Origin of the sequence: Streptomyces alanosinicus (assembly GCF_014650595.1) — a bacterium.
Lineage (GTDB): Bacteria > Actinomycetota > Actinomycetes > Streptomycetales > Streptomycetaceae > Streptomyces > Streptomyces alanosinicus.
This window is the reverse complement of record NZ_BMVG01000047.1, coordinates 1-52,857: the sequence shown is the minus strand read 5'-3', so window position 1 is coordinate 52,857 and position 52,857 is coordinate 1. Positions and strand designations below refer to the sequence as shown.

Annotated in this window: 45 protein-coding genes; 21 read left to right on the top strand and 24 right to left on the bottom strand. The window is 71.7% G+C overall.

Annotated features, from left to right (window positions below; all coding sequences use genetic code 11):
• Positions 1-1,141 (top strand): beta-ketoacyl reductase (locus IE277_RS41010; RefSeq protein WP_189958816.1); only part of this gene is annotated, 1,141 nt, incomplete at its 5' end.
• Positions 1,142-1,227: 86 nt separating this feature from the next.
• Here the strand turns inward: IE277_RS41010 and tgmC are convergent.
• From tgmC to IE277_RS40990, 4 genes are read right to left on the bottom strand one after another with little or no spacing between them, the layout of a single operon-like run.
• On the bottom strand, positions 1,228-2,352 hold the full coding sequence (tgmC, locus tag IE277_RS41005; protein WP_189958815.1) for an ATP-grasp peptide maturase system methyltransferase: 1,125 nt from the start codon (positions 2,350-2,352) through the stop codon (positions 1,228-1,230).
• Positions 2,243-2,692, bottom strand: coding sequence for an MvdC/MvdD family ATP grasp protein (locus IE277_RS41000; RefSeq protein WP_229882375.1), 450 nt, complete (start codon positions 2,690-2,692; stop codon positions 2,243-2,245). The genes tgmC and IE277_RS41000 overlap by 110 nt, the downstream gene beginning before the upstream one ends.
• 51 nt (positions 2,693-2,743) lie before the next feature.
• Positions 2,744-2,950, bottom strand: a complete 207-nt coding sequence (locus IE277_RS40995) for a hypothetical protein (protein WP_189958814.1) — start codon at positions 2,948-2,950, stop codon at positions 2,744-2,746.
• Positions 2,947-3,126, bottom strand: a complete 180-nt coding sequence (locus IE277_RS40990) for a hypothetical protein (RefSeq protein ID WP_189958813.1) — start codon at positions 3,124-3,126, stop codon at positions 2,947-2,949. Before IE277_RS40990 ends, IE277_RS40995 begins: the two co-directional genes overlap by 4 nt.
• Before the next feature lie 469 nt (positions 3,127-3,595).
• Here IE277_RS40990 and IE277_RS40985 point away from each other — a divergent pair, with 469 nt between their 5' ends.
• Positions 3,596-4,858: a tetratricopeptide repeat protein gene (locus IE277_RS40985; protein WP_229882374.1), complete on the top strand. Its 1,263-nt coding sequence runs from the start codon at positions 3,596-3,598 to the stop codon at positions 4,856-4,858.
• Complete coding sequence (locus IE277_RS40980; protein WP_189958812.1) at positions 4,843-5,394, top strand: GNAT family N-acetyltransferase; 552 nt, start codon at positions 4,843-4,845, stop codon at positions 5,392-5,394. Before IE277_RS40985 ends, IE277_RS40980 begins: the two co-directional genes overlap by 16 nt.
• Positions 5,395-5,638: 244 nt before the next feature.
• On the opposite strand, the gene IE277_RS40975 is transcribed toward IE277_RS40980, so the two are convergent.
• Positions 5,639-5,989 carry an ASCH domain-containing protein gene (locus IE277_RS40975; protein WP_189958811.1) on the bottom strand — a complete coding sequence of 117 codons (351 nt, stop codon included), beginning with the start codon at positions 5,987-5,989 and terminating at the stop codon, positions 5,639-5,641.
• Between the two features lie 279 nt (positions 5,990-6,268).
• Here IE277_RS40975 and IE277_RS40970 point away from each other — a divergent pair, with 279 nt between their 5' ends.
• Positions 6,269-6,655, top strand: a complete 387-nt coding sequence (locus IE277_RS40970; protein ID WP_189958810.1) for a hypothetical protein — start codon at positions 6,269-6,271, stop codon at positions 6,653-6,655.
• Between the two features lie 148 nt (positions 6,656-6,803).
• On the opposite strand, the gene IE277_RS40965 is transcribed toward IE277_RS40970, so the two are convergent.
• Both IE277_RS40965 and IE277_RS40960 read right to left on the bottom strand, forming a co-directional pair.
• Positions 6,804-8,312, bottom strand: a complete 1,509-nt coding sequence (locus tag IE277_RS40965; RefSeq protein ID WP_189958809.1) for an AMP-binding protein — start codon at positions 8,310-8,312, stop codon at positions 6,804-6,806.
• A 37-nt stretch (positions 8,313-8,349) separates the two neighbouring features.
• On the bottom strand, positions 8,350-9,252 hold the full coding sequence (locus tag IE277_RS40960) for an ACP S-malonyltransferase (protein ID WP_229882373.1): 903 nt from the start codon (positions 9,250-9,252) through the stop codon (positions 8,350-8,352).
• Positions 9,253-9,748: 496 nt separating this feature from the next.
• On the opposite strand from IE277_RS40960, the gene IE277_RS40955 reads away from it, so the two are divergent.
• The 5 genes from IE277_RS40955 to IE277_RS40935 all read left to right on the top strand — a co-directional run bounded on the left by IE277_RS40955 (position 9,749) and on the right by IE277_RS40935 (position 15,168).
• Positions 9,749-11,233 (top strand): AMP-binding protein, encoded by a 1,485-nt coding sequence (locus tag IE277_RS40955; RefSeq protein ID WP_189958819.1) that lies wholly within the window; start codon positions 9,749-9,751, stop codon positions 11,231-11,233.
• Positions 11,230-12,480 carry a type III PLP-dependent enzyme domain-containing protein gene (locus IE277_RS40950; RefSeq protein WP_189958807.1) on the top strand — a complete coding sequence of 417 codons (1,251 nt, stop codon included), beginning with the start codon at positions 11,230-11,232 and terminating at the stop codon, positions 12,478-12,480. Before IE277_RS40955 ends, IE277_RS40950 begins: the two co-directional genes overlap by 4 nt.
• Complete coding sequence (locus IE277_RS40945; RefSeq protein WP_189958806.1) at positions 12,477-12,974, top strand: cobalamin B12-binding domain-containing protein; 498 nt, start codon at positions 12,477-12,479, stop codon at positions 12,972-12,974. Before IE277_RS40950 ends, IE277_RS40945 begins: the two co-directional genes overlap by 4 nt.
• Positions 12,971-14,320, top strand: coding sequence for a methylaspartate mutase (locus tag IE277_RS40940; protein ID WP_189958805.1), 1,350 nt, complete (start codon positions 12,971-12,973; stop codon positions 14,318-14,320). Before IE277_RS40945 ends, IE277_RS40940 begins: the two co-directional genes overlap by 4 nt.
• A gap of 173 nt (positions 14,321-14,493) precedes the next feature.
• Positions 14,494-15,168 carry a thioesterase II family protein gene (locus tag IE277_RS40935; RefSeq protein ID WP_229882377.1) on the top strand — a complete coding sequence of 225 codons (675 nt, stop codon included), beginning with the start codon at positions 14,494-14,496 and terminating at the stop codon, positions 15,166-15,168.
• Positions 15,169-15,256: 88 nt separating this feature from the next.
• Here the strand turns inward: IE277_RS40935 and IE277_RS40930 are convergent, their stop codons facing one another.
• Complete coding sequence (locus tag IE277_RS40930; RefSeq protein WP_189958803.1) at positions 15,257-16,306, bottom strand: fatty acid desaturase family protein; 1,050 nt, start codon at positions 16,304-16,306, stop codon at positions 15,257-15,259.
• A gap of 150 nt (positions 16,307-16,456) precedes the next feature.
• Complete coding sequence (locus tag IE277_RS40925; RefSeq protein WP_229882376.1) at positions 16,457-17,719, bottom strand: aminotransferase class V-fold PLP-dependent enzyme; 1,263 nt, start codon at positions 17,717-17,719, stop codon at positions 16,457-16,459.
• Between the two features lie 412 nt (positions 17,720-18,131).
• Here IE277_RS40925 and IE277_RS40920 point away from each other — a divergent pair, with 412 nt between their 5' ends.
• Together IE277_RS40920 and IE277_RS40915 are read left to right on the top strand one after the other, a co-directional pair.
• Positions 18,132-18,602, top strand: coding sequence for a hypothetical protein (locus IE277_RS40920; RefSeq protein ID WP_189958801.1), 471 nt, complete (start codon positions 18,132-18,134; stop codon positions 18,600-18,602).
• A gap of 199 nt (positions 18,603-18,801) precedes the next feature.
• Positions 18,802-21,402, top strand: a complete 2,601-nt coding sequence (locus IE277_RS40915) for a helix-turn-helix transcriptional regulator (protein ID WP_189958800.1) — start codon at positions 18,802-18,804, stop codon at positions 21,400-21,402.
• 738 nt (positions 21,403-22,140) lie between these two features.
• Here the strand turns inward: IE277_RS40915 and IE277_RS40910 are convergent.
• The 4 genes from IE277_RS40910 to IE277_RS40895 form a co-directional block, all read right to left on the bottom strand.
• The gene (locus tag IE277_RS40910; protein ID WP_189958799.1) at positions 22,141-22,623 is read right to left on the bottom strand and encodes a hypothetical protein; all 483 of its coding nucleotides are present in this window, start codon (positions 22,621-22,623) and stop codon (positions 22,141-22,143) included.
• 18 nt (positions 22,624-22,641) lie between these two features.
• A complete protein-coding gene (locus tag IE277_RS40905; RefSeq protein WP_189958798.1) occupies positions 22,642-23,298 on the bottom strand; it encodes an RNA polymerase sigma factor in 657 nt (218 codons plus the stop codon).
• 220 nt (positions 23,299-23,518) lie between these two features.
• Complete coding sequence (locus IE277_RS40900) at positions 23,519-23,953, bottom strand: ATP-binding protein (RefSeq protein WP_189958797.1); 435 nt, start codon at positions 23,951-23,953, stop codon at positions 23,519-23,521.
• Positions 23,950-24,342: a hypothetical protein gene (locus IE277_RS40895; protein ID WP_189958796.1), complete on the bottom strand. Its 393-nt coding sequence runs from the start codon at positions 24,340-24,342 to the stop codon at positions 23,950-23,952. The genes IE277_RS40900 and IE277_RS40895 overlap by 4 nt, the downstream gene beginning before the upstream one ends.
• 127 nt (positions 24,343-24,469) lie before the next feature.
• Between IE277_RS40895 and IE277_RS40890 the strand changes: the two genes are divergently transcribed.
• A complete protein-coding gene (locus IE277_RS40890; protein ID WP_189958818.1) occupies positions 24,470-25,825 on the top strand; it encodes an NsdA family TPR-like regulatory protein in 1,356 nt (451 codons plus the stop codon).
• Positions 25,826-25,940: 115 nt separating this feature from the next.
• Here IE277_RS40890 and IE277_RS40885 read toward each other — a convergent pair whose 3' ends face one another.
• Both IE277_RS40885 and IE277_RS40880 read right to left on the bottom strand, forming a co-directional pair.
• A complete protein-coding gene (locus IE277_RS40885; protein WP_189958795.1) occupies positions 25,941-26,717 on the bottom strand; it encodes a MerR family transcriptional regulator in 777 nt (258 codons plus the stop codon).
• Positions 26,714-27,811 (bottom strand): serine hydrolase domain-containing protein, encoded by a 1,098-nt coding sequence (locus IE277_RS40880; RefSeq protein ID WP_189958794.1) that lies wholly within the window; start codon positions 27,809-27,811, stop codon positions 26,714-26,716. The genes IE277_RS40885 and IE277_RS40880 overlap by 4 nt, the downstream gene beginning before the upstream one ends.
• Positions 27,812-28,224: 413 nt before the next feature.
• Here IE277_RS40880 and IE277_RS40875 point away from each other — a divergent pair, with 413 nt between their 5' ends.
• The 5 genes from IE277_RS40875 to IE277_RS40855 all read left to right on the top strand — a co-directional run bounded on the left by IE277_RS40875 (position 28,225) and on the right by IE277_RS40855 (position 38,996).
• Positions 28,225-33,519, top strand: a complete 5,295-nt coding sequence (locus IE277_RS40875) for a non-ribosomal peptide synthetase (RefSeq protein WP_189958793.1) — start codon at positions 28,225-28,227, stop codon at positions 33,517-33,519.
• Between the two features lie 81 nt (positions 33,520-33,600).
• Positions 33,601-34,578: a guanitoxin biosynthesis L-enduracididine beta-hydroxylase GntD gene (gene gntD / locus IE277_RS40870; RefSeq protein WP_189958792.1), complete on the top strand. Its 978-nt coding sequence runs from the start codon at positions 33,601-33,603 to the stop codon at positions 34,576-34,578.
• Between the two features lie 34 nt (positions 34,579-34,612).
• Positions 34,613-35,854 (top strand): ATP-grasp domain-containing protein, encoded by a 1,242-nt coding sequence (locus IE277_RS40865; RefSeq protein ID WP_189958791.1) that lies wholly within the window; start codon positions 34,613-34,615, stop codon positions 35,852-35,854.
• Entirely contained in the window at positions 35,851-37,665 is a 1,815-nt protein-coding gene (locus IE277_RS40860; RefSeq protein ID WP_189958790.1) for a hypothetical protein, read from the top strand. Before IE277_RS40865 ends, IE277_RS40860 begins: the two co-directional genes overlap by 4 nt.
• 35 nt (positions 37,666-37,700) lie before the next feature.
• A complete protein-coding gene (locus tag IE277_RS40855; protein WP_189958789.1) occupies positions 37,701-38,996 on the top strand; it encodes an MFS transporter in 1,296 nt (431 codons plus the stop codon).
• A 37-nt stretch (positions 38,997-39,033) separates the two neighbouring features.
• Here IE277_RS40855 and IE277_RS40850 read toward each other — a convergent pair whose 3' ends face one another.
• The 4 genes from IE277_RS40850 to IE277_RS40840 form a co-directional block, all read right to left on the bottom strand.
• Positions 39,034-40,284 (bottom strand): helix-turn-helix domain-containing protein, encoded by a 1,251-nt coding sequence (locus IE277_RS40850; RefSeq protein WP_189958788.1) that lies wholly within the window; start codon positions 40,282-40,284, stop codon positions 39,034-39,036.
• A 506-nt stretch (positions 40,285-40,790) separates the two neighbouring features.
• Positions 40,791-42,881: a condensation domain-containing protein gene (locus tag IE277_RS40845; RefSeq protein WP_189958787.1), complete on the bottom strand. Its 2,091-nt coding sequence runs from the start codon at positions 42,879-42,881 to the stop codon at positions 40,791-40,793.
• 49 nt (positions 42,882-42,930) lie between these two features.
• On the bottom strand, positions 42,931-43,065 hold the full coding sequence (locus IE277_RS49045; protein ID WP_268252719.1) for a hypothetical protein: 135 nt from the start codon (positions 43,063-43,065) through the stop codon (positions 42,931-42,933).
• A gap of 176 nt (positions 43,066-43,241) precedes the next feature.
• Entirely contained in the window at positions 43,242-43,826 is a 585-nt protein-coding gene (locus tag IE277_RS40840; protein WP_189958786.1) for a hypothetical protein, read from the bottom strand.
• A gap of 542 nt (positions 43,827-44,368) precedes the next feature.
• On the opposite strand from IE277_RS40840, the gene IE277_RS40835 reads away from it, so the two are divergent.
• From IE277_RS40835 to IE277_RS40825, 3 genes are all read left to right on the top strand, one after another.
• Positions 44,369-44,629: a PqqD family peptide modification chaperone gene (locus IE277_RS40835; protein WP_189958785.1), complete on the top strand. Its 261-nt coding sequence runs from the start codon at positions 44,369-44,371 to the stop codon at positions 44,627-44,629.
• 99 nt (positions 44,630-44,728) lie between these two features.
• A complete protein-coding gene (locus IE277_RS40830; RefSeq protein WP_189958784.1) occupies positions 44,729-47,452 on the top strand; it encodes a helix-turn-helix transcriptional regulator in 2,724 nt (907 codons plus the stop codon).
• An 86-nt stretch (positions 47,453-47,538) separates the two neighbouring features.
• Positions 47,539-47,787 (top strand): phosphopantetheine-binding protein, encoded by a 249-nt coding sequence (locus tag IE277_RS40825; protein ID WP_189958783.1) that lies wholly within the window; start codon positions 47,539-47,541, stop codon positions 47,785-47,787.
• Positions 47,788-47,861: 74 nt separating this feature from the next.
• Here the strand turns inward: IE277_RS40825 and IE277_RS40820 are convergent, their stop codons facing one another.
• Positions 47,862-48,683: an AfsR/SARP family transcriptional regulator gene (locus IE277_RS40820; RefSeq protein ID WP_189958782.1), complete on the bottom strand. Its 822-nt coding sequence runs from the start codon at positions 48,681-48,683 to the stop codon at positions 47,862-47,864.
• Between the two features lie 283 nt (positions 48,684-48,966).
• On the opposite strand from IE277_RS40820, the gene IE277_RS40815 reads away from it, so the two are divergent.
• Positions 48,967-49,764, top strand: coding sequence for a thioesterase II family protein (locus IE277_RS40815; RefSeq protein WP_229882372.1), 798 nt, complete (start codon positions 48,967-48,969; stop codon positions 49,762-49,764).
• Between the two features lie 46 nt (positions 49,765-49,810).
• Here IE277_RS40815 and IE277_RS40810 read toward each other — a convergent pair whose 3' ends face one another.
• The 4 genes from IE277_RS40810 to IE277_RS40795 form a co-directional block, all read right to left on the bottom strand.
• Positions 49,811-50,653 carry a 4'-phosphopantetheinyl transferase family protein gene (locus tag IE277_RS40810; protein ID WP_189958781.1) on the bottom strand — a complete coding sequence of 281 codons (843 nt, stop codon included), beginning with the start codon at positions 50,651-50,653 and terminating at the stop codon, positions 49,811-49,813.
• A gap of 94 nt (positions 50,654-50,747) precedes the next feature.
• Positions 50,748-51,485 carry an acyl carrier protein gene (locus IE277_RS40805; RefSeq protein WP_189958780.1) on the bottom strand — a complete coding sequence of 246 codons (738 nt, stop codon included), beginning with the start codon at positions 51,483-51,485 and terminating at the stop codon, positions 50,748-50,750.
• Positions 51,486-51,523: 38 nt separating this feature from the next.
• Complete coding sequence (locus tag IE277_RS40800; protein ID WP_189958779.1) at positions 51,524-52,399, bottom strand: AfsR/SARP family transcriptional regulator; 876 nt, start codon at positions 52,397-52,399, stop codon at positions 51,524-51,526.
• Between the two features lie 305 nt (positions 52,400-52,704).
• The coding region (locus IE277_RS40795; protein WP_189958778.1) for a carboxyl transferase domain-containing protein at positions 52,705-52,857 on the bottom strand (153 nt) is incomplete at its 5' end.

Sequence of the window (52,857 nt, the reverse complement as noted above, 5' to 3'; positions counted from 1 at the left end):
CGGTGGCACCGGGGGTATCGGTGCCCGGCTGGCCCGGCACCTGGTCACCGAGTACGGTGCCCGCCGTCTGCTGCTGACCAGCCGCCGCGGCCCCGACGCCGAAGGCGCCACCGAACTCACAGCCGAATTGCACGAGTTGGGCGCCACGGACGTGACGATCGCAGCGTGTGACGTCGCCGACCGCCAGGCGCTGGCGGAACTGCTCTCGGGTGTCCGCCTGACCGGCATCGTGCACGCGGCCGGCACCGGCGACAACGGCCTCATCCCCACCATGACCGACCAGCGCCTGGACGCCGTCCTGGCCCCGAAGGCGGACGCCGCCTGGTACCTGCACGAACTCACCGCGAACCAGCCCCAGCCCCTGGCCCTGTTCGCACTCATCTCCTCCGCCGGCGGGCTGACCCTGGCCGCAGGCCAGGCCAACTACGCCGCCGCGAACACCTTCCTCGACGCCCTCGCCGCACACCGCCACGCCCAGGGCCTGACCGCACACGCCCTCGCCTACGGTCTGTGGGGTGTGCGGACCGGTCTGACGGAGTCGGTGGAGGAGGACGTACGCCTGATGGCGGCGCGTGGCCTGCCCGCGCTGGAGGTGCCGGAGGCGCTCGCGCTGTTCGACGCGGCGCATGTGTCGGGGCGGCCGGCCACCGTGCCGCTGCGCGTCGACGCGGCCACGCTGCGGTCCCGGGCGGACGAGCTGCCCGCGCTGCTGAAGGGGCTGCTGCCGCGGGCGAACAGGTCGGTGGAGCGGGCCGGCGGACGTGGGTCGGACCCGGCCGCGCTGGTGGCCCGGCTGTCGGCGCTGTCGCCGAAGGAGCGGGAGCTGGAGCTGCTGGACCTGGTGCGCGCCCAGGCCGCCGCCGTCCTCGGGCACGCCGGTCAGGAGGCGGTGCGGGCGGACCGCGGCTTCCTCGACCTCGGCTTCGACTCCCTGACCGCGCTGGAACTGCGCAACCGGCTGAACGCCCTGACCGGGTGCCGGCTGAACCCGACCCTCATCTTCGACTATCCCTCCCCCGACAAGCTGTCCGCACATCTGCGGGAGCAGCTGTTCGGCGCCGAGGAAGAGGCCGACGACCTGAGCGGGGCGAGCGCGGAGGAACTGTTCAGCATCCTGGACGGCGAGGGGATGCTGAACTGACCGGCCGAGCTGACCGGCTCTACTGACCGCTGACCCGCCGAGAGCCCCGCCCGTGGATGCCGGTCCAGGGTGGGGCTCTTGGGGCCTCAGGCAGGGAGGCCCCAGGATGTGCCCTCGGGACTGCCGAGCCAGACCCGTTGGATGCCGTCCTCCTCCACGGTCATGCCGAAGTCGGACAGTGCGGGTGAGCCCGCGATCTGCCAGGTGGTGAGGGCGTCTTCCACCTGGTCCCACAGATGGAGGGGGCCGTGCTGGTGCACGGTCCATCCCTTCCCTGCGGGTTCGGTCCATGCCTGGGAGCCGGTGGCGACGTCGACGAGGATCACGCCGTTGCCGGTGGTCATGAGTTCGGCGGAGGGTGCGGCGAGCTGGGCGAGGAACTGACCTGTCCAGTCCTCCAGGAGGGCTGGCTTCACGCGGGTGGCGCGGGTGTGGCCGGGGTGCTGGTGGAAGGTGGGGCGGGGCGGTCGTTCGTGGGGGCGGGCCAGCATGTAGCTGATCTGGTCGGTGTGGAAGCGGCCGGTGGCGGTGCCGTCGTCGTGGACGGTGAGGCGGACGAGGCCGGAGGCCGGCATCCATCCGTTGATGGTGGTGGTGATGGTGCCGCCGTCGCGTACCTGGTGGAGCCAGGCCGGGGGGATGTGGCGGACGGCGCAGGTGGCCACGATGTGGTCGTAGTCGGCGCCGTCCTTGTGTCCGGCGAGGCCGTCACCGGTGATGAGGGTGGGGTGGTAGCCGGCGGAGTGGATGTGGTCGGCCGCCGCGGCGGCGAGATGGGGGTCGTACTCGATGGAGTACACGTTCTTGTCGCCGAGTCGGCTGCACAGGATTCCGGTGGAGTAGCCGGTACCGGTGCCGATCTCCAATACTTTGTCGCCCTCGCTGATACGGGCGAGGTCGAGCATGCGCACGATCAGAGAGGGCAGCGTGCTGGACGAGGTGGGGCGGCCGGTGACGGGCTCGGTGGTGTCGGCGGCGGCGATGCCTTCGACCTGGGTGACCCAGGTCGTGTCTTGATAGACGAGGCTCAGCCACTCGCCGGGGTCGGTCCGGTCGCGGTGCAGGGGAGTCCAGTGGCGGCCGTCGAAGCGGAACAGTCCGTCACCGACGAAGAGTTCGCGGGGCACCGTTTCCAGGGCAGAGCGCCATGCCGGGTCGTCCATGGGGACGGTGGCGGCGAGTTGGCGGCGCAGGTCGTCGGGGTTGGTCATACGGGGCTCCGTGCTGTAGGTGGTCGGCGATGGCGCGTGTGATGGGGGCGGTGATGTGGTCGGGGAACCACGCCCATTGACCGTTCGGATTGCACTCGTACCAGTGCCACAGGCCCTCACGGTCCAGGCCGAAGTCGAACGCGCCGAAGACGAGGCCGAAGGCGTCGAGGTAGGCGCGGACACCTTTGGTGATCTCGGGTGGGACCGGCACGGGAGTGTAGGTGAGCCGGTCGTAGTGGCGGCGCCAGTCGATCCCGGGTGAACCGTTGATACGGACAGCGGTGAGGTGGTCGCCGACGGCGGTCAGGCGGATGTCGGCGGTCTTGCTGACGCGCTGCAAGCGCGGCGCCTGCCGTGCGGCCTTCGGGGGCCCGCGCCCTGTGCGTGCCGGTCACGGGCCCTCCCAGGTACCGCGCTTGGAGATCAGCTCGACGGCCGCCCATGTCGTTGGCCACGGCTCGGCGAAGGTGCCGCCGTAGCGGGGACGCAGGTAGGGGACGTCTTTGCGTACGTCGGTGAGTACGGCCTGACAGCCCCGGGAGGTGTCGCGGACGAGGTCGCCCACCCCTGCTGTGCGGGGCACCGTTGCGCCGGTCACTGCGCACTCTCCTGTGGCGTCTCGCTCTGCGCCCGGCGACGACGTCGACGCTGGACAGCCTCGATCGCCCTCCCGCTGCCCTCGCCGACCTCGATCCGGGCCCGGTAGTCCTCCCAGTCGCAGTCGGTCCAGTGGTCCAGCCCGGCCGGGAAGTCGTCGGTGCCGGCGCGGGTCACTGGTTCGCCTCCATGGCCGGGACGCCGTACATGCCGGCGCACGGGGTGCAGGCGTACAGGGCGTCATCGCGCAGTATCGGCACCGGAAACCTGGGGTCCGGAGTCCCGCTGCACCAGCAGCACGAGCGGCCTGTGATCTGCTGCGTACTCAGCCGCTCACGGTGAATCGCCGGGGCGTCCACGTAGGCACCGGCAAATGGCTTGGGCGGCTTACTGCGCGTCGTCATGTGGGTGCCTCGCGCTCGCGGTCGGGAAGCTGAGCTTTGCGGCGGCCATCCCCCGCTGGGGAACGAGAGACGGCCACCGGCGCCCCCGGCGTTCCCCGGGGCGCACGTCCAGTCCAACGCCGGGATGCGGTCAACGGGTAGGAAAAGTGGGTCCGTTGCTACTCACGGTGACCGGAAATTTCTGAGGGACGAGATCCTCGCAACCCCTCCACGCTGCATGATCACGCGGCTACGGTGAGTGCGTGGAAGGAAATTTCCGGTTGCAGGCCCACATGACCGAACGCGCCTTCAAACAGGGCATGTTGGCCGACAGGGTCAACGATGAACTGAAGGCGGCCGGGCACAACGGGACCGTCGGTGACCGCACGGTCCGCAACTGGGTAACCGGAAAAACCCACTGGCCACACCAGCGCCAGCGAGACGCCCTCACGGCAGTATTCGGATGCACACCCGTCTGCCTCGGCTTCTATCCCCCCGGCACGCCCGCACCGCCCGACGAGGACCCATCAGCCATGCTCCGCCGCCGCTTTTGCACCGCCGCCACGTCCGCCATCGCAGCCACCGCCCTGCCAGCCGTCGGCACCCGACCCACCACCGTGGGCACCTCCGACGTGCTCCGCCTGCGGGACGGCCTGGACAAGCTCACCGCGCTCGATCAGAAACGCGGCGGACACGCCGCCCTCGAACGCGCCGCGCTCGCCGGCGCAGCCGAGGCTGTCGGCCTCCAGGACCACTCCGCCTCGCAGACGATCCGGCAGCGGCTGTTCGGTGTCGCCGCCGACTACACCACGGCCGCCGCCTGGTCGTGCATCGACGCCCGCCAGCTCGACCGCGCCCGCCTGCACGTGAACGAGGCGCTGAGACTGGCCGGTCTGTCGCAGGACCCTGTGTCGCTGATGCGGGTGTGGAACTCCACCTCGATCCTCGCGCACCAGCTCGGTCACTACGCCGAGGGCGTGGCAGCGGCACAGGCGGCTCAGTCCTGCGCGATCACGCGCCGCGATCCGCTGTTCGGATCCCTCGCGCACGCCCGCGCCGCGGTAGGGCACGCCTACCAGGGCGACCGGCAGTCCGCCATCCGTTCGATCGGATACGCTGAAGAGGCCCTGGTGCGAGCCGAGGCACGCCCCCGTCCGTCCTGGGTCGCCTTCTACGGGCCCGCGGAATTGCACGCCCTGACCGGGGTCGTCCGCAGCCGTCTCGGCCAGCCCGCAGAGGCGGAGGCAGCCTCACACCGCGCCCTGTCTGCGTTGCCGGCCCCCTACCGGCGCAACCGCGCCATGACCACCGTGGACCTCGCTATTGCCCAGCTCCGCCAAGGCGACGCCGAACAAGCCTGCGCCACGACCGAGGACGTCTTCACCCTGATGTCCGGAAGCCCATTGCCCGGCCGCCTGCGCGTCCTCCTCGGCGACTTCTACCGTGATCTCCTCACGCTCGCGCCCTCCACCATCGTGGCGCGCGAGTGGGCCGACCGTTACCGATCCGAATGGAGCCCCGCGTGACCACGGCACCCGCCATCGACCTGCGCCGCTACGGACACAACGACCTGGCCGACATCCGGCAGACCCTGCTCGACGTCCATGCCGACGCCTACTTCGAGCGGCGGCACGAGGAGTTCGTACAGCGCTTCCCCTGGTTCGTGGACCACTGGGGCCAACGTGAAGGTTTCGCGTGCGTGGTCGCCTACGAGGGCGGCGAACCCATCGGGTTCACCTACGGGGCGCCAGGCGAGCCGGGCCGCGAATGGTGGCGCGAGTACCTGGCCGAAGAGCCGGCGGACCCCTCGACGTTCTCCGTCTCGGAACTGATGCTGAAGCCGAAACGGCGCAAGCAGGGACTTGGGGAACGGCTCCACACCGCACTGCTCGCCGACCGGCCAGAAGCCCTGGCCGTGCTCACGGTGGACACCAAACGGCCCCGGCTCCAAGCACTGTACGAGGGCTGGGGATACAGGAAGGTCGGCGAGCGTCAGCCGTTCCCGGACTCCCCTCTGTATGCCGTGATGCTGCTCGACCTGCGCGCCCCATCCGCGTCCTGACCTTCCGCATACAGCGAAAGCCCCCGGGCGGCTGCTCCTGCACCGAGCGCCGCCGAAGGCTTCGCCATACCTGCTCACGCCCTGTGGGAACCGCTGGGCTAACAGGTCAAGGGGCCTGATTCCCCGACCACATCACCGCCCCCATCACACACGGCAGCGGCCCGGCTCCCTGGGGCGGCCGGGCCGCGTGTGGCCGAGCTGTCGAGAGCCCCGCCCGTGCTGAGGACAGAGGCTTCGTGGTGTATCAGACTCGTTCGATCTCGATCGCGAGGACCCCGAGCGCTTCCTTCTCCGGACCGTAGATCTCCCGGATATTGCGCAGCTGTTCCTCGCGAGACGCCGTGGAGTTGACGCGGGCCGGGTCCTCCCCGTCGAGGAGGGCTTCGAAGCTGTCGTAGGCGGTGACGCGCTTCACCAGGACGTCACAGCTCTCGTCGGTGCCCTTGATCCGGAAGCGGATCAGCTGGCCTGCGGCCAGGTCTTCGAGGTGGGGGTATTTCACCCGCACTTCGATCGTCTTCGTCCCCGCCGCGACGAGGTCGAAGTACCGCCGGTAGAGGTTGAGTTCGCGGACGGGGGTGGGTGCCTGGCTCATGGTGCGACGGGGCTCCTGGTCATGAGTCGGCCGATCTCACCGGCCGAATACGCACGGAAAAAGTGCCCGGGGGTCAGACAGTAGTGTGTCCGTCAGCCCCATCAGTCCTGCCGCGTACTCCTCTGTCGCGGCAGGCGTGACACCGCCCTGGGGCGCCTGCACACGGGACCGGAAAATCACGAAGCCCCCGGCTGCCACCAGGACATAATCCATCCGTGACCTACCCTTCCGGCTTCCAGTAGCTCCCCAGGACCCTCCTGGGGAGCTACTGGAGGTTTCGTGTCCCGTACCGCCCACCACATCCCCTACAAGCAGACCCGTTACGAGAAGAAGATCCGTGCCCAGGCCGAGTGGCCCTGGTCCTGGCGCAGCTTCAACGGCCTCCTGCGCAGCGTCGAACTGTACGACCTGCGATACACCACCCGCGAGCTGCGCGACGCCGAAGAGGAGGGGCGTCGGCCCCAGCCGCGGAAAGTCCGCCGCGCCTTCGAGGTGTACGCGTACTGCTGCGCCTGGCGTGACGGTTCCCTTCCCGTGTACGTCCGCAAGTACCGGCGCGCCGACCGCAACACGACCCGCATGGCGTGCAGGGCGGCCCGCTTCGATCCGGACACGGTGATCGAACCGTCTCCCAACCGGCACCGGGCCCACAGGGATTCCTGGTGACACGGCGAAGCCCCCGTCGGCCACAGGAGCCGGTCCAGGGCGGGCCCTTGCATGGCCTCCTGAGGCGGCATGGGAGGCGGGCAGGCAAGGCAATGGCAACGGCCCGGCCCCCTTGATCAGGCGGCCGGGCCGTGCGTGTAGGGGTCGGTCAGACCGCCGCGCCCTCCCGGCGGCGGGTCAGGAGTTCCTCTGCCCGGCGGGTCAGTTCCTTGCGGTCGACCTTGCGGTTGGAGTTCAGGGGGAATTCCGGGAGGTGTTCGAAGCGGCGGGGCAGCATGCCCTTGGGGAGCAGTTCGCGCAGGGCCTGGGCGAGGTGGGCGGCGGGGCGGGGCTCGCCGGTGTAGTAGACGACGAGTTCCGTGCCGGAGGCGGTGGCCGCGCCTACGGCGACGGCGTCCTGGACGCCGTCGCAGGTGCGCAACTCGTGTTCCACCTCGGCCAGTTCGACCCGCCAGCCCTGGACCTGCACCTGGGAGTCGAGGCGGCCCAGATAGACCAGTTCGCCGTCGGGCAGCCGGCGTACCCGGTCGCCCGTGCGGTACCAGCGGCGTCCGTCGCGCTCGACGAACCGGCCTTCGTCGTCGGACGGGTCGAGGTAGCCGACGGACATCTGCGGGCCGGTGATGAGGAGTTCGCCCTCGACGGGAGTCTCCCGGTCCTGTTCGTCGACCAGGACGTGATCGTGGTCGGCGTGCACCCGGCCGATGGGGACCAGGCCGTTCACCGCGCGTTCGGGGGAGCCGGCGGGGTCCCAGCGGTGACCGGTGATGGTGACCGTGAGTTCCGTCGGTCCGTAGATGTTCTCCAGGGTGGAGGCGGGGGCGGCGGTCTGCCAGTCGGTCGCGTCGTGGCAGCGCAGCGCCTCGCCGGCGAAGAAGCTCCAGCGCAGTCCGGGCAGCGCGCCCGGGGTGAGGCCGCCCATGCGGCGGACCAGGGAGATCGCGCTGGGGGTGGCGAACCAGACCGTGATGCCGTGCTGGGAGAGGTACGACGGCAGGTCCAGGTAGGCGGTCTGCGGGGTGACGTCCACGGTGGCGCCGGAGCCCCAGGCGCAGAACAGGTCGAACATCGCGCAGTCGAAGTTCAGGTCGAAGGTCTGGGTGAAGACATCGGTGGGCGCGAAGCCGTAGCGGGCGTCGAGGAGCCGGAAGTAGTGGTGGGTGCTGCCGTGGCTGATGGGCACGCCCTTGGGGCGGCCGGTGGAGCCGGAGGTGAACAGCATGTAGGCGGTGTCGTCGGGGCCGACCGGGCGGGGCCGGGTGAGCGCGCGGTCGGGGCGGGGCTCGATCACCGGCGGGGCGCCGTCGCCGAGGGACGCAAGGACGGCGCGGCCGCGTTCGTCGGCGATGACGGCGGTGGCGCCGGAGAGTTCCAGCATGTGCCGGGTGCGGGCGGCCGGGAAGTCGGGGTGCAGCGGGACGACGGTGGCGCCCGCGCACAGGGCGCCGAGGATGCCGGCGTACGCCGTGGGGGTCTTGCCCGCCAGGACGCCGACGACCTTGGCGTCACCGAGCGAGCCCGCCCAGGTCAGGGCCTGTTCGTGCAGTTCACGGTAGGTGAGGGTGTCACCGCCGAGCCGCAGCGCGGGCCGGTCCGCGCTCTGGTCGAGTCCGCGCAGGAAGCGTTCGAACAGGCCGCAGGAGTCGTGCTGGGTCATGGTTCCTCCGAAGGGGCGCGCCCGATGCTTTGGCGGTTCAGGCCGCTGCCGTACGGCGGGGGCGCAGGGCCAGGCGCGGGTTGGCGGGTACGACCTTGAAGTTCTTCGTCGCGGCGCCCACCCGGCCGAACAGCGCGTCCTGGCCGGCGACCAGGAGCGTGCCGACCTCCCTGGAGCGCAGTGCGTCCAGCGCGGTCGGCCATTCGACGGCGCGGACGCAGCAGTCGAGCAGCAGGTCGCGTATCTGCTCCCCGCCGGTCAGCACGGAGCCGTCCTGGTCGGAGACGACGGGCAGGACGGGGTCGTGGAACTCCAGGCCGGCCATGACCTCCTGTGCGGCCCGTGCGCGCAGTCCGGCGAAGGCGATGGAGTGCATCGGCGGCCGCATGACGTAGAGCGGCATCCCGCCGGCGGCCCGCAGTCGCTGCTGGAGCCATTCGATGCGGGAGGCGCGCAGCGTGAGCATGCGGAAGTCCTCGTCGAGCGTGCAGGTGATGTCGTACCACTCGTCGTCGCCGTCGAGTTCGGCGAGGATCTCGTCGAGCAGGGCGCGCGGGGTGCGGGCGAAGGACTGGGTGGCGACCTGCTCCGGGTAGTCCTCGGCGAAGTAGGCGTCGAGGCAGCGGGCGAACCGCTCGGTCAGCCGCACCCCGTCGGCGAAGGACAGGGATCCGGAGTGTACGGCGGTCGCCTTGCCGCCGAAGCTGGGGCCGATGACGTAGGAGGGGTCGAGGCCGAATTCCGCCTCCGCCCACCGGGCGAGGGCCAGGCAGTTCACGAAGAACGCGACCTGGGCGGGCACGGAGTAGTCGCCCTCGGCCGCCCGGAAGGCGCGGAACAGGGAATGACCGAGGGTTTCATCGGCTTCCGCCACCAGTTCCCGGGCGAAGGGGTTGACAAGCATGAACTTGCCGACCTCGGCGAAGGGTGCTGGTCCCATTCCGGGGAATACCAACGCGGTTTTCGTCCGGTGCTCGGTCTTCATGTGGTTCAGTGTGGGCTGCGACGCAGGCGGCGAATAGCCCCTAACCACCCCTTGTTCTCGCCGTCCGGGGATCGTCCGGGTGGCGTTGATTCAGGGGTTGTTCAGGGGGGCCAGCTGGTGGAGGCGGTGGAGGTGGGCTGAGGCACCCGGCTTGAATGGCGTGGAGGAGAGCTTTTGGGGGTCCTTTTCGAGTGGAACTCCAGAAGGACGCGAGGACGGCGCCGTAATGGTCTGGAAAACACCTGGGAATGCCTTCCTGCAGGGGAAGTTAGGGGTTTGACCGGTGCGGCACCACCCATACCGTGGCCAACGAGGTTCACGACTCCCAACGCATTCGGCGAACCGAGCCACAACTCATAGGCGGGGTGCGACGTTGGTCAGCCACTCGTATTCGACAAGGGAAGACTCCGACACCAGTGCCGGGCCGGCTGCCCGGTATGAACTCGGCGGTCTGGTTCACGGACTCCTCGACGAGGCGGTCGCCGAGGCGCCGGACGCCCCCGCGATCCGGGACTCCGCCGGCGGCTGGACGTACCGGGAGCTGGACGAGCACAGCCGGGCCGTCGCCGCCTGGCTGCGGGCCCGCGGCGTGCGCCGCGGCGACCGGGTACTGCTGCAGCTGCCCACCACACGGGAACTGGCAGCCCTGTTCTACGGCGCCAGCCGCGCCGGAGCGGTGTTCGTGCCGCTCAATCCGGCCATGAAGACCTTCCATCTCCGGCAGGTCGTCGCCAACGCCGAGCCGGTGCTGGTCATCGGCGACGAGACGACCGCGGACCGGCTCACCGAGGCGGGTACGAACCCGCTGCTGATCGCCAATCTGTGGCCCGAGGTCGAGGAACTGCGCGGCCGTCCCGCCGAGTCCGGGACGCAGGAGGTACGCCCCGACGACGTGGCCACCTTGGTCTACACCTCCGGTTCGACGGCCGCGCCCAAGGCCGTCATCTGCCCGCACGCCCAGGTGACGTTCGCCTCCCGGGCGCTGGTGCAGGTGCTCGGCTACCGCGCCGACGACGTCGTCTTCTGCCGCTTCCCGATGTCCTGGGACTACGGCCTGTACAAGGTCCTGATGACCTGCATCGCGCGCTGCGAGATCATCCTCGCCGACCGCGACTCCGATCTGCTGCTGCTGCGCCGGATGCGGGAGACGGGCGCGACGGTCGTGCCCCTGGTCCCCTCCCTCGCCACGATGATCATCACCCTGGCCGAGCGCGAGGCCCAGCCCCAGGCGCCGGTGCGGCTGTTCACCAACACGGGTGCCGCCCTGCCCCAGGCCACCATCGACGCGCTGCGCACGCACTTCCCCGGTGTACGCGTGGTCCGTCAGTACGGGCAGACCGAGGCCAAGCGGATCACCGTGATGCCGCCGCAGGAGGACGCCGAGCGCCCGGGCGCGGTCGGACTGCCGCTGCCCGGCACCCGGGTGCTGATCCTGGACCCGGAGGGCCGGCCGGTGCCCACCGGGGACAGCGGGGAGATCGTCGCCGTGGGACCGCACGTCATGCCGGGCTACTGGAAGAACCCCGAGCAGACCGCCAAGTCGTTCCGCCAGGACCCCGACACCGGCGAACTGCGGCTGCACACCGGTGACTACGGCAGCCTGGACGCCGACGGCTATCTGCACTTCGAGGGCCGCCGCGACGACATGTTCAAGCGGAAGGGCTTCCGTATGAGCACCGTCGAGATCGAGAGCGCCGCCATGGACATCCCCGGCGTGCGCGCGGCCGCGGCGCTGCCGCCGAGCGACAAGCACGACCTGGCGCTGTTCGTGGAGTGCGACCTGCCGCCGCGCACCGTCTTGAAGGAACTGAGCCGGCGTCTGGAGCCCGCAAAGGTGCCCGGGATCTGCCGGGTGCTCAGCGACTTCCCGCTGACCCAGCACGGCAAGAACGCACGCAAGGAACTGGCCCGGATGCTCGACGGGAGCGGCGAATGAACCCCCAGTCCATCACGGCGACGGAGCTGGCGCGCCGCTACGGCACCCCGTTGTACGTGTACGACCTCGACCGGGCCCGGGCGGCCCGCGAGGATCTGTTCCGCTGGCTGCCGGAGGGCTTCGAGGTCTTCTACGCCTTCAAGGCCAACCCGCACGTCGATCTCGTGCGCGCCCTGCGCACCGGCGACGGCCCGGTCTGCAAGGCCGAGATCAGCTCCACCGGCGAGCTGGCGTCCGCGCTCGAAGCGGGCTACTCCGGCGCCGACATCCTGTACACGGGGCCGGGCAAGACCCCGGACGAGCTGACCGAGGCCGTGGGCCGCGGTGTGCGCACGTTCTCCGCGGAGTCCCTCAGCGACCTGGAGCACATCGGCGAGGCCTCCCTCGCCCACCGTACGGTCGTGGACTGTCTGCTGCGCATCAACAGCGCGACGGCCAGCGCCACCACCAGCATCCGGATGACCGGCGCCCCCACCCAGTTCGGCATCGACAGCGAGACGGTCGCGGAGCTCGCGCCGAAGCTGCGCTCGGTGCCCGGCACCCGGGTCGTCGGTCTGCATCTGTTCTCGCAGAGCAACGCCAAGGACGAGGACGCGCTGATCGGCGAGCTGACCCACACGCTCGCGGTGGCCGCCGCCATCCAGGAGGACCTGGGGGTGGAGCTTCAGCTGCTGGACATCGGCGGCGGCTTCTCCGTGCCGTACGCGCAGGAAGGCGGCCGGCACGTCTATCCGAAGCTGCGCGGCGAGCTGGAGGCGGCGCTGGACGTGCACTTCCCGCGCTGGCGGGAGGGCACACCCAGGCTGGCCGTGGAGTCCGGGCGGTATCTGTCCGGCGACAGCGGCACCCTGGTCACCCGGGTGACCAATGTGAAGGTCAGCCGCGGCAAGAAGTTCGTGATCGCCGACGCCGGGATCAACACCTTCGGCGGCATGTCCGGCCTGGGCCGGCTGATGCCGGTGACGGTGCATGTGCCGGCCGACGACGAGACGGAGAAGGCGAGCCTGGTCGGGCCGCTGTGCACGCCGGGTGATGTGCTGGGGCGGCAGATCGAGCTGCCCGCCGGGCTGCGTACCGGCGATCTGGTGTCCATCCCCAACACGGGGGCGTACGGTCCGACGTCCAGCCTGCTGATGTTCCTGGGGCGGCCCGCGCCGGTCGAGGTCGTCGTGGGCGGCGGCGAGGTGGTCTCCGTCAGCCGTATCGAGCATGTGCGCAAGGCCGTACGGGACGGGGTCGAGCGGTGAGCGGGGATCAGTCGCCCGCGTCGGCCGGCGGCGCGGAGGCCGACTGGTCGAAGGGCACGGTGATCGTGACCTCACTGGCCTCCGACTCGCACACCTGGAACCTGGTCTTCCTGCAGCTGCTGATCGAGGAGTGCGGCTACCGGGTGGTCAATCTGGGGCCGTGTGTCCCGGACGACCTGCTGGTGGCCCAGTGCCATGCGCTGGACCCGGACATGGTCGTCATCAGCAGTGTCAACGGCCATGGCTATCAGGACGGCATGCGTGTCATCCATCAGCTCAGGGCGCTGGCCCCGCTGGCGGCCACCCCGATCGTGATCGGCGGGAAGCTGGGCACCGACGAGGACGGGGCCCGCCGGGTGGCGGAACTGACGGCCGCCGGGTTCGACGCCGTCTTCGAGGACGCCCATGACCCGGTGACCGCCTTCCGCGGTTTCCTGTCCGCCATGCAGCCGAACGAGCGGCTGCTGGAGACCGCGGACGGGGTGCGCCGGTGACCGGGCAGCAGCTGACGGTGGATCAGCTCGGACGGTCCGCGGACTTCGGCGCGTTCGTGCGCCGGCAGGCCGCGGCCGGCCGGCTGGTCGTCCAGCCGCGCATGGGCTTCGGTGACCCCGGGCCGATGCGCGAGGGTCTGATCGCGACCAAGGACGCCGATGCCACCACGGTCGGCACGCTGACGTTGGACAGCTACACCCGGGTCGGCGAACTGCACGCCGTCGAGGCGGCGTTGCGCGAGGGCATCAGCCTCAACGGCTACCCGGTCGTCAGCCACCCGCAGGAGACCACCGAGGCCGTCCTCGACGGGGTGTCCGACGCCCGGTTCCCGGTGCAGGTCAGGCATGGCTCGGCGACCCCGATCGACATCTTCTGGTCGCTGGTCAGGCTCCGGCTGAACGCCACCGAGGGCGGCCCCGTCTCCTACTGCCTGCCCTACGGCCGCACTCCGCTGGCCGACGGTGTGCGCAACTGGCAGGCCTGCTGCGAGCTGTACACCAGGCTGCGGGACGTAGGCGTGGAGCCGCATCTGGAGACGTTCGGCGGCTGCATGATGGGCCAGCTGTGCCCGCCCAGCCAGCTGGTGGCCATCAGCTTCCTGGAGGCCATGTTCTTCGCCCAGCACGGCATCCGGTCGATCTCCCTGAGCTATGCGCAGCAGACCGACATGGGCCAGGACCAGGAGGCCGTAGGTGCGCTGCGCCGGCTCTGCGCGGAGCTGCTGCCGACCGAGAACTGGCACATCGTCATCTACGCCTACATGGGGGTGTATCCGGAGACCTACCGGGGCGCCCACCGCCTGCTGGGGCGGGCGGCCGAGCTGGCCGTGCGCACGGGCGCGCACCGGCTGATCGTGAAGACGGTCGCCGAGTCCCGCCGTATCCCCACGATCGCCGAGAACGTTCTGGCCCTGGAGTACGCCGACCGGATCGCCCGCCGGACCACCGAGCTGCGGCCGGACACCTCGCAGGTGCTGGGCGACTCCCCCACCTACGCCGAGGCCAGGACCCTGGTCGACGCGGTGCTCGAACTCGACGACGACATCGGGACCGCGCTGCTCGCCGCGTTCCGCCGCGGATATCTCGACGTACCGTACTGCGTGCACCCTGACAACGCGGGCAGGGCCCGCAGTTACATCGGCCCGGACGGCCGGCTCAGGTGGGCGGACATCGGCCGGCTGCCGCTGCGCGGAGTGGCCGAGCAGCGCAGCACGCGACGGATCACCTCCGCCGATCTGCTCAAGGACCTCTTCCATGTGCGCCAGCAGTACGACGAGGAGGCCCTGCGGATCGGGCACGATTCCGATCCCGAGCTGATCCGCGTGACGCCGGCCCGGCCCGCATGACCCGAAGGGGGACCATCGACATGACAGCTTCCACGACTTCCGCTTCCACGACTTCCGCTTCCACGAAATCCGCTTCCACGACTTCCACGCCTACGACTTCCACGCCTGCGACGAACGCGGGGACGGGCGCCTGGGTACGGCGCTTCCATCCCGCTCCCGACGCCCCGCACCGCCTGGTGTGCTTCCCGCACGCGGGCGGCTCGGCGTCCTTCTACTTCCCGGTCGCCCGCGCTCTCCAGCCGGGCATCGACGTCCTGGCGATCCAGTACCCGGGGCGCCAGGACCGGCGCCACGAACCGTGCATCGACAGCATCCACGGGCTCGCCGACGCGCTGGTGGAGGAGTTGCGGGACTGGTTCGACAGGCCGGTGTCGTTCTTCGGGCACAGCATGGGTGCCTCGCTGGCCTACGAGGTGGCGCGGCGCTTCGAGGAGCGCGGCCAGGTGCTGCACGAGCTGTTCGTCTCCGGTCGGCGGGCTCCGTCGACCGTGCGGGACGAGCGGGTACATCTGCTGGACGACGACGGCCTGATCGAGGACATCACCCGGCTCAGCGGCACCGACACCCAGGTGCTGGGCGATCCGGAGATCCTGCGCATGATCCTGCCGTCGATCCGTGCCGACTACCGGGCCGCGGAGACCTACCGCCACACGCCGGGACCGCTGCTGTCCTGCCCGCTGACCGCCCTGACCGGTGACGACGATGCCCAGGTCACGCTGGACGAGGCGCGGGCCTGGGCGGACCACAGCACAGGGGCGTTCGACCTGAAGGTGCTCCCCGGCGGGCACTTCTACCTCAACTCGCAGGCGCCGGCCGTCCTGTCCACCCTGAAGGCGCGGCTGCGCTGACCGGACCGCGAAAACCCGGGTCACGGGCATTCCCCCGTCCTCGTGACCCGGGTTTTCGCCTTTTCGCGTGCGGGTGGGGGGAGCGGGGTCAGCGTCGTGCGGCGCGCAGGGGCTGGCCGACGCTGTGCAGATGCCGCAGGGCCTCGCGGTAGGAGGCGATGAGGCCCGTACGGTGGTAGGGGATGCCCAGTTCGGCGCAGTACTGCTCGGTGATCCGCTGGGCGCGGGGCAGTGCCGGGGTGGGCATGCTCGGGAACAGATGGTGCTCTATCTGGTAGTTGAGGCCGCCCATCAGCGCGTCGATGACCACACCGCCGCTGACGTTGCGCGAGGTGAGGACCTGGCGGCGCAGGAAGTCCAGTTCCTGCCCCTCGGCGATCATGTGCATGCCCTTGTGGTTGGGGGCGAACACCGAGCCCAGATAGAGGCCGAACAGCCCCATGTGCACGGCGATGAAGGCGACGGCCTTGCCCGGGGAGAGCACGGTGAAGATCGCCCCGAAATAGACGGCGAAATGCGCGACGAGCAGACTTCCTTCGAGGACGGGCCGCTTCATCGACGGGGCGGTGAGGGCCCGGAAGCTGCCGACGCTGAGATTGAATCCCTCCAGGGTGAGCATCGGGTAGAACAGCGCGGCCTGGTGCCGCCCGATGAACGCGGGAAGCCCCCGGGCCGAGCGTGCCTGCCGGCGGGACCACACCAGCAGGTTGGGCGCGACGTCGGGGTCCTTCTCCTCGTGGTTGGGGTTGGCGTGATGGCGGGTGTGCTTGTTCATCCACCAGCCGTAGCTCATGCCGAGCAGTACGTTCGCCGCGATCAGCCCGCCGATCTCGGTGGGGCGGCGGCGCGTGAACACCTGCTTGTGGGCGAGGTCATGGGCGGCGAGGCCGAGTTGTCCGAAGACCACGGCGAGGCCGACCGCGACGAGGAGCTGCAGCCAGCTGTCCCCCAGCACGGCGAACGCGGTGCAGGCCGTCACGAGGGCGAGGGCGACGGCTCCGAATCGCAAGGTGTAGTAGACAGGGCGCCGTGCCATGAGCCCGGCCTCGTGAATTCTGCGCGAAAGGCGGGAGAAATCGCTCCCGGTCCCTTTGGCGAGCGGCGTCAATTGCTCTGTCAGCGCTGTGGGATTCGCCATGCGACTCAGTATGTTGATTGATATTCCCCAGCATAATGGCAATCAACCCCTATTCACCGGTCTGTCGCCCCCAGACCGAGCGCGGCAACACCCCTGACTCCGGGCGTTCCACTGGTGTTCGAGCGGCCCTTCGAGCCGGCCGCGAGCCGCTCAGGCCCCGGACTGGAGCCGGCCGGTGTGCGGGGGTGTGCCGGACACCAGGGTCAGATGCCGCCGCCCGGCCGACCTCTGCCGGGGGATGGGGACACGGCGGCCCGCCGCCGGCACGGACACCATGGTCGGCAGGGCGCGCACCGCGGTCGCGGCGGCCGGCGGGCGCGGGACGTGTACCGAGCCCGGGTGCCCCTCGGCCACGGCCCCCTGGAGGGCCTCGGCGAACAGCTCGATGTCCTCGACGCGGTTGTCGGGGTGGACGGATGCGCGTACGGCCGTGCCGACACCGCGTCCGGGCAGGTACAGCGGGTTCTCCTGGGCGACGGTCTTCCAGACGACGACCCCGCGCTCGGCGAGCCGGCGGCGGATGAGCGTGGCGGGCACCTCGGCGTGCCGGAAGGTGACGATGCCGGACTGGATGCGCCCGGGGGCGATCAGCTCGGTGCCGGGCAGCGCCTCCACGGCCGCGCGCAGGCCCCGGGCCAGGTCCTGGTCCGGGCCGGTCCCGGCGGGCTGTCCGAGGGCCTCGTTGAACGCGGCGACGGCCGCTCCGTCCGGCGCAGCGAGAGCGGCGAGGTCGTACGGGGCCAGGGCCTGCCGCAACTCCCGTGCCACATAGACGAATCCGGCCGACTGCGGGCCGCGCAGGAAGCGCCAGGCGTCCCCGGTGAGCAGCTGGCAGCCGATGCGGGTGACGTCGACGGGGAGCTGTCCGACGGCGTACGAGGCGTCGACGGCGTAGAGGGTTCGGTGGGGAGCGAGGATGCGCCCCACGTCCTCGACGGGGTTGACGATGCCGCAGCCCGAGGGCACGTACGGGACGCAGACCAGGGCGACGTCGTCGCCGATGTGCTGCGCCAGCCACTCCAGGTCGAGGTCGCCGTCGAGACGCAGCGGTACGACCTCCAGCCGGCAGTGGGTGCGGGCGCGCAGCGCGTTGAGGGCGGTGAGGCCCGCGGCCGACTCGTAGGGAGTCGTCCAGACGCGGTCGTGCGGACCGAGCGGGAGCCGGGACAGCACGGCGGCGAACGCGTCGGCGGCCCCGGTGCACAGCACGGTGTCCTCGGGCGGCGCGCCGAGCAGGACGGCCAGTCGCTCGTACACCTCCCGTCGCAGCACGTCGTCGAGGCGTTCCTGCAGTTCGTACGGTCCGTAGCGGTCCTCGAAGCGGGTCCATTCGGTGAGGACCGCGCGTACGGCGGCGGGCATGCGGCCAAGGCCGGCCGAGTTCAGGTGGACCCTCCGGTCACCGTGGGACATCGCGTTCACTTCCGGGGCCTCCCCCGTCACTGAGATGACTGAGGCAATTTCTTGCCTGATGCTTGGCAACACATTGCCGCGAGGGATGGGGAGTTGGCAACATGGGCTCAGGCGGCGCTCAAGTGCGCGAGGGCCCGCTGGCCCCGCGCTTGGCCGTTTCCGGCTTCCTTTCCTAGGAATTGCCTAGCGTTGCCAGAGGGGTCGAGCTTCTGCCAGGACTCGGCGTCCTCGCAGCTCAAGGCCTATTTGGTCAGGCAAGTAACTCGTGTTCGCGCGGCTCCTGGAGCGTATCTCGCGGATACCTTGAGCGTACCTCGACCAATTCCCCAGCGATTCCCGAGATCTCCTTGCCAATCTTCTTGGCAAGAGGTTGCCAAGCAACGAACACGGAATTGACACCGAGGAGCCCGCCATGAACCGCATCGCCCGGATCGCCACCGTCGCCGCCACCGTCGCCGTCGCCGCCTTCTCCACCGCCGGTGTCGCCACCGCCGCGGACGCGATCGGCTGGCCGACGGCGGCGAAGACGGTGTCCGCGACGGACTCCATCGGCTGGCCGAAGACCACGACCGCCGTCACGGCCTCCGCCAACACCGGCATCGGCTGGCCCACGGCCCCCACGGCCGTCGCCCACGCCAAGCCCGCGGGTGACATCGGCTGGCCCACCGCCCCCACCGCCGTCAAGCCCGCCGGCGACATCGGCTGGCCCAAGGCCGGCACCGCCGTCGCGGCCTCCGCCAACACGGGCATCGGCTGGCCCAAGGCCGCCACCGTCAAGCCGGCCGGTGACATCGGCTGGCCCAAGGCCGGTACCGCCACCGCCGTCAGCGCCTCCGTCAAGCCCGCCGGTGACATCGGCTGGCCGAAGGTCGCCTCCGTCTGATCGGCGCCCGGGCAGCGCCGCCCGGACCGTGACGCCCCCGCCGGCCACCGTGCCGCCGCGGGGGCTTCGGCGTTTTCCGGGGCGGTCCCACCTCCGTCCCCACTCCACCTTGCTTAGAGGTGCTGCTTCGATGCTGACCCCGACCAGCGCGGCTTTCGGGCGAAAGGGCGGGCTCATGACGCAGGCGGACAGAGCATCGGTGACCGAAGCTCTGGAGTCGGTCCTCACCACCTGCGCGGTGGGGCGTTCCCGAGCGGTACTGATCGAGGGCGCGGCCGGGTGCGGCAAGAGCCATCTCCTGGACGCCGTGGCCGAACGGGCCACCGCCGCCGGAGCGCTGGTCCTCACCGCCGCCGCCGGCGAGCAGGAACGCCGGGTACCGCTCGGAGTGCTGCGCCAACTGGTCGGCAGCGCACCGGTGTTCGCGCTCCCCCGCACCGGCGCCGACGACGCCGTACCCTCCGAGGAGGCGCTGCTGACATTCTGCGCGGAGTTGTGCGGGCTGGCCCTGGACGGGCCGGTGGTGCTGTGTCTGGACGACGTCCAGCACGCCGACCCGCAGTCCCTGCACCATCTGCGCCATCTCGTACGACACGCCCGCCCGGCCCCCATACTGCTGGTCGCCACCTCCACCACAGGCACCGAACACACCCAGGACCCCTTGTTCACCCCGGAGTTGACCCGGCAGCCGCACTTCCGGCGGATCCGGCTCGGCCTGCTCACCGCGCAGGAGACGGCGCGGGCCGCCGCTCATCCGCCCGAGGAGGGGACGGCACCGGTCGGCCCCGGCCGTCCGACGCCCGAACTGCACCGCATCACCGGCGGGAATCCGCTGCTGCTGCGCGCCCTGCTGCAGGAGGACGGCGCCGCCGTACCGCCCTCGCCGCCCGCACCCGACGGCCCGTTCGCCGAGGCCGTCCTCACGTGTCTGCACCGCAGCGGGCCCCTGGCCCAGGCGGCCGCCCGCGCGGTGGCGACGCTGGCCGGCCTGGCCACCGAGCCCCTCGTCGCGCGCATGCTGCACCTCCCCGGCACCGATGCACCGCCCGCCGACCGGAGCGTCCAGGGCGCGCTGGCCGCCCTGCGGGCCTGCGGGCTCCTCGACGGCTTGCGCTTTCGCCACCCGTCCGTCCCGGCCGCCGTACTCGCCGACGCTTCCCCGCGCACACGCGGTGACCTGCATCGCAGCGCAGCGCACGCGCTGCACGGGGCGGGGGCGCCGGCCGAGGCGGTCGCCGACCATCTGCTCGCCCCGCTGGCGGACGGCGTCCGCTCCCCCGCCCGCCCCGAGGACTTCACGCTGCTCGTCGAGACGGCGCGGTCCCTGCTGGCGCCCGGCCCCGGCCCGACGACGCGCGCAGACGCCACCGTCGACGCCGAGCGTCTCCTCGAACTCGCCCATGGCGTCTGCCCCGACGAGGCCGAGCGCGCCGCCGTGGCCCTGCGGCTCGCGCTGATCGGCGCCCGCCGGCATCCGGCGGCCGCCGAGTCCCGGCTGACCGCATGGGTCACCGGTCCGCGTTCGGCCCGGCCCGCGGGGTGGGATCCGCGTGAGCCCGCCGCGCTGCTGCTCGCCCAGGGCCGGTTCACGGAGGCCGTCGCACTCTTCGGTCCACCGCAGGACCCGAGTGCCGAGGGCCACTCCCCCGTCTCCACGCTGCTCGACACCCCGGCCGCGGACTGCGAGGCGCTGCTGGGGACCGTACCGCTGACGGACACCACCTTCGCCCCGCTCGTCAACGCCGTGCGCACACTGCTGTACTCGGACCGGCCCGAGCGCGCCGTGTTCGTGAGCGGAGAGCTGCTCACCGAGGCGGAGAAGAGCGGCGCGCCCGGCTGGCGAGCGGTCTGCGCGGGGCTGCACGCCGAGGCGCTGCTGCGGATCGGCGACGCGCAGGGCGCCCGCCGGCACGCGACGGCGGCGCTCGACGCGCTGCCCGCCTCCGGCGGCGGAACGTTCCCGTACGGCCCGGCCGCCGTGCTCGTGCAGGCCTGCGGCGCGCTCGGCCGCTACGACGAGGCGGCCCGGCACGTCCAGTACCCGGTGACCCGTCAGATCCTGACGAGTCTGTACGGCGTGCAGTACCTGCGCGCCCGTGGGCTGCACCAGTTGTCCCTGGGGCAGCCGCACACCGCGCTCGCCGACTTCCGCAAGGCGGGCCGGGTGCTGCAGTCGTGGCGGGCGGACCGGGCGGCGCTGCTGCCGTGGCGCACGGACGCCGCGCAGGCGCTGCTGCGGATGGGCCGGCTCGGGCGGGCCCGTACCCTGGTGGAGGAGCAGCTCACCCTGCCGGACGCGACACACCCTCGGGTACGGGGCGCCTGTCTGCGCCTGCTGGCCGTGACGGGTTCGCCCGGCCGGCGTACCGCCCTGCTGCGCGAGTCCGTCGACGAACTTCGGCGCTCCGGCGACCGGTTGGAGACCGCCCGGGCACTGGCCGACCTCGGCCACGCCCTGCACGACGACGACCGCCCCTCACAGGGGGCCGCCACCTTGCGGGCCGCCTGGAACCTGGCCCAGCAGATGGGCGCGGTGGGCCTGCGCGAGGAACTGCTCCCCGGCTCCGACCGCCCGGCCATCGCACTCACCGCCGCCGCGGCCGGCCCCCTGAGCGACGCCGAGCAACGGGTGGCGGCCCTGGCGGCCGAAGGACTGACCAACCGCGGCATCGCGGCCCGCCTCGGAGTGACGGTCAGCACGGTCGAGCAACATCTGACCCGCGTCTACCGCAAACTGGGCGTCACAAGCCGAGCCGACCTGCCCGCCCGCCCGACCGACGGGGCGTTCGTGCGCGGCTGACGGCCGGGGCGTTTCGCTCCCTGCCCCACGTGCATGAGACGGCGCACGGTCACGGTGCAGGGGGTGAAGCGCTCGTGGGAGTCGCAGAGGTAGACGGCGATGCCCCAGAGGCCGGCGTCTCGGTCTGGTTGCCCGGGAAGACCTGCGCCGGAGCTGTGGAAGGCGTCGGAGGCACGCCCACCTGGAACACGGACGGGTCTTTCTCCAAGACCATGTACAGCGCGGTGAGGATGCCGAGGCCGACCAGGATGGCGGCGCCCAGGCGTGGATTTCGGTAGGAGATATAGACGCTGACGCCAGCAAGAGCCAGAGCGACGATAAGAGGCAGTGTCATCGATACGTACCGCCTCTGCTCTTGCCGGTGGCAACGGACAGGAAACTCATATGGTCCTCCTCGTTCTCGATATGAGGACGGAGCCACGGGCTCAAAATTTGCAGACGGGCCGAACAGAACGAAGGGCCCGGACACCAGCCCCCGCGGGTGTCCGGGCCCTCTGTACTATGCCGATCTCCATCAAGGACGGCTGGCTGGTTCACGCCTTCCCCCCGGAAGGCTGCCCCCATAGCCGTGGATGGAAATCAACGTCCTCCTCGAAACTCTCGGCTGCTACCTATAGCGAAGGCAACACTCCGAGCATCGCCGCCTTTATGGGCAGCATATACTGATCACTGATCCGCTTTCTACTATGAGACCTGCAGCATTACGGGCACTGCAAGTCGAACCGATGCTGAAACTGTTCAGCGAGTCGTGTTCTGAAGCCGGTGGATGCTCTGTGGAACGCTGGGCCGTTCGGCAGACAGATCGAGGGCAAGTTCATCGACGATTGCGACGGCCACTTCGTCGCCAGCATGTGCCGCGTGGAGCCACCACACGAAAGCTGCTGTTTCGTCGTCTACCTGCTCAACGATCTCCGCAATCCTCCTGTAAACACCTCCCTTCTCCTTCTCACGTTCCTTCTCCGCTGCAGCTGCGGGGAGAAGGCCCCGCAGCTCGTCCAGGAGGTCCTCCGCCGTCGGAGGAGCGAGCCATGCCTCCTGGTCATCTTCCTCGGCTCCGGCCGACTGGGTGCAGCGCCCTTTCCGTGCTGCACCGCAGTCCGCCGCGCCCCGAGCAATCCCTATCTTTGAGAAGAACTCATCAAGGAATTGCTCGGGGTCGGGCCGGTCGCCTGAGGAAGATCGGGAGTTGAGTGCCAAGGTGAGCTGTTCCGCAAAGTGCACCGTGGCTTCCTCCCTTTCCTAGTTCCCCTTGTAGGCTTCCTTAAGAGCCATGAGGGCCCTCTTCTCGTAGCGGCGTGCAGTCGCCTCCGAGACTCGAAGGAGAGCTGCCACCTCTGCGATTTTTAATTCCTGCGCGTAGCGCAGGTGGATGACCAGACGCCAATCCGGATTCAGTTCGTGCAGGATCTCAAGTATCCTGCCGAAGCTGTCATCGTCATCGACGCGCAAGTAATCGTCGTCTTTGGCGACTACTTTCCTGGCATCTTTTTCTTCTCGTTCCGCCCGAGACTTTTCACTACGGATGAGATCAATCGCTGCGCGAAAGACGGCCTTGTAGGAATAGCCACGGTTGTTCCAAACGGAATCCCTGAAACCTGCATCATGCCAGCTTCCCCAGAACTTGAGCCAAACGTTCTGGACCGCGTCCTGTGCATCCCAATGGCTGCCAGTGACTCGGTAAGCGGCCCCGATGAGACGCTCCGTGTTCAGCTCGCAGTACTTCGCGAAGTCATCACGGATTTCCAGGGACATTTTCTCTGCGGTACGAGTGGCTTCCTCATCCGCAGAGTTCAGACCCGGCTGGGTGGCTGCCGAATCTGCCGACTCGCCGGCTGGCCGGGGCGTCTCGGGCGTCCCGTCCTCCCGCGAGTCCTTGAAGTGGTCGCCGATCTGCACCGACGGCCCCCTTCCCGGGTGTGACCAGCTCGGGCCCCGTGGTCCCAGTCAGGGCACGAGTCCGATGGGCCAAGGGTGGGAAACCCTGGGCTTGAAAGACAGGACGGAGCAGCCCGTCAGTTCCCGTCACTCAGGACCAAGATTTTTTCGACTGCCGACGAACGCAGAGGCGGCGGATCAGAACCTGACAGAGGTATCAGGGGATGACGTGCGACGGCGCTCAAGGGCGCGTCTCCAGCAGGGCCCAGACGCGTTTGCCCCAGGGTCTGGTGCCGCCGAGGATGTCGTAGCCCCAGCGCAGCGCGTGCGCGTCGATCAGGAAAAGTCCACGGCCTGAGGTCTCGTCCAGGCCCGGAGCGCGCAGCGCGGGCAGGCGGCGCGGCGCGCGGTCAACGACAGCGACGTACACGCGGTCGGTGTCCGGGCGGTCGACGATGATCCGCACCGCGCGCCCCACTGCGTGCCGAACGGCATTCGCGACGAGTTCGGCCACGACCAGCTCGGCCGCGTCGACATCGGTGCGGCCCAGACCCCACGCGGCCAGCGCCACCCGAACCAGGCGCCGCGCCTCTTCGCCGCTCTGCGGTACGCGCTCGCGCACGAGGTCGTACCCGGGGTGCCCTTGGCTGCGCGGCCGTGCTGCCGTATGGGTCACCGCTGGTCCCCTTCCACGCTGAGCTGCTGGTACAGGTTCAGAAGGGCACGGCAGTATGTCGCCATGTCCGACAAGCCGTCGGCGTCGGCCGGGGCCACCCCACCCGCAGCGCGCAGCGCGCGGAGGGCACAACCCATGACGTGCACGCCGGTGCGCTGCTCCTCACCCCGTGCACGACGGACAAGGCCAGCCACCTCGGGCAGCAGTAAGTTGACGTGGCCGAGCAGCAGAGCCGCCTCCCGTTCCTCTCCGGACAGTCGGGGAGCCCACAAGACCACTTCACAGGTGCGGCGGATCGTGTCGGCGTCGATCGCGGCGGACTGGGCGTCACCAACGGCAGGCTCGTCGTGCACTGCGCGCGGTGTCGTCTCCTCGGACGCTTCGGTCATGGTGGTGGGCCTCTTCGGACTCGGTCCCCAAACGGCTGGTAATCACTCAACGCCGGTGCGCCACCACGGGACAGGGAGGAAGCTGGAGTATCGGTTGAACTGGTTGAACGCACTCGGGGGTGCATCGATGGCACGTCGACCGCGAACACCGAACACAGCTCTGGCAACCCTCATGCAGGCTGAGGGAGTCGGGAACGCACAGCTCGCGCGGCGGGTGAATGCCGTGGGCCGTGAGCTGGGATTGCGACTGCACTACGACAAGACGAGCGTGTCTCACTGGCTCGCCGGGTCCATCCCCAAGCCCGAGGCGCGGCCTGCGATCGCCGAGGCGCTCTCACGGCTGGTCGCACGGCCCGTGACGTGCGCTGAGTTGGGCTGGGGCGCCGAGGGCGAGACCGGGACAACACCAGCTGAGGGTCGCGATGTGGTGGCGGGAGTGATCGACCTGAGCCGAGCGGACATGGACCCCTCACGACGAGGCGTGCTGCGAACCGGGCTGTACGCCGCCGCCCTGGCCGTGCCCCGCTTCGAGGACGTCGCCGGACGTACAGAAGCGGTGAAGGCCGGCCGGACCGTGCGCGTCGGCGCCGCCGACGTCGACACAGTCAGGCTCATGACCGACAAGGTGGCCGACATCCTCGACCAGGTCGGCGCCGGGCACGCCCGCCCGATGGCTGCGGCGTGGCTGGCGAACACGGCCGGCCCCTACCTGAGGGCGAGCGGCACAGAGCAGGTGCAGCGCGACATGCGCGCCGCCGTCGCGGATTTCGTGTACCTGATCGGCTGGATGGCCATGTACGAGGATCAGCAGGGCCTCGGCCAGCAGTACTACCTTCGGGCCCTCGATCTCGCCGGCGCCGCCGAGGACCACGTGACCTACTGCCGCACTCTACGCGGAATGTCGCTGCAGGCCACCCACCTCGGACACGGGCACAAGGGCCTCGACCTGGCCGACGCCGCCGCCGAGGCGGCACCAGCCTCAGGCCCCCGCCTGGTGGCGTTCCTGCGCGGACAACAGGCCGCCGCCGCCGCAATGGTCCCCGGCCACCGACGCACCGCGCTCGCCCGGCTCAGGGAAGCCGAAACCGCACTGTCCCGCGCTGACGACCGCCGCGACGCCGTAGGCGGCTACGACCGGGCCGCACTCCTCTTCCACGAGGGCCACGTCCGCTGGTCAACCGGTGACCGCGCCGGGTCCATCGCAGCCCTGCGCCGCTCGAACCAGGCCCGATCCCCACTCGAACGACAGGGACGCCTCCACTGCCTCGGCGTCATCGGTGAACGGCAGATTGCCGTGCGTCACGTCGAAGCCGCCTGTGCCACATGGAACGAGTTTCTCGACGAGCACATGGCCTTGTCGTCGGCCCGGGGTGACCGGCACCTCACGGCGCTCCTCAAGGCTCTGCCCGCCCACCGCGGAATCGCCGCCGCACGCGAATTGGAGGAGCGTGCGCGGCAGGTGGCCAAGCTCAAGGCGGCGTAGAGGGGCTGCAAGGACGGCGCCCTGACCGGCCCGGACAAGGAGCACGCCGAGACCTCGATGAGCCGACGCCGGCAGCCGATCACGTACGGTGACACGATGAAGGACTTCCGGGAGCTCATCGGTGGGGGACGGGTACGCCTGCGGAGCGGAGTCTGGTCTCGGTGAGCGCGGTCAGTCGGGCCGCGACCGGTGCCTGGTCCTCGCGGTGGTTGTTGATCAGCTTGTACTGGGCCGAAGCCTTAGCCCATGCCTGCAGACTGGCGTGGTCCCCTCGCAGCGCGGGGTTGGCGAGGTAGCGGTCGGCCATGGCGTTCGCGAGTTCTTCGATCCTCGGGTCGTCTGGTTCCCAGGTCTCCGCCTCCGAGCCGCGCTTGATCAGGTCGACGTACTCGGGGTCGTCGAGCCCGTGTTCGAGCCGGGCCAGGAAGCCGTCGAAGCCTTCCGGCACCAACGCCCGGGCCAGCACCAGGGCCTCACGTTGCGCGGCCACGTAGTCGGGGCCGAAGCCGAGGCCGGGCATCCGGTCCAGGACCGCGCAGGCGCGGTCGGGCAGCAGGGCCCGATCGCCGTCCGCAAGCCGGTCCAACGTGTCGCGGCGGGCGGCCAGCTCATCGATGCGCTCGGTGAGCTGCCGCTTGACCTCGGCGAGCGCGGCGCCGAATTGCGCGGTGCCGGCGTCGAGCATGGGCCCGATCTCGGCCAGCGGCACGCCCGCGGCGGCCAGCGTCCGTACCTGCACCAGCTGCAGCAGCTCGCCGGATCCGTACCGCCGGTAGCCGGAGCTGTCACGTTCCGGCTCCGCGACGAGGCCGAGCTTGTGGTAGTGCCGCACCGTCTTCACCGTGACGCCGACGAATGCCGCCGCCTGCCCGATCGTGACTCCGTTCCTCATCGGTCCAGCTTGCCGCAGAACACCTCGTCCACGAAACGCTGTTGGGCGGTCTGGAACGCTGGCGCTATCGACATATCGGCGTCGTCCACCCAGGTCAGCCCGGCGGTCAGGGTCTTGCTGCCGTCGGGGGTGCTGTACATCAGTGACGCCGAGCCCATGGTGGCGCCGTTGTGGTGGAAGACGGTGCCGCCCTCCGTTTCCTGTGCGAACACTCCCAGGCCGTAGCCGACCGTCGCCTCCGGTGTGCGCATCTCGGCCAGCAGCTCGGCCGGCAGGAGCTTGCCGCCCATCAGCGCGGAGAAGTACGTGTGCAGGTCCCGAGTGGTCGAGATCATGTCGCCGCCGGCTCCGACCCAGGACGGGTTCTGACGGGTGACATCGACCGTCCGCTCCTGCCCGGCGTCCTCGTAGCGGTAGTAGCCGTGGTTGTGCGGCTCGGGGATCTCCGGCGAGGCGCCCGGCGCCACGGTGCCGGTCATCCCCAGCGGCCCCAGGATCAGCCGCTGCGACTCCTCGGCGAACGAACGGCCGGTGACCTTCTCGACGACCAGCCGGGCCAGCACGTAGTTGGTGTTGGCGTAGCTCCAGCCCTCACCCGGCGCGAACCGCGCCGGCCTGGACAACGACAGCCGGACCAGCTCTTCGGGCAGGTAGGTCTTGAACCGGTTGTCCACCCACTCCTTGCCCTGCCAGGGGACCCCCAGCACGATCGTCCCGTCCTCGTAGAGCTCGCCGGTGTGGTTGAAGATCCCGCTGGTGTGCTGCAGCAGCATCCGCACCGTGATCCGCCGGTCGAGACCGAACTCGGGCAGGTAGTCATCGGCCGGGGCGTCCAGACCGATCCTTCCCTCGGCCACCAGCATGAGCACCGAGGTGGCGACGAAGCTCTTGGTGCTGCTGCCGATGCGGAAGTGCCCGTCCGTCAGCGGCTTGGCGCTCTGGCCCAGCTCGCGCACACCGGCACTGCCGACCCACTCGCCCTGCTCGTCGTTCACCCGGAGCTGGACTGAGAGGAAACCGGACTCGGCCAACTCCTCGATCGCCTTCTGCAGCTCCGGACGATGCTGCTCCTGGCCGGAAAGGTTGGTGGACATGTTGCTCCTTCACATCGGTTGTGCCCTGGTCGGCGTCGTGCCGATGCGAGGAGCCTCCACCCTGCCCTAAGGTCAACCTCAACTGTGACCTGGCCCATAGTCGCTTCCCATCAGGCAGTGGTGGATGGCCCGCCGGGCGGGCGGCCGCCCGTAGGCGCGGCAAGACCATCGGCGGCGCGGGCGTCACCGACGACGACATGCTGTCCACCACTTTGCGGCTGGTGTCCGGGCCAGGCCCTGTTGCCGAGCCGCCCTGGCAACTTACGACCCTCCGATCTGGCAACAACGCACCCCCACCACCTGCGACTCCATCACCCCTCGACCGGAGCGAGACGCGCTCTCAACAGCGACTTGCCAGCATGAAGGCAACGTTTTGCCAAGCCGGAAGGCGCTGTCGTAAGGAGCGGGTGCTGATGTCCATCTCCGGCCTCATCGAGGAGCAGGTCCAGGAGCGTCCCGACGCGATCGCGGTCCACTACCCCCAGCACATCGACGGCCGCGACGTGCGTCTCACCTACCGGGAGCTGAGCCGCGCGGCCAACCGTCTCGCCGCCCACCTGCGGGCCCGCGGCATCGGCCGCGGTGACCGGGTGGTGACCTCGCTGCGGCCGGGCCCGGAGATGGTGACCGCGTTCCTCGGGATCGTCCGGGCCGGCGCGGCCTATGTCCCGGTCGACCCCGCCAACCCCGTCGAACGCCGCCGGCTCATCGTGCGCGACAGCGCCGCCGGCGCGGTGCTGACCGAGGGCGCGGACGCCGCGGACTACGCGGGCCTGGACACCGTGCTCGTCGCCCTGGACGCCGAGGCTCCCGAGATCGCCCGGCGCTCCGACGCCCTGCCCGAGCAGATCACCGGCCCGGACGACGCGGTCTACGTCTGCTACACCTCCGGCACCACCGGCACCCCCAAGGGCGTCGTCGTACCGCACCGCGCGGTGCTGGACTTCGTACGGTCCACCGACTACCTGCGGCTGACCCCGGCCGACGTGGTGGCCCAGGCCGCCAACCCCGCCTTCGACGCGGTCACCTTCGAGGTGTGGACGACGCTCACCGCGGGCGCCCGGCTGGTCGGCCTCGACAAGGACACCGTCACCGACCCGGGCCGCTTCCAGGACGCGGTCCGCGCCCACGACATCTCCGTGATCTTCCTGACGACCGCCCTGTTCAACCTGATCGCCCGGGAGCGGCCGGCCGCCTTCGCGCCGCTCGCCACCGTCCTGTTCGGCGGCGAGGCCTGCGACCCGCGCCGGGTGCGCGAGGTGTTCGCCGCCGGGGCGCCCGAGCGGCTGCTGCATGTGTACGGGCCGACCGAGACGACGACGTTCGCCACCTGGCACCAGGTCACCGAGCCCGCCGAGGGCGACCGTACGATCCCGATCGGCCGGCCGATCGGCGCCACCACGGCCGTCGTCGTGGACACCGAGGACATCCCCGTCGCCCCGGGCGGCACCGGTGAACTCCTGCTCGGCGGGCCGGGCGTGGCCACGGGCTATCTGCACCGGCCGGAGCTGACCGAGCAGCGGTTCGTCGAGGACCGCCTCACCGGCACCGACGGCCCGCTGTACCGCACCGGCGACCTGGTACGCCTCGGCGAGGACGGCGCGCTGGAGTTCGTCGGCCGGGTGGACAACCAGATCAAACTGCGCGGATTCCGCATCGAACTCGGCGAGATCGAGTCGGTGCTCACCGCCCATCAGGCCGTGTCCGCCGCCGCGGTGTCCCTGCACGAGACCGAGGACGGCGACAAGCGCCTGGTGGCCCACGTGGTACCGGCCGCCACGGCCGCGGCGGCCGCCGAGGAGGACGCGCAGATCACCGAGTGGAAGGAGATCTACGAGGCGCTCTACGACGACGCCGCTGCCGCCGAGCTGGGCGACAACTTCACCGGCTGGAACAGCAGTTACGACGCTCTGCCGATCCCGTCGGCACACATGCGGGAGTGGCAGGACGCCACCCTCGACCGGATCCGCGAGCTGCCGCGCCGCCGGGTCCTGGAGATCGGTGTGGGCACCGGGCTGCTGATGGCCCACCTCGCCCGCGACGAGGAGGTCCACGAGTACTGGGCCACCGACTTCTCCGCCGCCGTCGTCGCCGCGCTCACCGCGCAGGTGGAGGCCGACCCGGTCCTGAAGGAGAAGGTCCGGCTCGACCGCCGCGGCGCCGAGGACACCCAGGGCCTGCCCGCCGGCCACTTCGACACGATCATCGTCAACTCGGTCATCCAGTACTTCCCGAGCCTCGCCTATCTGCGCACCGTCGTCGAGCGGGCGCTGCCGCTGCTCGCCCCCGGCGGCTCGCTGCTCCTCGGCGACCTGCGCAACCTCGACCTCGCCCGCTGCTTCCAGACCGGCATCGCGCTGGCCCGTCCTGGCGCCGCCCAGGGCGACCGGGAGGCACTGCGCCGCACCGTCGACCAGCAGGTCGCCACGGAGACCGAACTGCTGCTCTCCCCCGCCCTGTTCGACGCGCTCGCCCGGGACCTGCCTGCCGTGCGCGCGGTCGACGTACGCGTCAAGCGGGGCCGGTTCCACAACGAGCTGACCCGCTACCGCTACGAGGCGGTGCTCTCCACGGCCGCACCGGTCGCCGACCTCGTCGGCGCGCGCACCGCCCGCTGGGGCCACGACCTCGCCAGCTCCGTCGAGGTCGAACACCACCTGACGACATCGCGCCCCGCCGTACTGCGGCTGGCCGGGGTGCCCAACCGCCGGGTCCACGACGAGTACGCGGCCATGAACTCCCTCTTCGACCCCCGCGAGAGCATCGACCTGGCCCCGCAGCCCGCGCCCGCCCCCGACCCGGAGGCGCTGTGCGAGACCGCCGAGCGCCTCGGCTACCGGGCCCTGCCCACCTGGGGCGCGAGCCCCGACGTCCTCGACATCGTCCTGCTCGACCCCGAGCAGATCCCCGCGGGCCCGCTGACCGGCGTGTACGCGGCCTCCGGCGCCGACGCCGAGAGCTGCGCCAACACCCCTGCCGCCTTCGACCACACCGTCGACCTGGAAGTCGTCCTGCGCACCCATCTGCAGGAGCGGCTGCCGGACTACATGATCCCGGCCGCGCTGATGCCCGTGGACGCCCTGCCGCTGAACGCCAACGGCAAGGTGGACCGCAAGGCCCTGCCCGCGCCCGCCCTCACCACCGACCGCCCCGGCACACCGCCCGGCACACCGATCCAGCAGATCGTCCGTGATCTGTTCGCCGAGGTGGTGGGCCTGCCCCGGCACAAGGTGCACGCCGAGTCCGACTTCTTCCAGATCGGCGGCCACTCGCTGGCAGCGGCCCGGCTGCTGTCCCGGGCCCGCGAGACGCTCGGCGCCGACCCGGGCAGCCGGGCCCTGTACGAGGCCCCGACCCCGGCCGCGTTCGCCGCGCTCGTGGGTGACGCCCGCGCCGCGGTGAACGGGCCGGGCGCCACGGCCGGCGACAGCTCGGAGTTCTCGGTACGGCTGCGCGGCGCGCTCGACACCCGCGCCCTGGAGGCCGCCCTGGAGGACCTCGGCCGGCGCCACCCGACGCTGCGCAACTCCCGGCTCGGCGCGGCCGGCACCCGGCTGCGTGCCCTGGCCGCCGACGACCACCTGCTGGAACTGGCCCTGCCCGCCGACTCGGTCGACCTGTGGTCCCATCTGCCGCTGGCCGCCGAACTTGCCCAGGCCTACGCGGCACGGGCCACCGGGGACACCCCGCGCCGCTCCCCCGCCGGACTGGACGCGGCGCCCCGCGCGGTCTTCGGCGACCTGCCGCCCACCCCGCTGCCGGGCAGCACCACGCAGGCCGGCGACGCCTCCTACGGCAGCCTGGAGACCGAGCTGGACGCGGAACTGCACGCGCGGCTCACCCGATTGGCCGCCGAGCACGGCACCACCCTGTTCATGGTGGTGCACGCCGCGCTCGCCGCCCTGCTGAACCGGCTCGGCACGGCCGACGAGGTCACCGTGGCCGCCCCCGTCCCGGCGCGGGACACCGACACGCTGCGCGAGGCCGTCGGCCCCTACGGGCGGGTGCTGGCCCTGACCGTGGACACCGCCGGCGACCCGGCCTTCACCGAACTGCTGCGCCGGGTCCGCGAACGGGACCTGGCCGCCTACCGGGACGGCGAGGCGGCGCTGGCGGCGCTGCCCGGCGGGATCGCGCTGACCGTGCTCCAGGAGTGCGCCGGCCGGTTCGAGGCGGCCGGACTGTCCGTGCAGGTCGAGCACTGCAGCCCGCCGGCCCCGGCCACCGATCTGGGGCTGACGCTGACGGAGCGGCAGAGCGCCTCGGGCGCCCCGGCCGGCATCGCCGTCACCGCCGACTTCCGCCACGAGACGGTCGGCGAGACGGCCGCGGCCTCCCTCACCGGGCAGCTCACCGCCGTACTGCGGTCGGCCCTTGAGGCGCCCACGACGCCGCTCAGCCGGCTGCGGCTGCTGCCCGGCCCGGCCGTGGGCAGCGGGGTGTGGGCCGGAGTGGAGGTGCCGCTCGCGGAGCAGGACGTGGCGGCGCTGTTCGCGGCGCAGGTGGCGCGGGCCCCCGAGGCGCTCGCCCTGGCGGGCCTGGACTACGCCGAACTCGACGCCCGCTCCGACCTGTTGGCGCACGCTCTCATCGAGCACCAGGCCGGCCCCGGCGGCTGTGTGCTCACCGCCCTGTCCTCGCCGGCCGGGTTCGCGGTGGCCGCGATCGCCGTGGCGAAGACGGGGGCCGCGCTGCTGCCGGTCGACCCGTCGCTGGACCTCGCCGAGTCGCTGCGCCCCTCGGTGCTGCTGCTCGACGAGACCGCCGACCTGGTGCTGCCCGCCGTGCCCGGCGCGGCCCGGCTGGTCCGCGGGGACGCCGCCGACCGGCTGCCGCCGGCCGGGCACTGGCCGGTGACCGCGGCCGACCGGACCCGGCCGCTGGGCACCGACGACCCGCTCCTGCTGCTGCCCGGCGAGGACGGCACCGTGGCGGTGGGCAGTGAGGCCGTGACCGCGGCGACGCTGACCGACCCGGCCGACGCGGCCTGGCTGGTGCACGGCTACCCGGACGGGGACGCGGCGATCGGGCTGCTGAGCGCCCTGACCTGCGGCGCCCAGGTACATGTCCCGGACGGCTCGGTCAGCCAGGACGTGCCGCACGAGGTGTTCGGCTGGCTGCGCCGGCAGGGGGCCCGGGTGGTGCTGGGCGGCGCCGACGACGTGCTGGGCGCGCTGGTGTCGCTGGCCCGCGCCGAGGGCGCCGAGCTGACCGTGAGCGGTGGCTGGGCCGAGGGCCGGCTGGTCGTCGAGCAGGTGCCCGGCGCCCCGGCCCGGCCCGCCCCCGGCTACCGCGCCTACCTCCTCGACTCGCTGCTGCGCCCGGTGGGGCCCGGCGAGACCGGGTCCCTGTACATCGCGGGCGCCGGTGTGGCCCGGAGCTACGCCGGGGCGCCCGGGGCCAGCGGCGAGCGGTTCCTGCCCGACCCGTTCGGCGGCCCGGACGGCACCACCGCCCGCATGTGGCGCACCGGCCGCGCCGCCCGCCTGGACGAGGACGGCAATCTGCGGGTGCTGGAGGAGCCGGCCCACGACGACCCGTTCGCCGACGAGTTCGCCACCTTCGTGGTGCTGGCCGACGTCACCGGCCACCGCGCCCTGTGGCCCGCGACGGCCGCCGCCCCCGAGGGCTGGTACGAGACCCACGCCGAGGACCTGTACGAGCTGTGCCTCGACCACATCAACGACCACCTCGGCGATCCGTTCTAGACAGGGCCCAGGGCCTGTCCGGCGAGCCCTTCCCGCGAGCACCCCACAGCCACCGACGACGCGCTCTTTCCGGAGGATCCCATGACCGCCCCCGACGACCGGCACCACATCCTCGACCTCACCCCCCGCGAGGCGCGCGCCGCGCACGCGCTGGCCGCGGCCTGCCTGGAGTCGTACAAGGCGGCGGACGACCCCCGGTTCCTGGACGAGGCGCCGGTCCTCGCGCACGAACTGCCGCTGACCGTGCGCCGCCATCTGAACTCGGCGCGGCGCGACGAGAACACCCATGTCACGCTCGTCCGCGGCAACCTCGTCGACCAGGCGGCGCTCGGCACCACCCCCGGCCACTGGCGGGCGGCGAACACCGAGTCGAGCCAGGTCCACGGCGCCCTGCTGGTGCTGTACGGGGCGCTGCTGGGCGATGTCACCGGCTGGGGCACCCAGCAGGAGGGCCGGCTGGTCACCGACATCGTGCCGAGCAAGGGCTACGAGAAGAGCCTGATCTCGGCCTCCAGCGAGCTGGAGCTGGCCTGGCACACCGAGGACGCCTTCTCGCCGTACCGGGCGGACTGGGTGGGGCTGTTCGCGCTGCGCAACGACCGTCAGGTGCCGACGACCGTCGCCCACGTGGACGTGCACCGGCTGCCCGACCGGATCCGCGCGGTGCTGTCGGAGCCGCGTTTCGTGGCCCTGCCGGACTCCGCGCACGAGTTCGCCGAGGGGTCCTTCGTACCGGAGCCGGTGCCGGTCCTGCAGGGCCATCCGGACCGGCCGGTGCTCCGTATCGACCGGGACTTCTTCCGTCCCCGCGACGGCGACCCCGAGGCCGCCGAAGCCCTCGCCCACATCATCGCCCACCTTGACGCCAACCTCACCGACGTGGTCGTACCCACCGGCGGGATCTGCTTCGTCGACAACCGCAACGTGGTGCACGGCCGGCGTCCCTTCCGCGCCGGGTTCGACGGCGGCGACCGCTGGCTGAAGCGGATCAACCTCGTCCGCGACCTGCGCCGCACCCGCCCCGGCCGGCTCGACGGATCCACCCGGGTCATCGGCTGAACTCCCCTACATCCCAGCAGACTTGGAGACGACCATGAACGCCACCGGCACCCCCGCCACCCGCCCGGCCGTCCTGCTCGTCGAGAGCCGCCGGGCCACCTTCACCGACCATGTCCTCGCCCGCGACGACGTCGACGTCGTCCTGCTGCGCTTCGACACCGTCCGGCTGACCGACGACTATCTCGCCCGCACCGCGCACGTGCCGACGTTCACCCTGGACACCTCGGCTCCCCTCCAGGACGAGGCCGCCCGCTATCTGCGCTGGATGAAGGGGACCAAGGGCCTGCCCCGGCCCACCCACTTCTGCAACCCCAACGAGGCGCTGCAGGCCGCGGCCCAGCGTTTCGCCGCCCTCGTGGACCTGCCGCACCTGAGCGAGGAGCAGGTGGGCTGGGTGCGCAACAAGATGACGATGAAGGACCGCTACGCCGAACTCGGTATCCCGCACGCCGCCTACCGGCCCGTGCACGCCCTGGAAGACGTCGTCGCGTTCGGCGACGAGCACGGCTGGCCGGTCATCCTCAAGCCCGTCGACGCCGACTCCTGCATCGGCACCTACCGCCTCGACTCCGCGGCAGACCTCGCCGGCGTACCGCCGCTCGACCCGGCCCTGGACTGGATGGCCGAGGAGTACATCAGGGGCCGCGAGTTCCAGCTGTGCGCGGTCGTCGCCCGCGGAGTGGTCCTGGACGCCTATCTCTCGAAGAACCCGGTGCCGATCCTGGAGGTCCTGGACGGCAAGATCAACGCCAACATCACCTACGCGCCCAGCGAGGAGATCCCGGTCGACGCCCGCGCGCTGGCGCAGCGGCTCACCGACGGTCTCGGCATCCCCTACGGCTATCTGCACGGCGAGTTCTTCCTCACCGACGACGGTGAGTTCGTGATGAGCGAGGTCGCGGCCCGGCTCAGCGGCTGCGAGGTGCCGATGAACCACGGCCTCGCCTACGGCTTCGACTTCCTGCACGTCATCCTCGACACCTACGTCGACCGGGTGCCGGTGCCCGATTACACCCTGGACCGTGCCGTCGGCGACCTGCTGCTGCCCACCGCGCCCGGCCGTGTCGTCCACATCAGCTCCGAGGAGGAGCTGCTCCGGCTGCCCGGGGTGATCGGCGCCCGGCTGACCGCCGCGCCCGGCGACGTCCTCGATCCGCCGCGCGCCTCGCACGCCTCCACGGGCTATGTGCACGTCGAGGGCGCCACCGCGGACGAGGTGGAGGAGCGGATGCAGGCCGTGCTGCGCCACTTCGAGCTGAAGGTGGACGAGTCGTGAACGCCCCGCTGTTCGCTCCGTACAGCGCGCTCGACGACTACGTGGCGGCCGTGGCGGCGGGTGCTGCGGGCGGCGGTCCGCTGCCGGTGTGGACGGGCGACCGCGCCGACCTGCTGGACGGGATCGCGCTGGCGGAGCAGGTCTACGGCGGCCGGCGCAGCCCCGAACCGGCCGACACCGGCGTCCTGTTCGGCGCCGAGCAGGTGCCCGCCGCCCTGCGGACGCTGCTCGACCCGCTGGCCCGCCGCTGGGTCACCGACCCGGCCGGGCTGCCCGAGGAGGGCTCCGTGCTGCTCGCCGGCGTCTACGGGCGGCTGCCCGGCGACGAGGTGCAGCCGGTCGTCGACGCCGCGCACGCGGCGGGCCGGCCGCTGTTCCTGTTGACCGGCCGGGATGTGCCCAGCCTGAGCTGGGTGGTGGCCAAGCAGTACGCGCAGGTCACGGCGGGCGCCGCGGTGGGCGTCGTCTCCGAGCTGGACGCGGCGGCACCGGTGCCGGGCGCGGACGTGTGGTGCGGCGCGGAGGACGTGCGCCGGGTGGATGTGAAGGAACTGGCGCTGGGCCGGGTGTGGCGCCGGGTGCTGTTCCATGGCAACGGCAAGGACGACCAGCTGAACCTGGGCCTGTTCACGCTGTGCGGGGCGAGCCCGGTCGCGGCCCGGCCCGGCGCTCCCGGCCCCAAGTGCTCCTACGGCCTCGGCTGCACCAAGCCCATGGACAAGCTGATCCCGGCCCGCGCGATCCGGGCGGCCGAACTGGTGCTGGCCAACTGCTTCAGCGGCGCGCTCGCCGGCCACGCCATGTACGACCCCAAGTACCTGATCCTGCTGAACGCCCTGGACGGCCCGGCGCAGACGGTGGTGGCCACCCTCACCGCCTGCGACGGCCAGCGTCCGGAGAACCTGGCCTGGCTCACGGCCGGCACCGTGGAGGCCGTCAACGACCGGCTGCGGGACATCAACCCGTACCCGGCGTTCGTCCAGGCGGGCCTGCGGTCCTCGGGATCACCGGAGCCGACGCGGCAGACGCGGCCGGCACAGGAGTCGCTGCCCGAGGGGGAGCCGCTGCCGCTGCACGCGCTCGGGGCCCGGCTGTCCGGTCTGCTGGACAGCGGTCTGCTCGGCGCGGAGTACCCGCTGCGGCCCCGGCTGCGGGCACTGTCGGACCGGCTGCTGCACGACGTGGTGCGTACGGTGGTGAACACACCGGAGGCCGAGGAGGCACTCGCCGCCGTCGCCAAGGAGACCACCTCCCTCGACCTGGCCCTCGCCCACCGCTTCGCCAAGCACCACGACGATCCCGTCCTGCAGTTCCCCACCTACTTCGGCGAGCGCAGCGTGGCCGAGGCGCCCGTGGCCCTGGACGCCCCGTGCGCCTGTGGCCGCCCGCTCGCCGCCTACCGGCGGCGCGGCCGGGTGCCGGTGGTCACCGACACCGTCCAGGTGGTCTGCGCGCGCTGCGGCGATGTCGCCAACACCCTCGCGGATTCGGCCGAGTTGACGGTGAAGGCGGCGGAGGACGTGGCGGCCGGCGCTACCCTCCACGTGGTGGTCGAGGCCGTGGCACGGCGCGCCGGGACGGTGAACCTGGGCATCGTGCTGCCGGTGTACCTCGACGCGAAGGTCGGCCCGGTGCTGCGCCGGGTGCAGGCGGACCGGGCCGGTGCGCGGGTACGGGCCGAGTTCACCCTCACGCCGTCCGGCGCCGCGACCCCGCAGGCGTACTACTTCTGCCCGTACGCCGTACAGGATCTCGGTATCTCCGTGTCCCGGGTGCACTTCACGCTGCATCCGGCGGACGGGAGCCACTGACCAGGCGCGAGCGGTGCCGAGGAAGGACGACGACGATGACGACGCAGACGGCGGCCGGGGACCCGGCCCGGAGCAGTTCGTGGGCGCCGCTCACGCACCGGGCCTTCCGGCGGCTGGCGGCCGGCCGGCTCCTGGTGTACTTCGCCAACGCCATGGCGCCGGTGGCCCTCGCCTTCGCCGTCCTGGACACGACCGGTTCGACGACGGACCTGGGTCTGGTGGTCGGCGCGCGCTCGCTGGCCAACGTGGCGTTGCTGCTGGTCGGCGGGGTGGTCGCCGACCGGGTGCGGCGCACGCTGGTGCTGCAGGGCTCGGCGCTGGCCGCGGCCGGCGTCCAGGCCGCGATCGCCGCGAGCGTGCTGCTGCACGCCGCGTCGATCCCGCTGCTGGTCCTGCTCAGCGCCCTCAACGGAGCACTCGCCGCGCTCTCCCTGCCCGCGTCCGCCGCGCTCACCCCGCAGACGGTGCCCGCCGAGCTGATCCGGCCGGCCAACGCCGTCATGCGGATGGGCACCAACCTCGGCGCGATCGCCGGTTCCTCGCTGGCCGGGGTGGTGGCCGCCGTGCTCGGACCCGGCTGGGGGCTCGCGGGCAACGCGGTGGCGTTCTGCGGTGCGGCTCTGTGCTTCCTCCGGGTGAGCGCCACGCCCGCGAAGGAGCCGGGGGAGGCGGGCGCCGCCGGGCCGGCCCGCCCGCTGCACGAACTGCGCGAGGGATGGCGGGAGTTCACCGCACGCTCCTGGGTGTGGATCGTGGTCCTGCAGTTCATGGTGGTCAACGCGGTGGTGGCCGGTGGCGTGCAGGTGCTGGGGCCGGTCGTCGCCGACGACACCTTCGGCCGTGGGGCGTGGGGCACGGTGCTGGCGGCGCAGATGGCGGGCGCGGTGGCCGGTGGTGTCCTGGCGGCCCGGCTGCGCCTGCGGCGCGGTCTGCTGCTCGGCGTGGCCCTGGTGGCGGTCGAGGCGGTCCCGCTGGTGGTCCTGGCGGAGGCGCCGGGCGCCGTGCTGCTGACGGTCGCGATGTTCGCCAACGGGCTGGCCCTGGAGCAGTTCGGGGTGGCCTGGGACGTCTCACTCCAGGAGAGCATCCCCGCCGACCGGCTCGCCCGCGTCTACGCCTATGACGCGCTCGGCTCCTTCGTGGCCCTGCCCATGGGCGAAATGGCCGCCGGCCCCCTGGCGGGCCACCTCGGCACCCACACCACTCTCCTGTCCGGCGCGGCACTGGTGGCCCTGGTGACGGCGGGGGCACTGTGCAGCCGCCAGGTGCGGACACTGACGTCGGCCTCGGCGCCGGCGCAGTCACTGGAGGCGGAGCCGGTGACCGGGTGAGCGGACACCCGGCCGGGCCATGGCATGAACCGCCCGCTCACACCCCGGACGCCGACACCCCGGACGCAGCCGAGCCCCGTTCCACCGCGGACTGGGCCAGCGATTCGGCGAGGATGCGCCAGATCTCCGCGGCCAGGTCGATGTTGGCGTCGGACTGTGCCTGCTCGGCCAGGGCCCGCAGCCCCTGGACGCCGCTGTCGTCGCCGGAGCGGATGCGCAGCTGGTGGCGGAGGATGTCCAGCCGTACCCGGTCCCGGTAGGTCATCCTCGGCTCCACCTCGGCGAGTTCGCCGAGCAGGACGCGGGCGTCGTCGTATCGGGCGGTGAGGAAGGCTAGGTCGGCCTTGAGCGCGGTCAGTTCCTGGCGCAGGCTCAGGGTGTCGACGAACGCGAGCGCGGGCTCGGCGGCCATGACGCACCGCTCGGCGGCCTCGGGGTCCGGCGGCAGCTTCTGCAGGTGCAGCCGGCCGGCCGCGAGCCGCAGCCGCAGCCACAGCAGGAGGTCCTCGCCGCTGCCGAACTTCTCCAGCGCCTCCTCCAGATAGCCCTGCGCCGCGGTGTGGTCGCCCTGTCGCAGGCGCACCGCGGCGGCGGTCCACATCGCCTCCGCCCACAACGCGTCCGACCGGCCCGCGACCAACTCGACCAGTTCGTCGGTGTGGGCCCGCGCGTCCGGCATCCGGCCCGCCTCGGCCTCCACCGAGACCAGGGCCAGCAGCACCGCGGCGCGGTCCTCCACCTCCAGGTCGTCCTCGCGGGCGAGGTGATGGGCCGTCATCGCGGCGTCGAGGGCGGCGTTGATCTCGCCCAGCGAGCGCAGACAGCGGGCGAGCCGGGTCAGCCCGCGCACCCGCAGGGCGACCAGCCCGACCGCGTCGCCGAGCCGTACCAGCTCCTCCAGGTAGTCCCGCTCGCCGATGTGGTCGCCCTGGACCCGTCGCTGCTGGGCCAGTTGCCACAGCGCTTGCCAGCGCAGCACCGGCGTCTCGTGTCCCTCGGCCGCCAGGGCCTCGCGGAGCGTCTCCATCGCCGCGTCGGAGCCGGTGGAGGCGACCAGCGTCAGCGCGTGGGCGAGTGAGCCGCCGGCGGGCTCCTCGAAGTCCGCCGCCTCCAGGCCGAGTTGTCCGGCGAGGTAGGCGACGGCCCGGTCGGTGGGCTGGCGTGCGCCGGACTCCAGCCGCGAGAGGTATCCCGTGGACATGCCGTCACCGGCCAGTGCGGTCTGGGACAGCCCACGGGCCTGTCGCAGTTTGCGGAGACGACGGCCGAACGCGGGCTGCTGCAGCATGTGACCATTCCCTGGGACAAGAGGGGTGGGGGCGGCCTCGGGGCGGGCGGGACGAGCCGCCGGCCGAGGGTCACCGAAAGTCACAACGAGCGTAGGTGGCTGGGCAAGTGCCGGGCAATGTTTTGCCAGATGCCGCGCCCTGGACCTCGTGCGAATCTCACGGGGCTCTCTTGCGTTCCTCAAGCGGTTCTTTACCGGATACGGGGAGCATCTCAAGCGCCAGCGGCGGTGCCTGCGCACTCGCCCGTCCGATGTCACGGGAGCTGTTGCCGTTCGTGTCCACGGGAGCTGTGCCCGTCCGTGCCCACGGGAGTCGTTCATGATGCACTCGGTTCCTGCCCGCCGCGCTGCCCGCCGGGGCCGCGCAGGCCGACCGGGACCGACGCGCGCTACGTCGTCCGACGACGACATCGGCTGGCCCAAGAGATGATCTTGCCTGACCGCTGCTCCGGGCGAAAGACCTGAGCGTTCGAGCAGATCTGGGCGTTCGAGCAGACCTGGGCGTCTCAGTTCAGGGCGGCCGACGCGCTCGCCCGCCGCAGGGCGTTCGCCAGATCCCGGGGCCCGTGCGGATCGTCGTAGCTGCCGCCGACCACGACCAGGGGCGGGCGTACTCCGAGTCCCGTGAGCCGCCGGGCGAGTTCGCAGGCGAGGGCACCGGCGCCGGAGTATCCGCCGAGGACGAGTCGGCCGTGCGAGCGGGCCAGTCCGCCGAGGGTTCGGGCCTGGCCGGCGTCCTCGTCCGCGGTGGGCCGCAGCGCGGCGAGCGCCTCCGGACCGCGGTAGTGCCGTACCAGCTCCCAGTGCCCTGTGCGCGGCGCGCCCGGCACGTCGATCAGGCAGACGGTCGCCGCCGTGGGCGCCGTGGCGCCGCGCAGCGCCACGAGCGGTGCCGTGTCGCGGGCGACGGGTCCGTCCGGTACCCGGGGGGTGGCGGTGTCCGGCAGCCAGGCCAGCACGTCCCCGACGGTGGTCGCGGCGGTCGCGACGCCGGGCAGCAGCCGCAACAGCCGTGCGGTGTGCGCCAGCAGAGTGCGGGCGGCGCCGTCGTCGACGAGCTCACGGTCGTACACGCAGGTGAGGACGAGACCGCGGTGGGCGTCGTGTCCGGCGCGCAGCCGGAGGGCGTATCCGGCGGGCGATCCGGCGGCCTCCTGCTCCTCCAGGCGTATGCCGTGCGCGGTGAGCGCCTCGCCGTAGGCGGCCTCGGGGCGCGGGCCGCAGTCGAAGGCGAGCAGGCCGCCGGCCCGTGCCCCGGCATCGCCGCCGGGAGCGGGATCCCCGGCCGAGGCCCATTCGTAGGAGGCCATGTCCATGGCCAGGTCGCGCAGGTCGCGCAGCAGTCCGGGCAGGCCCGTCGTGGCGTCGAGGGCGACCGTGACGGGCAGCGCGTTCTCGAACGGACCGGGGATGCCCTCGATGCCCTCCAGGAGCAGTCCCCGTCCCGGGAAGTCCAGGCCGAAGCCGACGGTCTCGGGTCCGGGCGCGGCCGCGGAGCCTCGGTAGAGAAGCATCGCCCACACCGCTTGGAGCACGCTGCTCTCCGCGACGCCCCAGCGGGCCGCCCAGTGCGTCAGAGCGGCGCTGCGGTCCGGGGACAGGGTGGTGCGCAGTACGCCGCTGCCTCCGCTGCCGAGGGGGCCGGCCGGCCCGGACCTGGGCTCGGCGGACGCGGCCGGCCGGTGGGCGGGCGGGCGCCGGAGGCCGTCGGCCGGGCCGGGATCCTGGGCGCCGAGCCAGCGGGCGCAGTCGCCCAGGTCGGGTCGGCGTTCACCACCGGGCAGCACCCCGTCGGCGAGGTAGGCGCGGCAGCACTCGCGCATCAGCAGCCGGACGCTCCAACTGTCCAGCAGGGCACGGTGATAGGTGACGAGTACGTCGGTGAAGGGTGCCGCCCCGTCGGCGGGGGCGCTGTCCAGCAGCGCCACCCGCAGCGCTCCGGGGCGCCGCAGGTCGAAGGCGCGGGCGCGCTCACGGGCGAGCAGCGCCGCGCGTCGGATCATGGTGCCGTGCCGGTGGCGTACGACGTCGGTGTCGCCGCACTCGAAGACGACGGCGCGGGGCCGCGGGTCCCATACGAAGGCGGTGCGCAGCACGCTCTCGCGCTCGCCGACGGCGTGCCAGGCCGCCTGGAAGCGTGCGGTGTCGAGGGGGCCGTACCAGCGCCAGACGATCTGTTCGACCTGGTGGTCGGGCCGGGCCAGGGCGTCGGTGAGCCGCTGCCGTTGCAGGGGGGTGACCGGCTGGGTGCGCGGCAGCGTCCCGCAGGGCCGGCCGGCCGGTCCCGTGGCCGGTCCGGCGTCGCCGCGGTCGTCGAGGTCGGGCTCGGGTGCGGCGGTGAGCAGGTCGGCGAGCAGTCCGACGGGATACGGCGCCGACGCGCCGCCCTCGCCGGGGAGTTCGACGGTGTGCAGGTCGGGGCCGTGCCGGAGCAGCCGGAGTCCCGGCTGCCGGGTTCCCGGACGGATCTCGGCGATGCGGTGCAGGGCGTGGTGGAAGCGGGCGGTGTCCAGCGGCCCGTGCAGTTCCAGGGACCCGTTGGCGCCCCGCTCGGGGTCGATCACCGCGCATACGGCGGCAGGCCGGCCATCGTTCATCGCCTCCCCCTCCTGGACAATCCGTGTGGCACGGACGTCTGCGCCCGGTTCAGCGGAGCGACGCGGCCGCGGCACCGCGGGGGCGGGACGCCCGGCGGCTCGGGACGGCAGGGGACGTCACCGGGTGCGCGCGCTCCGGCTGCTCCGACGGCGGTACGTGCCGGCTGATCTGGCGTTCTCCCATGCCCGCCTCCTCACACTCAGCCTCCCCACGCTAGCGCCGCCGCGTCCCGTCCGTCCGTGTTCTCCAGCGACCCCCGAACCGTCCCCGACCTGCGCTCGTGCGCCGTGAACGGCTCTCGCGCGGCACACCGGACGCCGACGTGGGCCACGTGGGCGGTGGCGCGATGCGCGGTCCGCTCACCACCGCGCGTGCGGCCCGCGTCCCTCCAGCAACTCCTGGCGCAGGCCCCGGATGCCCTCCGCCGGCGCCGTGCCGTGACGGTTCTCCTGGTCCGGGGCGCAGCACAGCACCCGGTCGTGACCGCCCGCGCGCAGGAGGCGTTCCGCGCGCGTTCCGCCGTGCTCGAACAGCCGGTGTCCCGACACCAGCAGTCGTACGGCCTCGTCGAGGCCGAGTACGCCCGCCACATATCCGGCGGCACAGCCACCGGCGCCCTCGCCGGCGACCGCCGCGACCCGCAGCACGTCCCACTCGCGCCACAGCCGCAGCAGCGCCACCTGGTAGGCGAACAGCGCGGTCCGCCGGAACTCGGGGCGGTGCAGCAGACCGGCGTCGACCCCGTCCTGTGGGGCGAACACGACGGCGGCCAGCGGCAGCGGCAGTCGCCGGTCCGCCACCCGGCACATCGCGTCGAACTCGCGCCGGAACTCGGCGAACGCCCCGTACAGCGCCCGCGCCACGACGGGGCGGACCCCCGGCCCCGAGGGGAACAGCACGGCCGTGTCTCCGGCAGCGTCGACGACGAGGGGCTGCCCTCTCAAAGCGGACCTGCCCATTCCGCTATTACGCCGTAATAGCCCGGCTCCGGCCCAGCCCGACGCCACTCTCACCCGCTGCCCCCTCTCCTGCGCCGCCCGGGGCACCGACCGTGGCGTCAGCCGCCTGAGAAACGGTCGAGAGGCGCTCGAACTCCACCGAACGAGTAAAACTCGGTGCGGCACAAAAAAATCGCTGCGCACTTTTTCACGTTCCGTGAAGCCATTCCGAAAACCTTCAGCCATTTAATGCCGATTTTCGGGAATTGCTTTCGGCCGGATTCGCTCGGCCGCCCCCGGCGGCTGGGGGCGCAGTAGTGAAACGCGCTGCACACCCCTACGTCAGGGCCGTTCGCGCACCACCTTGTAGGGGGGTGGGGACCGTTGCCAGGCCAGGACCGCACGCACCAGGATGGAATGGATAATCTCACCGCCCTGGCGCCCCGGACAGCATTTCGTTTTCCGGTGTTCGTCGCCGCGTGTGAAATAGACGACCTTGGAAACCGTGGGCCGTTCGCGGGCTGGAGGTAGGTGTGCGAGTTCAACCGATGCCCGGACTGAGCATCAGCGTCGACGCTCAGGGGCGCCTGGACGTGGTGCCGGAGTCGTCGGCTCCGGCCCGCGCCGTGCGCTGCGGTCCCGTCGGTACGGCGATGTGGCTCGCCCTGCGCCAGCACAGCGGCGATGTGCCGGCGGCGGCCCGGATGCTGGCGTCGATGTGGGGCACCGAACCCGCCAACACCCTTGCGGACCTGGACATCTGGGTCGATGAACTACGCGATGCGGGCCTGGTGCGCACCGAGCCCTGATCTCGCGCGTGCCGCGTTCCGCCACGGCTCGACCACCCCTGTAGGGGGTGTGGTCAAGCTGGTCCAGGTTAGGGGTGGACCAACCGAGACGGGGCGACTATGACGTTGGTCGGAAGGACCACGGCGATCAGGACCTTGACGGACGCCTTCACCGACTGTGCGGAGGGACTCTCCCGCACGGTGCTGGTGGAAGGCCCCACGGGGTGCGGCAAGAGTGCGCTGATGCATCTGCTGGTCGAACGGGCCGCGGCGGCGGGGGCCGTGGTGCTGTGCGCGACCGGCTTTCCGACCGAGCGCGCGACGGCGTGGGGTGTGGTGCGCCAGCTGCTGGCCGGCCACCCCGGGCTGGCGCTGTGGGAGAGCACGGCCGGACGGGCACCGCGTACCGAGGACATGCAGGCGCTCTGCGCCGAACTGCGCGAGGCCAGCGAGGGCAGCCCGCTGGTGCTGTGCGTGGACGACGTCCACCACGCCGACGACGAGTCCCTCGCCTTCGTCCAGTACCTCACCCGTTATGTACGGCCCGCCCGCATCCTGCTGGTGGTGGCCGGCACGGTCCATCACGAGACCGGTGACCCGGCGTTCGCGACCGAGCTGATGCGCCAGCCGACGTTCCGCCGGATCCGGCTGGAGCGTCTCGGACCGGCCGAGGCGACCGTGCTCGCCGAGCAGGCCGGCTGCCGCGCACACGCCTCGTCCCTGTACGAGGCCAGCGGCGGCAACCCCCTTCTGCTGCGTGCCCTCCTGGAGGAGCACACCCACACCGTCTCCGGCGCCGCCCGCTTCGTACCGGCCGACGCGGCACAGCTCGCGGCGGCACCGGCCGCGGCCGGCCCGCGCCGTACTCCCGTCGACCGTTCCCGGCCGGCGGCGTCGGCATCGCGCGGTCCGGTCCCGGGCATCGACGGTCCCTTCGTCCAGGCCGTGCACGCCTGTCTGCACCGTGCGGGCGCCACCGCCGCAGCGGTCGCCCAGGCCGCCGCGCTGCTGGACGAGGCCGCCACCCCGGAGCTGATCGCGGAGCTGACCGGCATCGCGCCGCCCGCCCTGCGGCAGGGCCTGGCCGGCCTGCAGGGCGCCGGTCTGCTGAACGACGCCGGCTTCTCGCACCCCGCCGTACGCGACGCCGTCCTCAGCGCCCTGTCCCCCGCCGCCCTGGTCGCCCTGCACCGCCGGGCGGCCCCGATGCTGCAACGCCACGGCCGGCCCACGGTCAAGGCCGCCCGGCATCTGCTGTCCGCCGCCGCGCTGGCCGGTACCGCCTGGTCGGCCACCGGCGAGGAGACGGAACTGCTCTGCGACGCCGCCGAGAGCCGGCTGGCCGAGGACGACGGCCGTGGCGCGCTCGGCCTGCTGCAGGCGGCCCACCGGCTGTGCCGGGACGACGCGCGGCGGGACGGCGTGGCGATCCGGCTCGCCCAGGTCACCTGGCGTTTCGACCCGGCCGCCGCCGAACGGCTGGTCGCCGGCCCGCTCGCGGCGCTGCAAGAGGGCCGGCTCGACGGCGAGGGCGCCCAGCCGCTGTCCCAACTGCTCCTGCTGCAGGGCCGGCTCACCGAAGCGGCACGCCTGCTCGGTGACGGAGACCCCGAGGGCGAGGAGCCGGGCGCCTCACCGCTGGACGTGGTGATCGACGCCGGTTCCGCCGCCGAACGCCTGCTCCGCTCGGCCGGCCCCGCCGAGGCGACGATGACACCGATCGTGCAGGCGCTGCGCTCACTGCTGCTGTCCGACCACCCGGAGCGGGCCGTGCCCTGGAGCCGCACCCTGCTGGAGGACGCGGAACGGCGCGACGCGCCGGGCTGGGCCGCGGTGTTCGCCACGCTGCACGCTCAGGCGCTGCTGCGCATCGGCGACCTGACCGAGGCCTGCGCCTATGCGAGCCGGGCCCTCGACATGCTTCCCGAGCGCAGCGGCGGGACGTTCCCGTACGCGGCGACGGTGGTGCTGATCCGCGCCCACAGCGCCATGGGCCACTACACGGAGGCCTCCCGGCTGTGCGACCGGCCGGTGCCCGCGGGCCTGCTGGACAGCCTGGACGGGCTGGCCTTCCTGCACGCGCGCGGGGTGCATCACCTGACGGGCAATCAGCCGCAGGCCGCCCTCACCGACTTCCTGACCGTGGGCCGGATCATGGAGGCCCAGGGCATCGACCGGCCGGCCTTCCTGCCGTGGCGCACCGACGCCGCCGAGGCGCTGCTGCGGCTGGGCAAGTCCCAGCAGGCCGAACGGCTCGTGCTGCAGCAGCTGGCGCTGGCGGACGCCCGCCGGCCCTGGGTGCGTGGGGTCTCGCTGCACCAGCGGGCGCTGACCACCGCGGCGCCGCGGCAGCGCATCTCGCTGCTGGAGCAGGCGGTGAACGAACTGCACCGGTCGGGCGACCGGCTGGCCACGGCCCGTGCGATGGCCGATCTCGGCAGGGCCCGGCAGTCGGAGGCGGGTGCGCCGGTGAAGGGTACGGCGACGATCAGGGCGGCGTGGAACCTGGCGAAGGAGTGCGGCGCGACCGCGCTCTGCAAGGAGATCCTGCCCGACGCCCCGCTCAGCGGTCCCACCCCGGACCGTGCCGAGCGGCCCGGCCCGGACCGGCCGGAGGGCAAGCTGAGCAGTTCCGAGCAGCGGGTGGCGACGCTCGCCGCGCAGGGCCTGACCAACCGGGAGATCTCCGCGAAGCTCTACCTCACCGTCAGCACCGTCGAGCAGCATCTGACGAAGGTGTACCGCAAGCTCCAGATCAGCGGACGCGGCGATCTGCCGTTCGACTTCGAGCTGTCCGTGGACGGCGCGTCCACGGCGGCCGGCCAACTGGTTAGGGGTGACTGACGGGTTCCCCCTGCCGACCCGGGCGGTATTGGCTCGTACGACGTATACGCACGACACGACACGACACACAGAGGATGAGGACTGCAATGGCTTGGGACAAGAAGTTCGAGGAACTGCTGCGTGACTATCTGCCGTTCCTCGACACGGACGAACCGCTGGAGGCCGACACGGACCTCAGGGTCTCGGGCCTGGACTCGCTGGGCGCGGTGGAACTGCTGGGTTCGCTGGAGAGCGCCTACGACATCCGCTTCATGGACGAGGCCCTGTCCCTGGAGACCTTCGCCACGCCGGCGGTCCTGTGGGAGACGGTGACCCGGCTGCAGACAGCCGCCTGAGCCGGCCCGGAACATGCCGAAACCGCCGTCCCCGGATGGCGGTTCGGCGGTTCAGCAGTGGGTCGGGGCGTATGTCACGCAGCGAACAGGTCGAAGGTCGAGGTACGGCGCGGCCCCGCCAGCACGTCCAGCTGCGGATCGACCGCCAGCATGGCCTGGTGCATACGCTGCAGCTGCGGGGAGGGCTCCACACCCAGTTCCTCGATGAGCCGCATGCGCAGCCTGCGGTAGACCTCCAGCGCGGTGGCCTGCCGGCCCGAGCGGTACATCGCCACCATGGCCTGCGAGTGCAGTCCCTCGTGGTGCGGATGGCGGGCGGTCATCTCGGTCAGCTCGGCGATCAGCTCCGAGTGGCGGCCGAGCCGCAGGTCGGCGTCGATGCGCCGCTCCACGGTGACCAGCCTGCTCTCCTGCAGCCGCATCACCTCGATATCGAGGACCGGCCCGAGCTTCACATCCACCAGCGGTCCGCCGGTCCACAGGTCGAGTGCCGTGCGGAACCGTGCCGCCGACACCTCGTTGTCGCCGTCCTCGAACGCGGACTGTCCCTGCCGGGCCAGATCCTCGTACTGGTGCACGTCGACACAGTCTCTGTCGATCTGCAGCAGATATCCGCCGTGCCGGGTGGCGAGAACGTCCTTGGCCCCGGTCGGCGCGCCCGGCCCCATGGCCGTACCGAGCCTCCTGCGCAGTTGAAGTATGTATGTCTGAAGGGTCGTCAGAGCGCTCGCCGGAGGTTCGGTTCCCCAGAGTTCCTCCATGAGCGTGGGAACGGGCATGACCCGTCCCGGATAGAGCGCCAGCAGCGACAGAATCTGCCGCGGCTTACCGGCCGTCGGAACGATTGATCCCCCGTTGACCTCGGCACTCAACGGACCCAGAACCTGAATCTTCATGGTGGCCTCCCCACCTCGTCGAGTTCCTTGTCCAGTTCCTTTTGGTGGCCAGAAATCTCCGCCACTACGCACGCTAGCCGTGTCCGTGCCCCTCAAGCGATTTTCTGTAGCGGTCTTCTAGCGGTGCTCCAAGTGGGGTGTTGCGCTGGGCCGTTGAGCCACTCAAGAACACATGTACCCATGCTGGAATTGAACTCTTGGTTCCGGTCTGGATTTCCAGGAAACGGATAACGTCGTGATCCGTACCCTTTTCTGACCGCCCGCCGACGTGAATGGAGACGCGATGGAAGCGAAGGTTTCCGCCTCCTCGGTCACCGCACCGCGGGCGACGGTCCCCGCGGTGCGCCTGTGGCTGTTTCCGCACGCGGGCGGCTCAGCGCTGATGTACCAGAACTGGCCGCCCCTGTTCCCGGCCGGCTGGCGGGTGACGGCGCTGGACGCACCCGGCCACGGCACGCTGATGGACCAGCCTCCGCTGAGCGACGGTGACGCCCTGGTGGCACACCATCTCAAGCGGTTGATCCGCGAACTGGACGCCTCTGACGCCCCGTTCGCGCTGTTCGGCCACAGCATGGGTGCCCTGGTCGCGTACGAGCTGGCCCGCAGGCTGACCGATCGGGGGCGCGCGCCGGTGTGGCTGGGCCTGTCGGCCTGCGGCGCGCCCCGCCAGGACGCCCCGCCGGTGCCGGTCCGCTCCCGGGAGTTGTCCGACGAGGAACTGCGGCGCCAGGTCGCCCGGCTCGGCGGCACCCCGCCCCGGGTGCTGAACCACCCCGGTCTGTGGCGGCACTTCGCGCCGGTCATCCGAGCCGACCTGCAGCTGGTGGAGAGCTGGCGTCCGGCGCCGGCCGACGGACCCCTGGCGGTGCCGGTGTCCGTGTTCGGCGGTGCCGAGGACGCGGTGGTGGGCCCGCAGGCCCTGGAACGCTGGGGCGAGCGGTGCGCACGGCCGCCGGCGATGCACATCTTCCCGGGCGGCCACTTCTACTTCCAGGACGACCTCGACGCCGTGACCCACGCGGTGGCCAACGACGTGACGACGGCCCTGCACCACTCGCCCGCGTCCACAGCCGGCCGCTGACCTCTCAGGCCTGCGCATACTCCTGGGCTTGCGCACACTCCCGGGCCTAGGCATACGCCGCGCCCACGGGCTCGGGCAGCGCGATGATGTGCGGTGTCGACCGGCCCCAGGGAAATCCGTGGTGCAGCTCAAGCTGGGGCGCGGCGTCGTCGTCGGCGGGTACGGCCACGGCGGCCAGCACGTCCGGTACCGGCTCCAGCTCCAGGAACCGCCAGCGCCCGGCCAGATCGTCGGCGGGCGGACGGAAGGCGAGCACCCCCCGGTCGTCGGCCAGGGAGAAGGAGAACTCGTCGAAGGGCAGGCCGAGTCCCAGTCCACGAGCCTTGGAGTAGGCCTCCTTCAGGGTCCACAGCCTGAGCACCCGCCGGTCGTGCTGCCGCCCCGGGGGCGCACCGGCCACCCACTGCTGCTCCTCGGGGGTGAACGTGGTCAGGATGGTCTCCAGGGCCCGTGCCTCACGCGCGAGGCCTTCGACGTCGACGCCGATGCGCTGGCTGCGGACGATGCCGAGCAGGCTGTAGCCGCCGGCGTGGGAGAGGTTGAAGTCCAGGTGGTCGCCGCCGCGCGGCAGTCCGCCGGCCAGCGGCTGGAGGAAGGGCCGCCCGCGTGAGGAACGCCAGATGACCAGCTCGGCCTCGGCGAGGCCGGCTTCCAGCGCCAGCGCCCGGCGGACCAGGGTGTGGGCGACGAGGTACTGCCGGCGGTCGCGTTCGAAGAGGAACCGGGCCGCGGTCTTGTGTTCACGCTCGTCGAGCCAGTGCGAGGCCAGGACCCCGGCGATGGCGGGCGGGAGGGCGTCGTTGGGGCACAGCCACAGCTTCACCGGGGCCGCCGTCTCCTGGAGCGGTGCGGGCCCGGCGCTGAGGGACTCCGATGCGGTGATCGTCATGGTGTGGGTTCATCCGTGATCGGTTCGCCGTCCGGCAGCGGACGGCGCGACGTCGCGGCTCGGGGGCCGCCGTGGTCCACGGGTCGTGGCCCGTTCAGGCGGAACGGTCTGCCAGGAGTGCGGCGGCCTCGTCGACGCCGATCAGGTCGCCGCGCACCGCGTCGAGGAGCGCGACCACCTCCTCCTGGGACAGCGGGGGTCGCTGCGCGGCCGCGGCGGCCGGCGGCTCCTGCCCCGTACCGGCGGGGGCGGATGCGGGTCGGATCTCGGCGTCCAGCGCCGTGGACGTCACCGTGCCCCGGGTACGGGAGGCGACGTAGGCGGCCATGGCGGCGAGGCTGGGATGCTCATGGACGGTGACGGGACGTTCGCTCAGACCGTAGGCACGGTTGACACCGGCGACGAAGTCCGCGGCCAGGATGGAGTCGATGCCCAGCTCGGCGAAGGCGGCACCGCCGTCGATCTCCCAGTGGTCACAGTGCAGGATCCGCGCCAGCTGCTCGCGCAGCACCTGCAGCACCTCGGCGGAGGCACCGGGGTCCGCGGCCGCGGGAGCCTCGTCGGCGCCACGGCGGACGGCCGCCACATGCTCGGCGAGGAGAGCCGGCGTGGAGTACTCGTAGAGTGCCGCGCCGGTGATCCGGACGCCGAAGCGCTGGGCGACGGCCGCGACGAACTCGACGGTGAGCAGGGAGTCCAGGCCGAGGACGGGGAAGGGCTGTTCGGGGTCGACCCGGTCGGGATCGGCGTGTACGACACCGGCCAGCACGGCCGTGAGCTCGGCAAGAATGTCTCCGTGGGCACCGGACGCTGCCGTCGGCTCACTGGTCATGGTGGATGCCTCCAAGGATCGGCCCCCGCACCGGAGGGTCAGTGGGTCGGTGCCAGGGGTTCGGCGTGCGGGACGTGCGCGGCTCGGACGCCGCGGGCCGGGGCCACCGGGCCCAGCGTGGTCTCGGGTGCGGCCGTCAGGATCGAGTGCTGGAGCCGGCGCAGCCGCGGCGACGGTTCCAGGCCCAGGTCGCGCCCGAGGGTGGTGCGCAGTTGCTGGTAGGCGTCGAGCGCCTCGCCGCGCCGCCCCGAGCGGTGCAGCGCGATCATGAACTGGGCGTGCAGGTTCTCATGGGTGCGGTAGCGGCTCGTCAGCACCGTCAGTTCGGCCAGCACTTCGCGGTGCCGGCCGAGCCGCAGGTCCGCGTCGATGCGCTGGTCGAGCGCGCAGAGCCGGCTCTCGTCGAGACGCTTGGCCTCCATGGCGAGCTGGACCCCGGTGCGCACGTCCGCGAAGGCGGAGCCCGACCACAGTTCCAGGGCGGTGGCGAGGGTGCGTGAGGCGCCCGCGAAGTCACCGGCATCCATGGCTCGGTAGCCCTGTCCCGCCAGCCGCTCGAACTCCCGGACGTCACTGGTGCCGCCGCCGGAGGAGAGCAGATATCCGCCCGGCAGGGTGAGCAGCACGTCCTTGGCGGTGCGCCGTTCCGGGGCGGCACCGGACTGCTGCCCGCCGTCGCGGACCAGCGCCGCCGCGATGAGCTCGCGCAGTTGCAGCACATAGGTCTGCAGAGTGGTGCGCGCGCTGCGCGGTGGCCGGCCCGACCACAGTTCCTCGATGAGTGAGGCGACCGGCACCACCCGGTCCGCATGGAGCGCCAGCAGCGCCAGTACCTGGCGTGGCTTTGGCGCCGTCGGGGCGACGGACGCCCCGTTCTCCCTCACATCCAGTGCGCCCAGTACCTCGATGTCCACGCCGTCTCCCCTAGTCCACATGCGCTGCTGGCACTACACGATTTAAAAACAGCACGAACGGTATGTCAATACCAGACCGCATGTCCTGTTTTTAACAACCCTCAAGCGGTAGTGCAGCACGCCCTGAGACCGTCAACCACCTGGGAAGTTACCGCGCGACACATGTTTCTGACGATGCGTCATGCAAAATCTCGAACCGGCGCACGCCCTGCCAGGAGGGAAGTGCCGTTTACTCCTGAGAGGAACAGACCAACCACCCTTACCTGATCTCCACTAAACAGACCGGCAGGTTTGATCTGTCGGGGCTACTGCGGGGGGTTGCCGTGCTTGCGGGAGGGCAGCTCGGCGTGCTTGCGGTGGAGCATGGCCAGCGAGCGAATGAGCACTTCGCGGGTCTGGGCCGGGTCGATGACGTCGTCCACGAGCCCGCGCTCGGCCGCGTAGTACGGGTGCATCAG

Excerpts from the sequence above, each read along its gene's own strand:
- IE277_RS40830 (WP_189958784.1), top strand. The coding sequence starts at position 44,729 with ATGACGTTGGTCGGAAGGACCACGGCGATCAGGACCTTGACGGACGCC.
- IE277_RS40855 (WP_189958789.1), top strand. The coding sequence starts at position 37,701 with ATGACGACGCAGACGGCGGCCGGGGACCCGGCCCGGAGCAGTTCGTGG.
- IE277_RS40925 (WP_229882376.1), bottom strand. The coding sequence starts at position 17,719 with ATGTCCCACGGTGACCGGAGGGTCCACCTGAACTCGGCCGGCCTTGGC.
- gntD (WP_189958792.1), top strand. The coding sequence starts at position 33,601 with ATGACCGCCCCCGACGACCGGCACCACATCCTCGACCTCACCCCCCGC.
- IE277_RS40875 (WP_189958793.1), top strand. The coding sequence starts at position 28,225 with ATGTCCATCTCCGGCCTCATCGAGGAGCAGGTCCAGGAGCGTCCCGAC.
- IE277_RS40950 (WP_189958807.1), top strand. The coding sequence starts at position 11,230 with ATGAACCCCCAGTCCATCACGGCGACGGAGCTGGCGCGCCGCTACGGC.
- IE277_RS40850 (WP_189958788.1), bottom strand. The coding sequence starts at position 40,284 with ATGCTGCAGCAGCCCGCGTTCGGCCGTCGTCTCCGCAAACTGCGACAG.
- IE277_RS40885 (WP_189958795.1), bottom strand. The coding sequence starts at position 26,717 with ATGAGGAACGGAGTCACGATCGGGCAGGCGGCGGCATTCGTCGGCGTC.
- IE277_RS49045 (WP_268252719.1), bottom strand. The coding sequence starts at position 43,065 with ATGGGAGAACGCCAGATCAGCCGGCACGTACCGCCGTCGGAGCAGCCG.
- IE277_RS40895 (WP_189958796.1), bottom strand. The coding sequence starts at position 24,342 with ATGACCGAAGCGTCCGAGGAGACGACACCGCGCGCAGTGCACGACGAG.
- IE277_RS40845 (WP_189958787.1), bottom strand. The coding sequence starts at position 42,881 with ATGAACGATGGCCGGCCTGCCGCCGTATGCGCGGTGATCGACCCCGAG.
- IE277_RS40835 (WP_189958785.1), top strand. The coding sequence starts at position 44,369 with ATGCCCGGACTGAGCATCAGCGTCGACGCTCAGGGGCGCCTGGACGTG.
- IE277_RS40960 (WP_229882373.1), bottom strand. The coding sequence starts at position 9,252 with ATGGGACCAGCACCCTTCGCCGAGGTCGGCAAGTTCATGCTTGTCAAC.
- IE277_RS40805 (WP_189958780.1), bottom strand. The coding sequence starts at position 51,485 with ATGACCAGTGAGCCGACGGCAGCGTCCGGTGCCCACGGAGACATTCTT.
- tgmC (WP_189958815.1), bottom strand. The coding sequence starts at position 2,352 with ATGACCAACCCCGACGACCTGCGCCGCCAACTCGCCGCCACCGTCCCC.
- IE277_RS40890 (WP_189958818.1), top strand. The coding sequence starts at position 24,470 with ATGGCACGTCGACCGCGAACACCGAACACAGCTCTGGCAACCCTCATG.
- IE277_RS40930 (WP_189958803.1), bottom strand. The coding sequence starts at position 16,306 with ATGGCGAATCCCACAGCGCTGACAGAGCAATTGACGCCGCTCGCCAAA.
- IE277_RS40815 (WP_229882372.1), top strand. The coding sequence starts at position 48,967 with ATGGAAGCGAAGGTTTCCGCCTCCTCGGTCACCGCACCGCGGGCGACG.
- IE277_RS40920 (WP_189958801.1), top strand. The coding sequence starts at position 18,132 with ATGAACCGCATCGCCCGGATCGCCACCGTCGCCGCCACCGTCGCCGTC.
- IE277_RS40810 (WP_189958781.1), bottom strand. The coding sequence starts at position 50,653 with ATGACGATCACCGCATCGGAGTCCCTCAGCGCCGGGCCCGCACCGCTC.
- IE277_RS40975 (WP_189958811.1), bottom strand. The coding sequence starts at position 5,989 with ATGAGCCAGGCACCCACCCCCGTCCGCGAACTCAACCTCTACCGGCGG.
- IE277_RS40825 (WP_189958783.1), top strand. The coding sequence starts at position 47,539 with ATGGCTTGGGACAAGAAGTTCGAGGAACTGCTGCGTGACTATCTGCCG.
- IE277_RS40880 (WP_189958794.1), bottom strand. The coding sequence starts at position 27,811 with ATGTCCACCAACCTTTCCGGCCAGGAGCAGCATCGTCCGGAGCTGCAG.
- IE277_RS40965 (WP_189958809.1), bottom strand. The coding sequence starts at position 8,312 with ATGACCCAGCACGACTCCTGCGGCCTGTTCGAACGCTTCCTGCGCGGA.
- IE277_RS40980 (WP_189958812.1), top strand. The coding sequence starts at position 4,843 with ATGGAGCCCCGCGTGACCACGGCACCCGCCATCGACCTGCGCCGCTAC.
- IE277_RS40865 (WP_189958791.1), top strand. The coding sequence starts at position 34,613 with ATGAACGCCACCGGCACCCCCGCCACCCGCCCGGCCGTCCTGCTCGTC.
- IE277_RS40820 (WP_189958782.1), bottom strand. The coding sequence starts at position 48,683 with ATGAAGATTCAGGTTCTGGGTCCGTTGAGTGCCGAGGTCAACGGGGGA.